Raw genomic sequence first — 57671 nt, forward strand, 5'->3', positions numbered from 1 at the left:
TTCACCTTCATCGAGACCTTCTACAACCGCAAGCGGCTGCGGAGGCATCCAGTCTGGGGCTACCTCACCCCGCTGGAGACCCGGCAGCGACACGAGCAAGAACACGCCCTCGCAGCGTAAGCAACGAGTGTCCAGCATCACGGGGAAAGTTCAGGTCGTCGCCGGCGAACCCGGTCGTTGAACCACCGCAAGCCCAATGTCCCGCCACAACGACAAAGAGAACGGACAGCATGGACAGCGCATCCAACGTCTCCTCGCAGGACACGTCCCGTGACGCCGAGACACTGCGGGAGAAGATGATCGTGGACCTCAAGGAGGCGGGTGACCTCACCGACCCCGTCGTGGAGGCCGCGTTCCGCAAGGTGCCCCGGCACGAGTTCGCCCCGGGTGCCTCGCTGGAGAAGGCGTACTCGTGGTTCGAGGCCGTGCCGACGAAGACCAACGAGCACGGCGTCCAGACGTCTTCCGTGTCCGCGCCGCAGATCCAGGCGTTCCAACTGGAGCAGGGCCACGTGAAGCCCGGCAACAGGGTGCTGGAGATCGGCTCGGGCGGCTACAACGCCGCCCTGATCAGGGAAGTGGTCGGGCCGACGGGTCAGGTGACCACCATGGACATCGACAAGGACGTCACCGAGCGGGCGGAACGACTGCTCAAGGCCCACGCCTACGACGACGTCCGGGTCATCACCGGTGACGCTGCCGCGGGCGTTCCGGACCGGGCCCCGTTCGACGTGATCCTCGTGACCGTCGGGGCCTGGGACATCGCCCCTGCGTGGGTCAAGCAGCTAATCGAGGGCGGCCGGCTCGTGGTGCCGCTGCGGGTGCGGGGGCTGACCCGTTCCATCGCCTTCGTCCGCCACGGTGACCGCCTGGTCAGTGAGTCGGTGCGTGTGTGCGGCTTCGTGCCGATGCAGGGCGCGAACGAGCACCACACCCAGGTTCTTCTGCCGACCGGCACGGAGGAGATCGGCCTCAAATTCGACGACGAAGTCATGGGCAACCCGTCCGACCTGGACAACGCCGTGAAGACGGAGCGGTTCGAGACGTGGACCGGCGTGACGATGGGGATGCAGGAGCCATTCGACTCCTTGCAGATGTGGCTGGCCACGCGGCTGGACGGCTTCTGCACCATGGCGGTCAACGAGGACCTGGACACCGGCATCGTCGCCCCGCCGAACAGGTGGTTCGCCATGGCCGCCGTGGACGGCAACTCCTTCGGCTACGTCACCTGGCGCCGCCTGGAGACCGACAAGGGCCGACGGCTGGAGTTCGGCGTCCACGCCCTCGGACCGCAGGCCCCCGAGCTGGCCGAGACGATCGCCGACCACATCCGCGCGTGGGACCGCGAGCAGCGCGGCACCGACGGCCCGGTCTTCGCCGCCTACCCGGCGGACACCCCCGACGACCTGCTGTCCGGCGAGCGGGTCGTGAACAAGCGACACAGCCGGATCACGATCTCCTGGCCGACGGCGTAGAGCTGCGGCCAGGGCGTTCTGCACCACCTAACCACCAAGCAAGGAGTGTGATCGCTGTGACGGCTCTGCTGACCGAGCGCCCGCTGGTCGAGGAAGACGACCTGTTCGACCTGGACATCAAGGTCGTGGTCGCCGCCCACCCGGACGGCAAGCTGATGTGCTCCACCGGTGACGGCTGCGGCACGACGTGCGCCACGGGCTCCAGCGCGTGCGGCTCGTCGGTCGGAGACCCCTCCTGATCCGCTGAGGGGACTACCTGGGTGGGCCGAGGGGGCGCTTCCTTCGGCCCACCCCCGCATCAGAGCAACCAAGAGGGGGAATCTTGTCCGGCGCCATGCCCGTTTACGGCTGGACCGGCGCGGCGATGCTGCGCGCCAGCACCTATCCACCTGGACTCGAAATCCCGGCTGCGCCGGACCTCGCCGCCGCGGACGGTACCGCTGAGGCCCGGCGATGGCTGGCCGTCGCGTGGAACATCCCGCAGGTCCGCGAGGCCATGCTGCTGGCCAGCCCCGTACTCGGGCCGGAGATCCAGCGGGCGATCGAGGGGGCGGGCAGCCCGAAGCGGGTCCGCCGCCTGGTGCTGACGACCGCCGCCTACATGGCGCGCTGGCAGCGACGAGCGACGCCGTTCGGCACGTTCGCGGGAATCTGCGGAGTCGAGACCGGCGGTACGGCAGCGGCAGCGTGGGGGCAGCACCATGATCGCCTGCTGCGGGCGGATGGAGCCTGGCTCGCAGGAGTCGTCGCTCGGCTCGAAGCGCAGCCCCGGCTGTTGGAATGGCTGCCGCTGCTGGCCAACAACACCGCCCAGGTACGCGGGGACCGCGTCGTGGTGCCCGGTGCCCCGGCGGGTGGCGACACGCTGCTGATGCCGCCGGTCGAGGTGTCCGTACGCGCCACGGGCCCGGTTCTGCTCGCGCTGGAGCGGGCCTCCGAGCCCGTGCCGTACGCGGAGGTGCGCGCCACGCTGTCCGAGCAGTATCCGTCGGTGCCGCAGGAGCGGCTGGACGCCCTGCTGGCCGGGCTCGTCGAGCAGCAGTTCCTGGTGACGGCCTTGTGGCCGCCGATGACCAGCGTGGACGCCCTGGGCCACCTGTGCACGATCCTGGCAGCGGCTCACGCCGACGAACTCCCCGAAGTCGCGGAGCTGGCAGCCGAACTGGAACAGGTCCGAGAGGCCCTCACCTTCCCCCACACACATGTGGGCGCGCTCGTCGAGCGGATGTGCGCGCTGCACGAGGGCGACACCGTTCCCGTCATGGCGGACGTTCGGCTCGACGCCCAGGTGCAGCTCCCCGACGCGGTGATCCACGAGGCCGAAGGCGCAGCCGCCGCGCTGGTTCGCCTGTCCGCGCACCCGTACGGTCCGGCGCGCTGGCGCGACTACTTCGCCCGGTTCCGCTCCCGGTACGGCGTCGGCGCGGTCGTCCCGGTCCTGGATCTCGTCGCCGACAGCGGACTCGGCCTTCCCGCCGACTTCCTCGGCTCCGCCCGGCGCAGCGCACCGCGCCCGGCAACGGCGCGGGACGAGAAGCTCCTGGCGCTGATCCAGCAGGCCACGGTGGACGGCAACGACGAGATCCAGATGACGGACGCGGTGATCGCGGAACTCGCGGACGGACAGGACGAGCCTGTGCCGCCGGAGCGCATCGAGCTGTGCGTCGAGGTTCATGCTGCGACGCTCGCCGATCTGGACCGAGGCCGTTTCGATCTCGCCGTCACCGGAGCCCCGCGGCCGGCGAGCAGCATGGCCGGTCGCTTCACCCACCTGCTGAGCGAGGACGAGCGGAAGCGCTGGGCAGGCAGCCTCCAGTCGGATACGGGGACGGCGGTCCAGTTGTCCTTCGCACCGCGTCGTCGTCGTGACGACATGCTCGTCCGCTGCGGGGCCCTGTTACCCGAGATCATCCAGCTCGGCGAGCACCAGGCGGCCGACCCCGGCGTCATCCCGCTGTCGGACCTGGGCGTGACCATCGACGCCCGCGAGTTCCGCCTGGTCCGCCTGTCGACCGGACGACTGCTCGAACCGCGCGTCCTGCACGCCCTGGAGGCGGGCAAGCACACCCCGCCGCTCGCCCGGTTCCTCGCCGAACTCGCCACGGCCCGCTGCCCGGTCTACACCGGCTTCGACTTCGGCACCGCCACTCGCCTGCCCTACCTGCCCGGCGTCCGCTACCGGCGCACGCTCCTCGCCCAGCCGCGCTGGCTCCTCCCACCGGACGCGTTGCCCGGGACGGCCACGGCCACGGAGTGGGACGAGGCACTCGCCCGGTGGCAGGCCCGTTGGAAGATGCCTGACCAGGTCGCCCTCATGGAAGTCGAACAACGCCTCCCGCTCGACCTCACCCAGTCCATGGACCGACAGCTCTTACGCTCACGCCTCGCCCGCTCCACGGACCCTGTGGAACTGCGGCGCGCTCCCGGCCCGAAGGCGTTCGGCTGGCTCGGACAACCCCACGAAGTCCTCCTCTCGCTCCGCCACCAGCCGAACCCGTCACCCACGAGCGGCACCCCGGCACCGCGCACGATCGCCACCGCCGGGCTCCCGCGCCTTCCGTGGGACGGCAATCTCCTGCACACGCAGTTCCTCGGTCACCCGGACCGCTGGGACGAGATCCTCACCCGGCACCTCCCCGCGCTCATCAACGCCCTCGGTCCTGATACGCGTTGGTGGTACACGCGCTTCCGCGACACCGCGCGTCCCGACGCCGACCAGCGCCTCGACCTCGTCCTCCACGTACCGGGTCGGCAGCGCCGTCACGCCACACGGGAAATCAGTGCATGGGCATCCCGACTGCGCGGCCAGCGTCTCCTCGCCGGGGTGTCCCTGACCGGCTACCAGCCTCAGATCGGCCGGTACGGGGAGGGCCCCGCACTCCTGGCCGCCCACGACGTGTTCGCCGCCGACAGCACAGCCGCCATCGCCCAGATCAGCGCCGCCGAAGGCACCGATGTTCCGGCGCAGGCACTCACCGCGGCAAGCATGGTCGATATCGCCGCCGCCCTGGCCCCCACCCCAGCGGGGGGAATACGCCTGCTGTGCGAGGTGCTGCCCCGCCACACGGGCCCCTTCGATCCGGAGCTCCGCAAGGCCGCCGTACGCCTCGTCAGCGGCAACGGACCGTCGTGGTCCCTGCGCGAACTGGCTGGGGGCGATCTGATCGGTGACGCCTGGCAGCGGCGGGCCGCCGCTCTCGCCGCCTACCGGGCCCAACTCGCCCGACAGGAGCGTGATCCCTCCAGAGTCCTGCGGTCGCTCCTCCACGGGCACCACCTCCGGGCTGTCTCCGCCGACCCCCAGAAGGAACAGACGACCGAACGCCTCGCGCGGGCCTGCGCCCTGGCTCTCACCGCCCGGGAGTCCTCGTGACCCTCAGCACCGCCGCCCCGTGGGCCGCCCAGAGCCTCGACAACGGGGCGGCGGGAACCGCGCTACTCCACATCGAACGGGCCCGCACCGGCCGAGGAGACTGGAAGGAAGCGCACACCTGGATCGCCCGCGCGACCGCACACGACCTGAACGGCAGCGAGACCGCCGCCCTGTTCCTCGGCGCACCGGCCCTCGCGTTCGTCCTTCACGCCGCCGCCGACCCGCCCGAGCGCTACCAGACCGCCCGCGACACCCTCGACCGGCACGTGCACGCCATCGCCCACCAGCGCGCCCACACCGCCCTGACCCGCATCGCCTCGGGGCAGCCTGCCCGCTTCCACGAGTACGACGTGCTGTACGGGCTCACCGGGATCGGAGCACTTCTCCTGCGCACCCAACCCGGGAGCCCGGCCCTCGAACGCGTCCTGACCTACCTGGTCGCGCTGACGCGCCCCGTCCTGCACCACGGGGAGCGGTTGCCGGGCTGGTGGGTCGGCCACGGGCCGCGCTGGCACGACGGCGCGTACCAGGGCCCGGAGCATCTGAATTTCGGGGTGGCGCACGGCATCACCGGCCCCCTGCTGCTTCTTGCCCAGGCCGCCCGCCGGGGTCTGACCGTGCCCGGCCACCTGGATGCCGTACAGAGCATCACCGGGTGGCTGGAGTCGTGGCAGCAGACAGGAGACACGGGCCTGTGGTGGCCGGAGACGATCACCCTCCCAGAGATCACCAGCGGGCGGCCGGAGCAGCAGCGTCCAGCACGGCCGAGCTGGTGCTACGGCACCCCCGGCATCGCACGGGCCGGGCAGCTCGCCGCCCTCGCCCTCGGCGACCAGGATCAGCAGCGCCGCTACGAACAGGCCCTCGCCGACTGTCTCACCGACCACGCCCAGCTCCAGCAGATCACCGACCCTGGCCTGTGCCACGGCTGGGCCGGGCTCTACCAGACCGTCTGGCGCGCCGCCCAGGACGCCGCCACCCCTGCGCTTGCGGAGCATCTGCCGCACCTGGGCGAGCGGCTGCGCCAGCACACCGGACCCGACGCCGGCGAGGGATTCCTTAACGGGACCGCCAGCACCGCGCTCGCGCTGGCCACCCACACCACGAACCGGCCCCCTGTATCCGGATGGGACACATGCCTGCTGATCGACTGACCTTCCGCGACCGCACCCCGCTGCATCAGCCGGATCCCGGCATGGTCGAAACCGCCGTCCTGAATGTCCTCGCCGGAATCCCCGTCGCGGACGCTGCCGGGCTGGTCGGACTCGATACGGAGGAGCTGACGGCCGCCGTTGCCGTGTTCCGCCGGGCGGGCCAGGACGCCCTCCACCAGCAGACCGCCCGCACCCGCTGGCAGGCGTACATCCAGTTCGCCGACTGGCACGCCGCAGAGTCGGTAGCCGCCCGCGAGCTCGTGCCCACGCTCCACCAGGCCGAGGGCAGCGGCGCGACATGGTGGTTCATCCGCAAACACCCTTGCTGGCGCTTGCGAGTCCACCACGATGCTGACCGTAGCGACGTGCTCAACACGGTCACCGCCGCCTTGGACACCCTCACCGCCGGCGGCACGATCGCGCGATGGTGGCAGGGCCTGTACGAGCCCGAGGCCCCTGCTTTCGGCGGAACACGCGCCATTGCCGCCGCGCACGACCTGTTCCACGCCGATAGCCGGGCCATCCTCGATCACGCCGCCCACGAGCCCTGGCCGCTCGGCCGCCGTGAGCTGTCCGTGCTGCTGTGCACCACCATGTTCCACGCCGCCGGGCTGGAGTGGTACGAGATGGGCGACGTCTGGCACCAGGTCGCACTGGAACGTCCCGTGCCCGGTGATCTGTTGCTGGACCGGCTGCCTCAGATGACGGAGCAGATCCGGAAACTTCTCCTGGCCGACACCGAGCCGGCCGGGGCCCTCTTCCAAGACGGCGCCCCTGCCGCGTTCGCCGCCCCCTGGGCGGACGTGTTCCGCCTCGCCGGAAGCACCCTCGGTGCGAGTGCCCGCGCAGGCGAACTGGAGCGCGGCCTTCGGCGGATCCTCTCCTACCACGTGATCTTCCACTGGAACCGACTTGGCCTGTCCGCCACCGTCCAGGCCGCCCTCGCGAAGGCCGCGCGGGACGCGGTGCTCGGATCACCCGAAGACCTGGGCACTCCAGCGGTGTCGGCATGGGTAGGGAAGACCTCGTGATGACGCCGATCCTGATGTCTGATGAGCGAGTGGCCGCGGTGCGCGTGAAGGAGTGCGGAGAACCCTTGGTCGACGTCCGCGGGAACCTGCTGCTCGGCGGCCGTCGTCCAAGAACCGGTATCCCGGCGGGGCTACTTTGTGGACGCCGCCGACGCCGTGAAGGGTCACGCTGGCGTAGAAGGACCCGCTGGCGAAGTCCTCGGGGAACTGCTCGGAGTGAGGTGAGGTCACGAGCAATCCCTCCCCGGTAGGAGTTACGGCGTCAACGCGGCGGGTGGGTGATGCACAGGGCTCTCGCGCTCGCCAGCAGGCCCATGTGTTCCTCGGCGGGGTTGAGCGGGATTCAAACCCTCCCTCCAGCAGTACAAGAAGTAGCTATTGCGATTTTTCATTTATGTGCGCATACGCGTAGGCGGGGTAGGGTTTCAACCCCGCCCAACCCCGCCCCACTCCCTCATGCCACTGCGTCGTCCGGAATGCCGCCGTGCTTCTCCACGCGCCATCGGGCGGTCTTCGACTTGGAGTCCATCTTCTTGGCCACGCGGTAGTCGCCGTACCAGCGCCCCAGCTTGCCCCGGAGCTCCTTACCGAGGGCTTTGGCGTCGAGATACCCGGTATCCACCTCGGCCAGCAGCTCCTCGAAGCCGGGGTCGTTGGAGACATCCGCCGCGCTCACCCACGTCGAACCGTGCTTGGCGTGCCAGGCGATCAGCAGGGCCTCCCACGCCTCGCCGTCCACACAGCGACCGCCCGCCAGTTCCCTGCGCTCGTCCAGGAACCCCTCCACCCCGATGTGGTCGAGGAATCCGCTGGTGACCTTCGCCCAACGGTCGAAACACGCCAGCGTGGCGCTGCCCTCCTTCGCGCCGGCCGCCAGCCAGGAAGCCACCAGCACGAGCATCGCATGCAGCACCTCCCCGCGGTGGGCGCGGGCCCAGTGCAGCAGATCGCCGACGGCGAACTGTGCGGGGTCGCGGTCCTCGGGGTGCGGCGCTGAGCAGGTGAGGTGGATACCGACGACACGGCGCGGCATGTCTCCGCCCATGGAGATGTTGTTGCCGGTCATGCCCCAGATCCGGTTGTTGTCCATGCGGACCATGCGTGTGAAGCCCAACGGGCGGTCGCTCCACTCCTCATAGGTCAGCAGGGACGCAAGCTGCGGCGACTTGACGAGCGTCCCCTCTGGAACGTTGTCGATCAGGATGAGCGGCTCGGCATTGGAGTGGAGGATGGCCGTGATCTGCTTGCGGATCTCCTCCTCATTGTCCTTGGGCCACGGCATTGGCGCGTAACCGAACAACGTTCCCACCAGCTTGAGCAGGTAGCTCTTACCCGATCCGGGGTTGTCGGCGGTGATGTAGAACAGCGGGACCAGGCCGCCGGCGTAGAAGCGCAGCAGCGGGGTGAAGAGGAGCCCGAGGTAGTTGGGCAGGTCGCTGGGGTGCACGAACTCGAAGTCGCCCAATACGGTCTCCACGAGCAGCTTCTTCGCCGCGGCGACGTCAGCCTCTGTGGGGACGTCGGGGATATCTGGGATCGTCTCCCCCAAGTGCAGGAACAGCCCCGAGGGCTCGTGGTAGCCGGGCTCGGCCAGCAGCGTTCCGTCCGGCAGGACGACCGGGCTGGTGATGATCGCCGTGAGCGTCGGGTAGGGGAAGTCGATGCCGTTGGCGGCGGCCTTGCATACCTTCTCGGAGATCAGCTTCGGCGATTCCTCCTGCTTCTTGTTTTCGCCCTTGCCGACCGTCCTCACGCCGTACGTGTCGATGTAGGACGAGAGGTACGAGACCAGCGTGGTCGCGTCTCCGGGTACCGAGGTGGGCGGCTCGTCGCCTTCGCCTGGCACCAGAAGAAGAAGGGTCTTATCCCGGCTGAACGGCCTGTAGGGCATCTGAGGGTGGGTGAGGATCGCGGGGATGTCATCGTAGGCGCGCTTGTCGTTGGTGATGTCCCACCTCGGCTTCTCCGCAGGCTTCTGCGGCTTGGAGGTCGGCTCGGGCCTGTTTCGGCGCGGCCAGCGCATGTTCTGCTCGGTCATGCCGTCACCGCCGTCGTGATGCGCGGACGCTCAACCTCCGCCGGGGACGTACACCGCTCTCTGAGCGCGTCCAGAACGTGCTCGGGCAGCTCGGCCGCCCAGTCGGGCGCGAGCATGTCTCTGCGGGCAGCGGAGAGCAGACCCCGCGTCGTACGGGATTCGTCTCCGTCGCAGTGCAGCTGAGCCAGCACACGGCCGATGGTGAGCTTCTGGCCTTCCCCGACGGGCAGGCCGGCGCTCTCGGACCAGACGACCAACGTCGGCACGCCGCCGAGGTACGCCTTCGCCGAGTACGGAGAACTGGAACCGCCGGGCCGCTGCCAGTACTCGACCCCGTCCTGGCCGATGTCGATCAGCGTCCATCCCGCCGGAAACAGGACGTCCCCGAACGTCGCCGTCTCAGTCAGCACCTGGAACGGCGAGTTGGCGCTCATCAACTGCGCGGCGTCACCCCAGCCGCCGGCCCACACGGATGGACTCGGCTTCGATCGCTCCTCTGCCTCGGCCACCAGATCCGGGCTGTGCGTACGCACCCACGCGGCCAGATCGCCCCACACGTAGCGGGGACCTCCGTTATGTAGGACCCGGCAGGGGCGCGGGTTCCCCGGGACCTTCGGGTTCACCGTCCCCGGGACACGCAGGACCCGGGAAAGGTCACCGACGCCGGTCCCGTACGTCCAACCGTGCCGCGCCGAGATGCGCTGTACGAGGAGCTGCCAGGCCATCGACAGTGCCTTGGCCTCCCGCAGCACGTCCGGGCTGGTGACCACCAGCGGCTCCTCGAACACCCACAACGGGTAAATCCCACCACCGCTGTGCACGATCAGCGTCGGCTTCGGCAGCACGTCCAACAGCCTCAACGCGGACGCCAGGTCCGGCGGAAGCTGTTCGACCGTCTTGTGCCCCGGGCCGGCGATGTCGATGTCCGCCCAGAGGCACACCGCCTCCGCGGTGTCGGCCTCCACGCCCCTCGTGCCGCTTTCGACGCCCTCGCGCACGGTGGTCATGCGTACGTAGGTGCTCGGCTGCTGGCGCGCGTACAGCTTCCGTACCTTCGCGGACGCCTCACCCGGGCCCCGGAACGTGCCGTCCTCCGTCCACTTGACGATCTCCTGGAGGCCCGAGCCCGTGTTACGCAGGCCCGGCCCCTGGTGTGCCAGCGCGATACGGCCCGAACACCCACGGAACAGCTCGTCCAGGTAGGCCATCACTTGTGCGCCGTCGTACGCCGCCAGCTCCATACCCCAGGACGAAGGCGTGGCGATTGATGCGTTTTCAGCAGTCATGGGAGAATCTCCATGTGTGTGTTGATCGGACTTTGGTGAGGCCGGTCGGAGAGCGGGGCCCCACTTGGGCGGTGGGGCCTTTCGCATTTCGGGGATCACGCCGCGACCGTCTCGCAGAGCACCCCCGCACCGGCGTGGCGCCGGCGGCTCTCATCGAGCGACGCGAGCACCGCGACGAGCTCCTCGTCCTCTTCGGGTACGCAGAGGTCGGCCACGGAGACGCCCAAAGCCTGAGCCAGGCGCCCCACGTAGAAGGGCCGAGGAGTGTGACGGCCGCACTCCCAGCCACTGATGGTGGGCTGCGACACGCCTGCTCGCTGGCCGAGCTGTTCCTGATCCATCCCAGCCAGCGACCGTGCAACGCGAAGACGGAGAGGCGAAACCGTCAGCATCCGAGTGCTCCTCAATACGAGCCGATTCGACTCTTTGAGGATCACGTGGTGATTTTTCGAGCTGGTAATCCCCTACGCCATCCGATGCGACAACCACGCTCATGGCGCAGGGAGGGAGTAACTCGGCCACGAGAACGTCCGGCGGCACAGAAGTACGTTCACGCAGAAAATACTGCGCCAGAGTTACGGCGACGCTCGTGAACCACGTCCTGAGACAGATCTGACGGGCTGCACACCCGCCAGCACCACGCCACCAAGCAGGGAAGGGGTAACTCACCAAGATCAACGGGGAAGTTGACCCAGCAGGGGCTCACAAGGAAGCCTGGGGAGGCAGTAACTCACTCCAACTCGACGGGCTCCATAAGGGCTCCCTCGCGCTCCTCCAAGAGGTGGGCGGCCAGCCACAACCCTGCCTGGTGCTTCGGCACCACGCTTACGCTCCACGCCCCGCGCCCCACCATCGCGATCCGCAGCGGCGTCCACCGGCCGTACGGCGCTACCAGGGCCGAAAGTCGGGGGGAAGAGATCCAGACCTCCAAGCGCCGGTACTGACTGCGCCGCGGGTCCAGGTGCTCGTCCATCGGGTACACCGAGACCCTCGCGCACCGAGCTGGCCGCGAGCCGTTGTGCACGATCTCCAGCCTGTGCGTACGCAGCACGACCGTCTGCCCGCCCGTCGGCAGCCAGAAGAGCCTGGACATCCGCCAGCGGCAGGCGAGCGGGGGCGGGTCGTACAGACGCTCGTAGGCACGCGTCTGCGCCCCGCGCAGGCCACCACGCACCTCGGACTCCTCCAGCGCGCTCTGGTGGGCGTCCAGGCCCGTCTCACCGGTCTCCTGATACAGCCGCTCAGCATCGCGAAGGCGCTCGTGAAACTCCAGCTCCTCAGCCTCCCGGCGCTCGCGTGCTCGCGCAGCTCGCTGTGCTGCCGTGGCCGCCGGGTTCCGGCCTGAGCTCCTGTTCTTGGTCGCCCTCATGCGCCCGATTCTGGCGGGGAGGAAATCTGCCGCGATATCGCGCGCATCTCCCTTTCCTCCTCACGCTTCATCTCCATGTACCACTCGATGGCGTCCCGCTCCAGCTCGTCTTCGATCGTGCTCACGATCTTGAGCGCCCGCGCTTCGACCTCTTCGGGGGCAATGAGCCCAAACAGCACTCCGCCGACTTCGATCGACAGACCACCACCCGGGAGCTCGCGGAGGGACCGCCCACTGTTCCCACGATCAGCCCGCGCGACGGCAAAGCCGCCCTCCTCGAACTCCGCCTCATCAAGGTGCTCCAGGGCGTTTCGCACCGTCGCCAGAACCTTGTCCTGCGAGGGTGCCTCCTGGCCTCGCTCGCGGTGGAGACGGGCACGCCAGCGTTCAAGCTGATACGCAGACCACACCAGCGTGTGCTCCTCCGCCCACAGCGTCCGGAAGTTCCGTTCCAGGTCGACCTCGCTGGGACTCCAGTCCTCCATGCGTTCGTAGTTGCGGTCGTCCACCGCGAACTTCTTACGCATGGCACGGGCACGCTCGGCCTGCCTCAACACGGCTTCGCCCCAGCTCCGGACGAACATCAGGGCGTATTCCTCGGCTTCGCTCATGCCGCTGACCGTACTCATGCACGAGGTGGCCGCACAGCTCGTTATCGACGACGGGCGACTACGCCCCAGGCCGAACGTAGGGCCTTCTCAGCATTGGCCAAGGCTCGCACGGTGTCCGCTCCGCCTCTACGCTGTGGGGCACCAGCGAGGCAGGGGGACGCGATGAGCGCGACACGGAACACCATGTCGGGCAAGGACTGGATCGGCGAGAGCCGTCACGCGTTCTGCGTCGGGCTCGCCTTGGACATGCAAGCCAAGCGTGCTGAAGCCCTCGCCACTGGCGACACCAAGAAGGCGGAGCAGTACGAGAGCTTCGGGAAGGGATTCCTGCGGGAGACCGAGGTGTTCCTCGCGTGGCCGCCGACGGCCAAGCGGATCGTCTCCGACGAGGAGGCCGTAAGTCTGCGCGCCGAGGAGGACGCGGAGAAGGAGCGCCAGGAGTGCGCGGATCATCTTGCCGCGGTCCGCAAGCACCTGGAGCCCCGTGCCAACTCCAGCGCCTACCGTCCGTACTCAGGCGGCCTCCCCACGCTGGGACGTCGTCACCGCTAGCCTGCGACTCCGGGGCACAAATTCGCCAGAATTCGGGGGTTGCCGAAGGCCTGTCCGTCAGGACTACAAGGAGTACGACTCCCCCGTGCACGCCGGCTCCCGCGCCTGCCGTGCGCTTACTCCCGCTGATGCGGAGCCCAGGCCGAAATTCCGCGGGGTGACGGTGACTCCCTGTCCACTACCCATACAGAGACAGCAGTCCCGCCGCTCGTGCAGTGCGCCCTGCCGCTGCACGGCCGGAGCTCCTGCTCGTGAACAGCGTCTGCTCATGCTCATGGGCAGCTAGAGATCAGGCTCATGGGCAGCTAGAGCCCCCGTGGGCAGCTAGAGCCAGGGCCAGGATTTATCGCTCGCTTCCGACATTTGGGGCAGTAGCCTCCAGCGAGACCTCCATGCATTTTCCTTGCAATAAATTCGACTGACACTAAAACGTGTCATTGACAGGAAAAGGTGTCATTCAAGTCTCGGCGCGATCGGCTACGGCCTGGAGCTGGTCGCGGTGCGGGGCGACGAGCGGGTGCTGCTGAAATGAGAAGGCCCCGCTCCGGAGAACGGGGGCGCTGGCGATCAGCAGGGCTCGGTTCCCCCACGCGCCTGCGCCTCGCAGGGCGGGGCATCCTGGGGAGCCGGCGCGTCGTCCATGGCGGAGCACCCCCAGAAAAGCCCGATGGCCCCGAGGATGATGACCCAGCTCCCGATCACCTGGCGCTTGCTGCTCGGTCTATATATCCCGTCGCTGTCGCTCACGGTGTTCTCCTTCGACGGCGAAAACTAGATCGGCCGGGCGCTGAACGGCACGAGCTCGCCCGAGCGCGTGATGGGCGCGGTGATGTGCTGCCCGCAGGCGACGTACGGCTCGACGTCGCGCTCGGGGGTGACCTCCCAGCGCAGGGCGGCGCCGCAGGTGCGGTTCGCGTTCACGGTGATGGGGCAGGCGTCAGTGCTCAGGTCGGTCACGAGCGCGTCTCCTCCTTGGGCCGGAGCTGATTTTGGGGGTGGACGAAGGGGAGGCCGTCCTCGGTGTAGACGGTCTCAGTGAAGGTCTGGAAGCCGAGGGTGTTGAACGCCTTCATGGCCCGCGGGGAGTCAACGTTCCCCAGGTCTTCGTTCCCGACGACGGTCCGCAGCAAGTCTTTCGGCGCCCAGAGGACGGAGCCGACGAGGACGCCGTGACGTTGGGGGCGGACGTTGGGTCGAGCGTCGGCCGCGGCCACGAGGACGGCCTCCTTGGTGAGGGTGATCTGCTCGCCGTTGATGGTGAGGGTGTGCGTCACGTACTTCCTTCCTGAACAACGGGGCCCCGGCCACCGAGAGGCAGCCGGGGCGATCGTAGGACAACCTGCGGACACGTCAGGCGAGAAGTGCAGCCGGCCGGGCAGCGGTGAAGATCTCGTCCACCCAATCGACGGGGACGGTGTCGAGGACGTCGCTCTCCTCGCTCGCGGCCGGCGAGGAGGTTTCCGCGGGGGTCTCGATGATCTCGACGACGAGCGTCGCGGCCCGCTGCATCATCGGCACCTCCTCGCCCAGGTCTCGCAGCTGGGCGACCACGGCGTTCTTGTCGGCGATGGGGGCGTTGGGCTTCCGGGTGATGACGGCGGTCCCGTAGGTGCCGTCGGGGAGCTCGCCCAGCACCTTCTTCGCACGGCGCTTGAGTGCGTCGCCGCGGCGAGCGAGTTCGGCGCCTTCGCGGTAGTCGGCGGCGGCCTGCTCGATCTGCTCGACGGTGGGGAGCACGGCCTGGTGCTCGGCGTCGGGGGCCAGCTGCTCCGTCCGGGTTTCGCGGCGGAAAAACGCAGCGGCGATGCGTCGTACGATGCTCACGAGGTTCTCCTTCTTCATGATCGCGTAGGGGTCTCTCACCGCGGGGTCCGGTGTCTCTAGCACCGGGCCTCGCTCAGTTTTCGGTGGCGTTGGTGCGCTGGGCCGGGATAGTGGGGATCTTCGCCATGGCGTTGCCGTCCCACTCGTCGCGGGGGCGGATATAGCCATCGGCGACCTTCGAGTTGGGCGACCAGCGGCCTTGCTTGCGGATGGCCGCGGCGGAGGCACCGTTCTCGTCGGCGATGGTGGCGCCGGAGGCGCGAGCGCCGTGGGCGGTGAATTTGAGGCCGTTCTCGTCGTAGAGGACGCCGGCCTTGTCTGCGAGGGCCTGGAGGATGTCGTTGACGCTCTCGGCGGACAGGGCGTCGCCCACGTTGTCCCAGCGGTCGATGCGGCGCAGGACCGCGCCCTCGGTGACGCCGCGCTCCGCAAGGGCGTCGCGGTATTCGGTCCAGGCGGTGACGGGGTCGAGGAGGTCGTGGCGCCGGGGCATGGTGACCCACTCACCTTCGGCGGCCTGGTCGGTCTTGCTGCTCGCGAAGAACAGGCGGACGCCCTTGCGCGGTACGACCACCACGTCCAGGATGACGCGGGCGGCGAATTCCTTGCGGCGGGGCATGGACCAGATCGACCAGACGGCGATGAGCCGGTCCCGGAGGCCGCGCAGGGTGGTGGTGTCGCACTGCTGCACCATGGCGGTGAAACCGTCGAGGTCGACGGTCGCGGACTTCTTCACGCGGCGCCCACTGTCGGCGAGCCGTTTCTTGTGGGCCTTGATGAGCAGCCGGGCCGGCCGGGGGTCGGGGTGCCGGTCGACGGGGACGCGAGCCCAGGTGTGTGCGGCGAGGACTGCGGCGACGGCCTGCCCGAGGGCGGAGGCTCCGTACGGCTCGCCGGTCTTGTCGCTGGGGGTGTCGATGGTGACCCTGATCCATTCGGTGATGGTCTCGGTGGTCATGGGGAAGTAGGTCCTCCCGACGGCCGCGCACCACGATTCGGCCCGCTTGAGCCAGAAGTCATATTTCCGGTAGGTCTCAGCAGGGATAGCCGCCTTGAGCGCTTCGACCGTCTCGCGGCTCAGCTCATAGTCTGCGGCGGTATGGGTTGGAAGATCTGGTTTCTGAGCGACGGGAAGGAGCTCCGCGTCGATGATGTCGAGCTCGGTCATGAGTCCCTTTCCTGAGTCCCGGTAAGCACGGTTACCAGGACTGAGCCGTACCTTAGTTTGGAAGTTGGCGGGATGTCAGGCCGTTCCGGATCTTGGCCCCTCCCCTTCCCGCTCGGCGAGTTCACGGCGGAACCAGCAAGTGAGAGTGCGCCGCTCCTCCGCGGTGACCCGGTCCGACGGCACGCCCCAGAACTCCCCGGCCTCGACCGCTGGCCACGGCACGCGTTGAACGAGGACCGAGCCGAACGACCTCGCAGAAACGAGCCACTTGGCGTGCGGGTCGTCAGCAGCCGGCCGATAGAGGAGCATGCCGACCGCGGGTTCGTGGCCGGGCTTCCTCCACTCGATCATGCGCTGCTGGATCATCTGCTTCCGAGTCAGGGGCCGACTGAACGGCGCCGCCCTCTTGGACTTGGGGGCCGATTTCTCGGCTGTAATCGTCGTCATGCTTCGATGATCCTTACTCGATTTTTCGGCGTAAATGCAGGCAGTGCCGTGGAGGTCGCATCCGTGGTCACCTCTCCCTTCACAAGGGTCGGTCGTACGGAGTCGCCGGCCGCGGTGACGAAAAGGCAGTGCTGTTGGAGCCGCGTCCGCGCGCCGGACGCTGCTCCTTCGGCTGGCCGCTCCCCCGCTCGCGCGCCGCGAGGGGCTGGCCTGCCGTACTGGGGTGGTCGCTCTACCCGTCAACCGGGCCTGTGCTCAAAGGGTCGCGGTCGTGCTGCCCGTCTGCCGGGCCCCTGCTACCTCACGGGCCGGATGACGTCGATGGACTCGGCCCAGGCCGCCGCCCAGAACGCTCCCCAGCTCGCCGCCGTCGTCCACGCGGTCGCCCACGGACGCCGCTTCACCGGGACCGACTCCCACTCCACCTCGTCGAGGAGCTCCTCGCGGAGAGTCTGCGCCTGGCGCAGCATGATGGAGAGCTCGGCGGACTGCATGTCGCGCAGCTCCGCGTACGCCTGCCGAACGACCTGCTCGGCAGCATCCACGGCCAGGGCGGCGACTTCCGCGCCCCACGTCTCGACATCCCGGCGCAGCTCGGCCAACTCTTCGCGGAGCTCGGCGAGGCGGTCGGGCTGCTCCTCGACGGCCGCGCGGTTGGCGCGGGAGAGCTCGGCGTAGTCGGGGCCGTCGTCGGCGACCGGCTCGGGCATGACGACCGGGGTGAACCAGTCGCGCGGCTCCGGCTCTGCTGCGGGCCGTACGGGGACCATGTCGACGGCGCAGATGACCAGCGGCACGGGCTTGTCGTAGTCGGCGAAGACCCGGCGCACCATCCGGCCCCCGGCGTCGAGGCGGGCTCGCTCCTTACCGATGTCCCGGCAGGCCGCGAGAAGCTCGGCGGCGGTGTCGAAGCTGTCCGGGGTGGCCGAGACGAGGCTGCCGGGGAGGGTGGCTCCGGTGCTGGTCTCCCGCTCGTCCTCGCGGACCATGCCGAACCAGCGGTCGCGGCGCTCCTGGACCTCGAAGCCGTAGCCGTACTGGTCGCGGAAGAGCCACCACGCCTGGCCCCACCCGAGGTTCATGGGTGCGATGCGCTCGCCGTCGAGGATCGCGGGCGCGGTCGGCTGCGGCAGAGCCTCCCGCTTGCGGGTGCGCTTCTCCTGCTTCGCCTCCCCGGTCATCTTCCAAATGGCCTTGCGCTGCTGCTCCGTGGTCTGGTGAAGGAGCTCCATACGGACGGCCTTCTCGTGCCGCTCGACGGTGCGGGGGACGGTCAGGACGAAGACCTTGTCCGCCTCGCAGATGGAGAGGGCGGGCACCTCGGGGACAACGTAGGACTCCAGGGCCTCGCAGAGCGGCACCGGGGGGAGTTCGAGCGCGCTCGGGCGAGAAGGCACGGTCAGGGTCACCACGGACTCGTGGTGAAGGAGCTCACGTCCACCGTCCTGGCGCTCGCGCTCCTCGGCGAGCTGCTCCCAGCACTCCGCCTCTTCGGGGTCCGCCTGCGCGGTCTCTACGTCCAGCTCGGCGCGGGGCACGGTCTTGGTGCCGCTGCCGTCCTCCCACGCGATCAGGACCGTCGGAACCGTGGCGAGCGGGTTCACGCTGCGCACCGTGCCCCGCCGTCCCGCGACCGAGACGACGTCCCCGGAGGCGAGGAGACGCGCTCCATCCCGGCCGGCCGCCGGGGCGGGGTCGATATTCGCGGGGGTCTCGACAGGCTCCGCCTGGTAGCGCTCCTCCATGGGCTTGGTCTTGCCCTGAGGGTCGACCGCGTCCCAAAAGCGGGTGCTTGCGAGCTTCTCCGTCTCACCGCCGGGCAGGATGTGCAGCCCGTTGCGCATCCACATCGAGCCCTTGCCGTTGGCCTCCCTGCGCTGGGCGGCCTTGATTGCCTCGTCTGCCTGGGCGTTGTTGAGGAGCGCGGACGGCAGCGCGCGGGCGTAGGAGAGGGCCGTCTCACCGTCTGCGGTGACGGTGACCTGTCCGCCATCCTCCTTGGGCAGGACGAGGTAGCCCGCACCGGCGAGGAGCCGGACGCGGTCGGCGCGGACGGGACGGCCCCGGGTCAGCTTGAACTTCTTCCCGTCGGCGTAGAGGTCACCGGCCGCCGCCCACTCGACGATGTCAGCCATGGACGCGGACCACCCGAGCTTGGGCAGCACGTCGGCGGCCTTGAGCTCCAGGAGGTAGCGCGCGGTCTCCTCCTCGTCGCTCTCCTCCGGCTGGTCGCCGGCCGGGGTCTGCTCCGTCTCGGTGATATCCGCGGGGGCCCAGACGACCGGGGCGCGCTGGATGTCGCCGACGGTCTCCCACTCCCCCACCAGGCGGTAGGAGTTCCGCCCGGTGGCGAGAGCCTCCGCCGCCGCACGCGACGCACCCCGGGTGCCGAGCTTCTCGCCCCGGCACGCGCAGGTAAGGGCGCTACGGACCTCCGGGGCCGCCTGCGGAACGATGACGAGCCACACGTAGGGGTGGTGGTTGGCCGCCCGGCACCGCTTGGCGATGTGCTGGCGGATCGCGGGCATGATGTCCGCCGGGTACGGCACGGCCTTGAAGGGCGAGACGCCGTCCCCGCCGATCTGGTCGCGGTCGGTGTAGTACCGCAGGGAGTAGCGCCACCCGTTGTTCGCGGTGCCGCGCTTGGTCTCGCCCAGGTCCCGCAGGGCGAAGGTGTACGTACCGCCCCAGGTGCTCACTTCATGCTCGCCATGCCAGCCGCCCCGGTAGCCCAACTCCATCTCTCCGGGCAGGAGGTCGACGCGCCCGCCCGAGTCCTGCTTGGGCTCCTCCTGGACTTCGGCGGACTCGCCGGCCGGAGTCTCGGGCTCGGCGGGGATATTCGATACGGCCCGCTCCACGACCTCCCGGTCCAGAATGGTCACGCCGAGCTCGTCGATGACGGCCGCCGTTGTCCCCCGGTCCTTCGCCCACTCCCAGTCGGTGCCGAGCTCGCCCAGGTGCTCCGGGGCGGTCCAGCACAGCATGTGCCCGCGCCCGGCGGTCCGCCTGTCGCTGCACAGCTTCTTCGCGTCGGCTTGGGTCATCGCCCACAGGACCCGGCGGTGGGTCGGGTTGGAGCGGGCGGAGACGATGAACACGGCCACCGGCTCCTCGTCGGCGGGCTCGGCCTTTTCCTCCTGGACCTCCAGATCCCGGCCGGCCGGGGTCGAGGCCGATTCGTCACCCATATTCAGCGCGGCTGTGTCGGCGGCGTCCTCGCACGCGTGGGCCTGCGCCCACTGCGCCGCCTGGTCGCGCACGGCCTTTCGGTTGGTGCTCGCGTTCTTCGCCGCGCCCAGATTCCCCGAGAACTCCTCGGCCGCGCCGCACCCGGCGCACTCGCCCCGGTAGATCGCCACGCCGTACGCGTCGGACGCCCAGATCACCGCCACGCTCTCCGGCACGCCAGGAAGGACATCGCCCGGCGCGGAGCCGTACTCGCCGCCGATGTGCCACTCGGCCAGCGCCCGCGCGGCCTCTTTCGTCTCCCGCCACGACAGCTCGCCAGCGGGGCTCACGATGTGCCCATGCTCGCTCTCCTCGGGGCAAGCGGCCCCGCCCCGGCAGGACACCCACCACATGCCCTCGGTGCCGTCGCTGGCGTCGGCGGCAGGGTTCTTCTGCATGAGCTGGAACAGCTCCAGCTCCACGCGCTCCTGGACGGGCTCGGCAGCGTGCTCGTGCCAGGCGGCAAGCGCCGCCTCTTGCGTCTTGAACCACCACACCTCGCGGGAGCTGCCCGGCTCGATGAGCTCCAACCCGTCCTTGCAAGAGCACGTCGCGCGGAACTGCCCGGCGTGCCGGGTGACGAGTGCTTGCACGATCCGGCCTCGGTGGCCGCCCTCCTCGACGCGCAGGGGCTCGGCGAGCGCGTCCACCTGTTCCTGGGTGACGATCTGAACGTTGTTGCAGTGCTCCGAGGACACGGAGCCGTCCTCGCCTACCACCGCCGTGAGCCAGTTGCCGTTGCGGTACACCCGCTGCACCCGCCGGGCCTCGGACTGCTCGTAGTAGTGCTGCACGACCAGGTCACCCAGCCTGATAGGCCGCCCCTTGGCATCCACGGGCAGCATCCACGCGGCGGCCTTCTTCTTCTCCTTGTAGAGCCCGAGGGCGTGGTAGCCCGCCAGCGCCTCCGCCGCTCCCCACGGCGACAGCTCGGACACCTTGAACTCCTCGCGCGAACCACCGTCCAGCGTCGCGGGCTCCGCCTGCCAGACGCCGTGGTTCTGGCCCTTGGCCATGAGGCACCACTCGCCCTCGCGGCCGTCCACGGTGACGATCTGGCCCCTCTCGAACGGGCCGTAGGGGTCCTCGACGACCGGGTCCGGCGCGTCCTTGATCTTCGGCTCGCGCGGGGTCTTCACCGGGGCCTGGTCGATCCCCAGCTCGGCGACGTAGACGCGAATCACCTGCTTGGCCAGGGCCTCCGTACGGGCCTCGCCGATGACCGGCGCGCACGGCTCCCCGGTGCTCATGTCGTGGACCACGAGCGGGAGATCCTCGCCCCACATGTCCGACGAGCTGCGCTCCCGCTTGGAGATCGAGAAGGTGCGCCCGCAGGAAATCCACTCGCCCTTGCGGTCGCCCGCCCTGACGGTGGCACCCTTCGGCTTGCCGCGACCGGCCGGGGGCAGGCTCTCCACGTACTCCGTGCGCTCGCGCGCCGTCCGCTGCGGCTCCTTCGGCTCCGCCGGTGCCTGCGGCTGCTCCTCGGCCGTCCTCGGGGTGCTGACGGCCTTATTCGCCGCCTTCACCTCCTGCTTGGCACGGATCGCTTCGGCCTCCGCGTACAGGGCCGCCACGACATCCGGGCGCGGGTTGCTCTCTCCCGCCTCCAGGGCCGCCGTCACCATCTCGGCGACGAGCGCGTGCAGGCGCTCCTTCCAGTCCACCCAGGAACCCATGTGCCCGCCGACCTTGCCCGCCGTCTTGTAGGCGACGGCCCAGGGTTCGCCCTGGTGGCTGTGCGTCTCGACGAGTCGGGGCGCCAGGTGCTCCGCGCACACCCCGATCCGACCCATGACCGTCTCGCCGTCCTCGCCGAGGATGTCCACCAGGAACCGGCCGGGCGACTTCCGGGCCCGGCACCCGCCGTGCTCCCAGCCACCCGGTGCGCACTCGGCCGCGTCCTTGCCATGCGGAGCGTCGGTGCCGACGATCCGCCAGCGCTCCGTGGGGACCTCATGCAGGCCGTCCACGGTGAGGTAGTACGCCGCCCGCCGCCGGAAGGCGCCGTCCACGGCCCCGCCCCCCGAACCGGCCTCGACGAACCAGCCGCTCGGGCGGTGCTCCCACCCCCACGGGTACTGCGCCATGATGCCGACGCGGCCGTACCGCTCGACACGCCAAACACGGTCCTCCAACTGGGTCTCGGTGAGCTGCGCACTCCAGGCCACGCGCTCGGAGTTCACGTGCCCATACCGGGCCCACACGTCCGCCGCCCACGCCGCCGACTCGGAGTCCGCCCGGCACCACGCGACGGCCGCCGCAAGGCTGTTGTCCTCGTCCAGCTCCGCCCACCAGAACCACCCGCCCGACGAGGAACCGGCCGTCGAGAACGGGGCCCGCGCCACCTGCCAGCGGTCCGGCTCGTACGACCGGGCACACAGCCGGTAGCCGTGCCCGGCCGCCGTTGTGAGCGTCCAGTCGTGGCCGTCGTCCTCGGGCCGGTGGTGCTCACCCGCGTACGACTCGACGGTCTCGCCCGGCTCCAGCTCGACGGGGAACTCCGGCTCCGGCTCCGGCTGCTCCTGGACGTCACCGCCCAGCGGGCGGACGGGCACCCGCGTACCCGCGCTCCCCCACAACCCCACGCGCTCGTATCCGTGCTTGCTCAAGAACCGGTCGAAGGGGCCGCCGTCCACACGCGGGTTACGGACCAAGGTGGAGTCCCGCCAATGCGTCTTCCCGCACGTGCAGATGCCGGACACCGTCTTCCCGCCCGAGCTGAGCTGGGACTTCCCCGTCTCGGCGTACCTCATGGTCATGTCGCACGCGGGCCCCGGCACCGGCTGCTCCTGGTCGCCGTCGAGCGGGCGCACCGGGGCAGCCTTGGCGTTCGCGTTCCCGCCGGACAGACCGACGATGCACGACCGCCAGTCACCCGCCACGGCGTAGCCCAGCTCGGCGAGCAGCTCCTCGACGGCGCGCGGGGCGACCGATGCAAGGTTGGTGTAGGCCCGGTCCTGGTCAGCCCGGATCACCGGCTTGAGCTTGTCAGGCAGGCACTCGCCGCACTCGCAGATCAGGCACAGACCGACCCCGAAGGAGCGGTCCTCGATGAGCTGCGCCTCATGCGGGACGGCCGGGCACGGCTCCGGCATGTACGGGGTCCACCCGTCCAGCGGGAGCGATTCGAGCCGGAATCCGGCTTCCTCACACACGCACTCCGGGCAGTTCTCCCACACGTACGAATATTGCGGTCCGTCCACGGAAACGACCGGCCGCTCCGGGCACGTGCACTCACCCGCGATCTCACAGCGGTAATCCGCACAGTGCGAATAGCACCGGGCCGTACGGCCGTCGGCGTACAACTGCGCGGGCATTCCCTTGGACGTCGTGAGGATGCGCGACGGCGCGCCGTCCGGCACGGTCGCGAAAAGCTCCGCGCGGTGCGCCCTGATCTTCTCCTCCACGTCCTCCCAGTTGTCCCCCATGTTGAAATGGAAGCCACCCCTGAGAGAAATCGTCATGGCGTATCCGGGAATCGTCTGCCCGACCCGGTAGAACACTCCGCCGCATTCCACGGTGCGCTCACGCGCGGAGGGGTCGAAGTTGTCGCCCCGGTGCCAGTCCTGGACGACCTTGACCGGGAGTTCTTCCGACTCCTCAACCTCGACCGGCTCCGGCTGCGGGTTGGCGGAGATAAAGGCGGCGACGGCCCGGATACCGAGCTCATCCGAGCATCCGTGACCCTGCCCTTCCTCGGTCCCCGGCTCCCACTGCCAACGGGTCGACGCGCCCAACGCGAAACGCCCCTTGCGCCACACGAGGGTGAAGCGTTCCATCCAGCCGTACGCTTCACCGTAGACGCGTACCGCCCACATGCCCGGCTCGATTTCCTCGCAGTTGGTCACGTCCCAATTCGCATCCTCGCATACGGACACGAACTTTTGGACGGCGGATGGTGCCTGATTTTTGGCAGAGCTCTCCCCTTGCACGTGACCCATTTTCGAGAAACCCCTATCGTAAATCGTCGCCTGGATTGCCCGGGTTCAGCGGGCACGCCCTTTTAGGCATGGGTCGATTATCTCGAAATTCGCGGCAGGATACCAGAGAAAATAGGGTCGGGAAGCGTGATTAAAGTGACGTTCATGGGGTGAGATTTCGCTTGCGGTAGGCCCGATTCCCTGAATGCCCAGACAAGGTGCGAGATGTCACACTAAAAGCGACCCCCCGGCCCTTAATTTACTTTTCCGGAGAAATGGGGGCCCGGCCTGTCGCACAGCAGACGGCTATTCAAGCACAAGCAGTGTCACTTTCCGAGACAGTGGCCCGAGTTCCTGTCCGGGCTGCTAGAATCCCGCTTCGAGAACTCCAGTCGCCTGGACTCTCGCGCCCCGCCGGGGTTCACCCTCCGCAAGGAGCGGCCGGCGGGGCTTTCCCGTAGCCACGGCCCACCTACCGGTTCAGCCACCAGCGCTTGCCCCACGGCGTCAGCAAAGCGTGATACCACCGCGCGGTCACGTCCAGTCGGGCGATCTCGGTGAACTCCCGCAGCCCCATCAAGAGGATGTCGCTGCTCACTACTTCGTCACCATCAAGCTCGAACATGTCCCGCGTGCCAATGAGGCGGGCACTCCGCGTCAGCTTCGTCCACTGGAGTGTGGGCACCGAGCCTCCCTCGGTCGTATCCATGCTCACGATGTACTCGAAGAGCTGGTTGGCGGCTAGCCGGACATGCTTGGGAGCGCGTAGCTCGACCGCTTGCAGAGATGCAAGCATCTCTGTCACGACGTACCGGTCCGCCTGCCCATCGAAGAAGAAGGCCGCGCACGCGGCGATGAACCGGTCGTAGACGGCGGCCCGGTCTTCGCGACGGCCGTGCTTGACCATGACGTACGGGCTCGCCGCACTCTGCGCCATCCGCAACGCGGCACCTGCTCCACGTGCCCCGCCGGCTGCCGCACTGATCGGTTCCATCTGATCCCCTCCCTTGTTACGCGATGACCTTGCCAGTCAAGCGACATCCGGCCCAGTGATTTCGTCGCGCGGCTGACCCTCGGGAAAGCGTCGATTGTCAGCCTTCTCAGATCTCGGAAGCCCTCGGCGCGCCTCGGACGCTCTCACCGCGACTCACTGAGGCTCACCCTCACCCCATGGCCGGATCGACTTCGCCGCCCCGACTGGCGGCGCTGAGCCGTGCCAGACTCGGGCCATGACCGCATCGATCCGGCCAACTTGGCGACGAACTACCTAGCAGGACTTAGCAGTAGTTAGTAATAGTTCGCGGCTCTTTCGCGTCTCGCAGCGTTTCACGGTGTTTCACCTGCGCAGACGTCCCTCCTGGCAGTTTCCGCACCGGTGCCTCGCCAGTCCCCGCCGGCGCAACTACGCTCCAGGCACACCCCGGTTCTCGGGATGCGTACCCCCACATCACGCCTTCTAGGAAGGGAACTTCGTCATGCCTGCATGGCCGCGTATCACCTGCCCTGTCTGCCGCCGCTCCGTGGCCGTGAACCCTGACACCCGGCGGATCGCCGACCACAAGCACCCGCGGCCCCGCGAGCGCGCCCTGGACCTGGTTCTGTGCCACGGATCCGAGCGCGAGGTGGAGCTGGGCGGGGTCATGTTCCTGCCCTTCGAGGAAACCGAACCGGCGAAGGAGGAGATGCTGTTCTGACCTTGACGCCGGGCGGCTCCGCTCAGTACTTCACGAGGTCTGCGGGCACCTTCTACACGTAGACCTTCGGTCCCCCCGCGATTCTGACGAGCTCCTCGCGAACGCCTGACGGGCGCCGGCTCGACCCGACATGATCGGGCAATGGACTACTTCACCCTCCCCGTACCGGCCGGCAGTGACTCCACGACCGTCAAGGCGGCGCTCCGCCGGGCGTGGAACGCGTGCGCGGCTGTACGTTGCCCGAAGTGCGGGGCTGCGGCGTGGCAGTACTGCCGGGACCGGACCGGCGGCGTTCTCTACGCGACCCGCTTCCACAAGCCGCGACAGGACGCCGCAGGCACGCCGACGATCCTGGGTGCGGTGGGGATCAATGGCTTGAGCTGGGCGAGGGCGAAGGGCAGGTTCGTGTGGGACGACCGGCGCGTCTCGGAACTCTGACTCCTCATTGCTGCCAGAAAGGCAATAAGCCACTGCTCAAGGAGGCGGACCCCGGGCGCCAGCCACGCTCAGCGCCGCGTGGGGGTACGTCAGCGCTCGAAGGGCCCGTTGAGCTGGGCCGGTTGCTCCATGAGGCTGAACCGCCGGCCCTTCCGCCGCTGCTGAACGCTTCCGAGTACCTGCGACGATACGGAGAACCACAGGTCAGAGCGTTGCTTCGCGAGCTGATTGCGGGCACCGAGTTGCATGTCACCCGCCACTCCCCGTGCTGACGTTGGGGCATCCCACCCCTCGGCACAGGAGTGTGCTGCTCATGTTCCAGTCCTTGGCGCGCCGGATAGCGGCGCCGGGTACAACGAGGCCCCACCGGAAACCGGCTCCGGCCCGAGCAGCGGCGGCCGGGGAACCCTCTGGATTGGCTCAAGTCCCGTGCGGCCAGGAGTCGTCCTGGGAACCCTGGCCCGTATGACGCTCGATGACTGGCTCAAGATGGCGCCCATAGGTGCCGCGCTGATCACCGCGTTCGCCTCCGTGTGGGTCGCGGTGGCTGGGATAAAGCGTACCGCTTTGACCGCGCTGCACACCGCCCACACCGGCCCGCGCACCACCGCGGTGACCGCCTTCCTGGAGGCCGTGGACGAGGCCCGCCGCGATCCCACCCAGAAGACCGTGGACGCCGCCCGGACGGCGAAGCTCGGGCTCGTGTTCCTGACCTACGGCGACCAGCCGGCAACGGTCGCCGTCCGGGAAAAGGCCCGCGAGTGTGTACGGGCGCTGCGCGCGGCGCAGGATTCTCGATCCGCTCTGGCGCAGGTCCCAGCGGAGAAGCTGTTCGCCGAGCTGGAGGCCGCCGCCGCGTACGAAGCGGCGGATCTGGCTGAGCTGTGGAACGCGGGGGGCGCGGCTCACGTCGACTCCCGCACCGGCAAGCCGTACACCACCCACATGCAGGACGCCCTGGCGTTCGTGCGGAGCGTGTACGCCGACCAGCACATCGCGTACCGGGAAGACCGCGCGTCGGTGGACGTCAACAGCGACGACCGTGACCCGGGCAGCATCTGCAACGAGGCCCAGCACTGGGCCGCCAAGTCCGGCCACGACGTGTGGGGGATGATCGAGAGCGGCCACGTGCGGGAGACGCGCCGGCACCTGCGGGACCGACACGGTGAAGCCCTCGGGGACCTGGGCCGGTACCGCAAGGAGTTCGCCGAAGTGGCCGCCGAGTGGATCGCCACAGCCCCCGAACCTCCCCGGTAACCTCCGGCCGTTCACGATCGGATGGGGGGCAGGCCGCCGCGCTCCATCGCCAGGCGTGCGCCGTCGTCCTCCTGCACCGCAACGGGCTCGGTCACGAGGCCGCCTCGAACTGATGATCGAGTACATGACTCAGCTCCAGTGGCTGGCCCGGGATGGTGAGGACGCCGTGGACTCGACGAGCAAGGCGTTCCAGTACAGCCACGGCAAGCTGCGCAAAGCGGTCGACACGGGCGGCGTGTTCACGTACGACGACGAGGTGGCTGCCACAGCCGACGCCGTGGCGGCGGCGGTCATCCCGCCGAACTCCGCGAACGAGTTCAACCTTACGACCAAGCTTCTGGGGGGCCTTGGGAACGGGCTGCCCGAGATCTGGACCAGCGAGACGCAACACTCCCACTCCGGAATCACCGCGGCGCGTGTCTTCTTCGACGACAGCGCGGAAGAGACCGCCCAGATCTATGACAGCCCGCACTATGGCAATGCGTCCGACCCGGACGAGCTGTCTCCCTTCGTGGCGTTCATGCTGCTGTACTTCGGCATGGAGGCGTTGAACGATCTCATGGTCGGCGCTCCGTGGGCGAACGAGCTGCATCGGATTGGCCTCGTCGCCGGGCTCCTGGACGCGGCCGCGGACGATGAGGCAAGCATCTGACATCCAGGGGTCGGTAAGAGCCGTGACTGGGCCACCCTCTCCTCAACCAGTTGCAATGCCGCAAACAATCTTTCGGCAATGGAGCAGGATGGCCTTGACTCGGCCCTCTATCGGATTTAGTACATGAACCAACCGTCCTTGGACGACTCTGCCATCCCGAGAACTTCAAGTTCATAGCGATTGTCGAGTTCGAGACCACACCTGTAGCAGTCGAAGTAGTCGGGGCGCTCCCCCCTATTACGCCGGGACCTCCCCTTCCTCCGGGACTGATTGTTTAGGGATGCACTCACATCTCCATCTGCTCCGCATACAGGGCATTTAACCGACCGAAACAGACACTCGCCGTACTCGCTCCTGTCTGTATCCGGCTCCACCAAGTCGGCATTCGCGATCTCTGATGCCGTTTTCCCGTAGTACAGAACCCGATAAAGCTTCTTGGCACACCTGACCTTCACCGCTACTGCTATTTGGGCCGCTTGGAAGCTGTCGCTGCGGAAATCGTCGGCCACGGGCTCCAGCAAGCCGTCTTCCCAGTCCTCCGGTTGCGGCTCATCGTCAGCTTCGACGCTGGCCTCCTTAAGGACCTTCTCTGCCGCAATCTGAGCGTTCCGCTGCATCTGTTCGAGGTCCAGGCGGTTGTCTGCCCACACTCCCCAGAAGGCAGGAATGTCTTGCTGGAGGTCCAACAGGACAACGTCCGCCACGGTGACGGCAATAGCTAGGGCGTCATGAGTGATGGTGTCATCATGTGCACCGAGGTGCGCCACCCCATTGCGCGCAGTCAGGAGCGGGTCGAGATCACGCTCCTTGACCGGCATAGCGATGAGGGTGCTCGCCCGTCTGTAGGCATCGAGGGCACCGATCGTCTTCACCTTGGTCTCAGGAGAGGCAGCGAAGGTGCTCTGGCCAGTGGCGTGAAGGAGGCTACTGAAGTCGCGGCCATCGACGAGGAGGGACGGGTGACGAGCGGCCAAGAGCGCCTTGAGCAGGTGCTCTGTACCAATGCCCCCATGAAGTACAGCCATGTCGTTATCACTCGTGCACCAAGCGCTCATCGCCCGGTGCATCTGGCGCTGGGCGGAGGCAAGAAGGCGAGTCGTATCCATGCCTGTAGTCCTAGCAGGTTGTCGCGTTGCTCCCAGCAGGTAGGGGGAGTTCGAGCGCTCCAAGTGGCACGGTAACTCGTGTGTTGCCCAGGCGGACCATCCCAGCTCTCGGGGCCATGTACACACTCATCGCGCCGTTATCGAGGGCATTTCGTCATGTCCAGGTGACCGCTTACCCATTGCTCTGTCTGCCGTCGCTCCATCGCGGCGAATCCCGGCACCCCAAGGTCGTGGATCGTAGGCACCCCGGCCCCCGGGAGTGCGCCCTCGACCTGGTGCTGCACCCTGGGTCGGAGCGGGAGGTCGAGCTGGGCGGGGCCATGTTTCTCCCCTTCGACCTGGGCGAGCTGGCGAAGGAGGAGATGCTGTTCTGACCTTGACGCCGGGCGGCTCCGCTCAGTACTTCATGAGGTCTGCGGGCGCCTATCCGCGCCTCATCGCCAGAGACTCAGGCACTGTCAGAGCGTCCATCTAGCCTGCCGGGATGACCAGATACCCGCAGGCGGACGCAAGCCCTCTCAACGTCCCCTGCCCCTCCTGCGTGGCCGCTGAGAGGGAAGCCTGTCGTACGCGCAGCGGAACACCGGCCAGGCCCCACAAGGCGCGCGCTGACGAAGCCCGAGCGGCAGCGCTCAGGGCACAGAGAGAACAGTACGAACAACTACGGGCCGCCGCCGAGGAGGCGGCCGGTGAAGCGGCGGCTCTGGTCGCTCCCGTCGACCCGCCCCAGAACGTGCCCTCGGCGTTCGCCGCAATCTGGCGCAGGCACGCCGTCCGGATCGTGGCCTTCCACCTCGCCATGGAGCGAGTATTCGGTGAGACAGACTCGGTCGCCAAGCGCGTGGAGGAGCTGCGACTCGAAGCCGATCGTCTGGGGAGTCCCGCATGGGTGGAGCGGCAGATCACCGACGGGGGTCTTCTCCGGGGCGTGTCCGTTCCGGGAACCGTCTGGGCGCGCGGCTGGCACCACCTGATCACCGGATCTGCGCCCCGGCGTCGACACCCCGATGACCTGCGGGCAGTGGCCGGCCGCGTCCGGGAATGGCTCGCCGCGGACCGAATCGCCGAGTACGCGGAACGCGCGTACTGGTCCCAGGACGAGAACCGCACGCGCCGGATGACTCGGGTGCTCACCTCGGCGCTGGAGGCCCTCCAGGACCACCTCGGCTATCCGAACAGCAGATGCGAGGTCACCATCCCCATCATGACGTCCGAGAGCAGCAGCAATTACGGACGCGCTGACGTCGCGCTGTTGTCCTGTTCTCTTGAACGACCAGACATCGTCTTCGAGATCGATTCGCAGCCGAACCAGGATGCGGTCGCGAAGCTGCGCTACGCGGCCGATGCCGGTGCTCTGCCGGTCTGGGTGCGGCACGGCAAAGGGCCGATTCCCGTGCTTGACGGGGTTGCCGTGATCGACGTGCGGCCGGATGCTCTCGCCCGTGCAGCGCTGCGCCACCGTCCGAAGCGGGTGCAGGAGGGACGCGATCCCGTCATCGATACCGGCCCATACCTGTGGTGATGCGCCTCCGTGCTCGCTAGGGACGCTCACGCTTCTCATCAACGCGGGACGCCGTAGGCCGATATCCGGCGCCGCCGGCCCTCGTGGGCAGCCCATGAGCGACGAGATCGAGCGAGAGGTTACCGCGGTAAGCACTGGGCGCTGGCGGAAGTGCGGGCGAGGGGGCCCGGCGGATGATGTGCCGGTGCGGGGCCGAGCGCGAATTGCGCGACGCGTGCGTGAAGGCAGGCGACCCAGACGAGCTGCTAGCCAAGGCGCTGGAGGAGCTCGGGGACGGGAGCACCTGTGCAGGAACTCGTGCTGCTCGCGGCCGGGATGCTGGTGGCGCGGGCGGAAACCCACATCGAGGTGGCCATGGAGCTCCTGGACCGCGAGGCGCTACTCCTCGCGGTCCAGGAGCAGATGATCGATCTGTGGAACCGGTTCCGAGCCGGCGGGGGCTGATGATCGGTCCCTTCGCATCGCCGGAACCGGTTATCAACACGCTCCGTCAGCTCGTTTCACGCAGACGCCTCAGGAAGCGCATGAGGGACGCCATCAGCTCCTTCGGGTTATCGACCACCTCGACCGGCAATCGGTCTACAAAGGCGAAGCCAGCGTCCCTCAAAAGGTGGTCGCGCGAGGTGTCGACAGCTCTGCGGACCCGATGATGAGGTCCATCGATCTCCAGAACGCCTGCACGGCCTCTGTACGTGACTACCAGGTCCGGCTCCCACGTGTGTCCGGAGACCCGTCCGTACGGCAAAGGGAAGATCGAGATGGTCTCCTCGGCAGGCAGTTCGCTCTCCTGGATGTGCTTCAACGCGCGGTACACGCGCAGCTCGCCAGCGTTCGTGAAGGCCAGACGATCCTCGACAAACGTAGGCTTCTCTGGCATCATCCGCCGTGCCTGATTTGCCGGTCGATCGCCGCTCATCATCGCTTCCAACCGCTCGCGCCAGTCAGGCCCGACACGCGGCATCGTCTCGCGAAAGCCAATCCAGTCCACGCCGTAATCAAGGCGCGCGGAGACCCGGCTGAACACCTGACGCAACGCCTCCTGAGCATCCTCGGCAAGACTGGCGTAGTCGGCCGGATCGAACTCCAACCAGAGATCGATGCTCCTGTTCTCGTAGTCGTCTTCGATCTCCGCACTGCGAACCTGGCGCAGCAGCTCCACGTGAGGCAGCTCCCCTCGCTGGAAGAGCAGAGCAGCCATGTGCCCCAACAGCGAATCCGCTTTCGCTCGCCGCCTGTCTTCCTCCGACGCTTGGCCGTCGTTGATGATCTCGTCGTACGTGCGTGCGGCCGGCACCCACGTGCCGGACCTGATCGGCTGCTCCGCCACTGCCCCTCCCAACACTCGCTCGTCGGATCAACATACCGAGGGGTGCTGACAGTCGAGGCGGCGCCAGCCTACTGATGTCGTCTCCACCTGCACGAGCCTGGAAGGGGACGGATCGTCGAGCAGGTGCACGCACGATCCGCCACCAAACCGTAGAGTCCCCGCCATGGCGATAACCCTTTACCACTTCACGAAGCCCGAGCACTGGCCCGCGATTGCCTCGTCTGGGACCCTTGAGCCTCGTTGGACGGCTGCCGGGCCGGACGTGGTGCCCACGCTCCATCTCATGGACGCGCCGAACCGCGAGCTCCTGCCGTGGGCCTTCCGCGAGGACTACACCGTGCGGATCCAGGTGAGCGTGCCCGAGGCGGAGGTCCACAACTGGTACACGTGGGGCAAGGACCATGTACCCGCCAACGCCCATATCTCGTGGGGGATCCCGGTGTCGCGGCCAGAGGGGACGTATCTGTCCCACGGCAACAAGGGCAGTGCTCACTGGCGCGTGGTGGAGCGCTCCATTCCCCAATCTGAGTGGGTGAGGGTGGAAGACCTCGACACCAACCAAGTCTTGTGGTTGTCAGCCGAAGCCTGATCGTTTTCCGGTGAATCCGATCCCCCGCCGGGGGCGAGTCGCCAGCCGACCGCCGCTGAATCGACTTGAACGGCCCTGGTGCGACTTTCAGACCCAACCACAACCCGTCTATTCAGGCCAAAACGGACGCCAGTGAGGGATCTTCAGGGTTGCGGGAGAACCCTTAAACGGTCTGCCAGGCAGGCAGTGGGAGACTCTTGCCATGCCTATGCAGCCTTTCGCAACCGACTGGGACCGCGCGACCGTACAAGAGGCCGAACAGTGGAACTGGCTCGCGGTTGAGATAACCGAGATCCGGCGATGCGCCGAGGCTGGCGACCAGGCACACAACCGTCTTGCTCTCATCCTCCTGGACCACCTGGTGGAGGTGGTCATCGGCCGCGAGGTCAACGCCCGGCTCGCGCTCCAGGTCGCTGACAGCATCATCGCGGAGATTCGTGAGTTCCGTGACGTTGGTGGGGAGCTCACCGAGGAGCTGAGCCAGTTGGTCGACGATCACGTGGGGCCGGAACGCCGCAAGGCCATCGATGACCACCTGCACGAGAAGACCAAGTTCCTGAAGCAGAAAGGCGTGCTGACAGCCCAGGAACGCGAAGTGCTCGACCGGCTGCACCAGTACCGCAACGCCGCATACCACCGAGACACACTGGAGTCTGATCTGATCTCAGATCTGGTACTGGCCTACAGGGTTTTGGCTAATGAACTTATCGGCCGGCATCGCCCGATCATGTGGGCCATGGCGTCATCGAAATCCGATCGCGTCGTAACGCCGCAGCAGCTTCGGGGCCAACTCATCGAAGGCGTCGATGTCAATGTAAAAGCGATGGCCCGCCGGTTCCATGGTCACGCGGTGAAGCGGATACATGCCGTTGTTGCGGCTGTGGCCACCGCGCGGCAACTGTTGGGCGTCGACAGCTCCGGGAAAGCGGACGCCTCCCTCCCGGATGACGACATGGCCAGAATGCTGACCGGCCTCACCGACGTGTCCAAGCACCTGCCGTCCTGGGCGAAGCAGGCGGAGGGACTGAAATCCAAGACGTCATCGCTCACCGGGCTGATGATTCCGTTCATCAACCTAGACCGGGCCCTCAACCGCATCGAGCCGTCCGTCAGGCGCCTCGAAATGATCCTGGACTACTGGGAACAACAGCGGATCGATGACCTCCGCGGCAAGTAGCAGTCCCCCCAACGAAATCACATGTAGCCAGCCGTCACTTAAGGGTCGCCCCCGTAACCCTGAAGAAGGCGCCAGAGAGCTCGCTGATCTCCGTGGTCTACCCCGCCACTTCCTCGTCAGATCCGATCCCGGGCTGGGACCCGTCGAGCCCGCCCTCGGCCGCGATGCGCTGGAGCCCCTCGCTCCAGGGCTGCCCCTTCATGAGGTGGCTGAAGGCGTCCATCGCCGTCCACATGAGCACGAAGGCGATGTACGGCGAGCGGTCGGCAGGGTTGGCCGCGCCGTGGCGGAGGGTCGGCTCGCCATGGAGCACCACCTTGTCGTCGGCAGTGTCGTCGAAGAAGCACTGTGCGGCGGTGAGCGTCGGGTGGGCGAGCTGGGTCTCGCCGGTCCACGCGGCGAGCAGCGGGGCGCCGAGCCGCTTGAGGAGCGGGTTCAGGTTGATGAACTGGTTGGCCGGGTTGGAGGGGATCTCGGCGGCCTGGACGAGGTCGGGGATCGTGGGGTCGTACGGCAGGCCGGCGAGGTCGGCGGCGTCCCGGAGCTTTTTCTGGCTGTGCTTCAGGGCCAGGTTCATGGTGTCGACCGCGTCCGCGCCGTCTTCGGCGAGCCAACGGATCTGTGCCATGTGTTCTATGAGCGCGCGGCGGTTGGGGGCGGCCTCGTGGCCGAAGCCCTTCCGGTGCAGCAATACGACAGCGGCGGCTTGGCGGTGCATGGCCGCGAGGAGGCCCCATGCGACGTAGTAGGGGCGGTTGTCCTCGTCGGGGTTGAGCTTGCTCCCCACGGTCTCCATAAGCTCGGCGAGCGCGGTGAGTCCGGCGTACGCGAGCCGGTTGTCCTGTTCGACGTCCTCGTTCATGCCGGACATGATCCCGGGGCGGAGGAGGATCGCACCTCCTGTTTCCGCAGCAATATCGCGGGATATCTGGCACTGCGGAGACTGGGGGGTAATCGTACGACTACAGCGGCCGGCAGTCCGGCTACTCCGCCACCGAGCAGCCCGCGATGGGAGTGATCTGACGGCGAGTACCGCCTCGGCCTCGGGACACTTACGCTGGTCATGGACGATCACTCGGTCTCAGCTTCGTGCCTCACTCGGACGCCAGCCTGGCTCTGCACTCGTGTTGCCCCAGCAGCGACGACACCGAGGAGGGTCCTATGGGCCCCGAGAAGTACAGTCCCCTCGCTCCCGATCCGGACGTGCACGAAACGGGGGCTCGACGGACCGAATCCGGCGGGACGTCTGATCAACGCCGACCAGTTCGACCATGGGATGAGCCGCGTCACAGCGACGCTCCGGGCTACCCGGTAGCGCACGCGCGGATGCGGGCCATGCCGCACTGGAGCAGTACGGCGGAGGGGCCATGCCGACCCCCTGCGGTGGTCACGTGGACGGCTCAGACGACGGTCTCGTGCCCGGCTACCGTCCGGGAATCGAGTTCCGGCACGCGCCCGCTCCGGAGTTCCCTTCGGATACCTCTCCGCAGCGCAACGTCTTCGCGAGGCCGGTCGTTCAGAGCCGGGATGTGGGCGACAACTTTATGGACGAGACGCGCGCGGTGCGGGGAGGCCGGCGGTGAGCGGGCGATATGGAAGCCGCGAGGGCGAGGAAGCGGCATACCGCGAGCTCGACCGGCTCGCCGAACGCCTGGAGTCGGCGGCCCGGAACTGCACGGCCCCGGAGCACGGGCGGATGCCGGAGGGGGACGTGCGGCCGTTCTCGCTGCCGGACCGCTATATCTAACGGAGCCATGTCGGTTCGTGGAGCGTCCGTGGAGCCGATCGCGACGTCCGCTGAGTGCCAGACGGCGAGGTCCCCCGCTCGGTCCGGCAGCGGGGCGTGCCTACGGCCTGCTCACGTGCTGGGACGACTCCAGTAGAGCTGCTCAAGATCCGAGAAGAACCTGCGGATGAACGAGAGGTCGTCGCGAGCGTCGAGTATCTCCTTCCCGCCGAAGCGGAACACCTCGTAGCCCTTGAGCCGGAGTGCACGGTCTTCCGCGGCCATCTCGGAGTAGAGGTCTGCCGCCGCCTCCCACTTGCCTGATCCAGGGGGAACCTCCCGCGCGTAGTGCTGCTTGCCGTCGACCTCGATCACGACCCGCACGCCAGCGGGCAGCAAGAGCAGGAAGTCCATGCGTTCTCGCGCGAGTCGGCGAGGCTTCTTCAGGAGCCGCCGCTGCCGCTCGGTGAGCGGGTCGAAGTGGAGGTAGACCTGGGGCAGGAGCGCGGGCTGTGACATGGCGTCGGGTTCGGCGTAGCGGCTGGCAAAGGCGTGGAAGAGGAAGCGCTCGGCCTCTGAGGCGAGTGACGCCTTCAGCCGTTCGTAGAGCGATCGGGCCACAGAGCTGTCGTCGGCGCCCTCCATGTCGTTCTGTGCACGCCACCAGTCGATGAGTTCGCCCCAGGTGAGACCGGCGTCGGTCAGCGGGCGGTTGTAGACGAGGCAGGTGTCCGCGTGCTCGACGATCTCGATCGCACCGTCCACGACCTGGTCGATTACGATCTCCGGCTTGAGGCCGGTGGAAGCGAAGATGATGTTCTTGAGTCCGCCGTCGGCACCCCGCAGCCCGCTGTCTCCAGTGCAGCTGGCCTCAAGCTCATCAAGCTGCACCCATACCGGGGCAAACAGCTCGTTCAGGTACCCGCGCCGCGCGGCCCAACTTCCGCCCATGTCATTGCGGCTCCAGTAGCCGTGGAAGCTCCGAAAGTCCCGAAAGGGCGGGTTGAAGGCAATACCGAGCCGACGGAGCAAAGCCTTGAGGGTCCGAAGGCATTCGGCAATCTCATCCTCTTGAAGCCGGCATCCACCACCTGTGCCGTACTCCTCCAGTTCTGCGTGTGCAAGGCGCGTGAGGCCCTGGGCCGCGTCGAGGTCGGATATCCCCTCCGGTGCCTTGGTCCTGAGTTCAGTGATCAACCCAGCATCCAAGCGCGACCCCCACGACGACCACGGGTCTCCGTTCATCGACCACCCGGGATCTTGCTCCATCTTGAAGAAGTCGTCCGGCTTCATAGCAGCAGGCTACTGACGCCCACCGACAACGAGGGCCCTATGTGCGGGTCCAGCCACCGGGTCCGGGCGGCTGTTCAACGCGTGGCCCGGCGCGATCAACTTTGGTGACCTCGACGCCGCCGGGAACGACGTCCTGCTCCGTACCACGGGGGCTTCGACGTGCAGGTGGCCAGAGTGGACAGGAGCTTCGGCCGGCCACTACTCCGAAGGAGGGACAAAAGCGCGCGCCTCCCCGACGTTCCTCCGGCCGGATGATCGGATGATCCGCGAGGCCCTGAGAGGCGAATAGCCCGGTACCACTGCCGGGAACGTCGCTGAGGCGCGAGTGGTAAGCGCCCTGGGGCCGGAGCGGACGGGAATCCGCACTTGCTCGAACCGCTGCCCCGAGTGGGCTTGAACTCCGCGTTGCCCTGCACCAGGCTCTCTGAGGAGCGCGAGCGATGACGGCCGCCCGACGGGTCCGGGCCGTGGAGGAACCGCGCCCCAAAGCCACGGCCGAAGAAGTGTCTGCCTTCCTCCAGATCCCCGTGGCCACGCTGTACCAGTGGCGGCATCGGCACGAGGGGCCGCCCGCTGTCCGCGTCGGCAGATACCTCCGCTTCGACTGGGACGACGTCGAGTCGTGGTGGGCCGAGCAGAAGTCCCAGCAGAACTAGCCCGCGCCCGGCTCCTTCTCTTTTCCCTCCGCAGCAACAGGAGTTATTTGCGTGCCCTACGACAACTGGCACTTGAGCAGGCCGCCGAAGGCCGCCCTGGACTGCCCTCACACGACCACCGCTGAGTGCCAGAACCGCCACCCCACGGCGCCTGTGTGCAGGGAGCACAAGGGCAAGTTCAAGTCGAAGGCCCATGGCAAGGGCAAGCGCTGGCAGGCCCGCTGGCGCGACCCGGACGGTGTCCAGCAGACCGAGCTGTGCCGGACCGAAACCGAGGCGAAAAAGTACGAGAACAAGATGCGGTCCGAGGTCGATGACGGCTCGTACATCAACCCGGCTGGCGGCGAAGTCCGGGTCAGCGACTGGGTGGAGATCTGGCTGTCGGGCCTGAAATTCGACAACCCCCGAACGATCCAGCGCTACGAGCAGCGGATGCGGCTCCACGTGATCGGCGCGCCCCTGGGGAAGTTGAAGCTCAAGGATGTGAGCGCGACCACAATTCGGGACTGGCTGGCCAGTCGGCGGGAGCTGTTGGAGGACTCGACGCTGCGTCTGGTCTTCGCCAACCTCCAGTCCGCCTTCGACCTAGCGGTGGACGACGAGCTCATCCGCAAGAACCCATGCCTATCCCGGTCGGTCCAGGCCGTGAAGCCCAAGCGAGGCAGCACGTCGGCGAAGGAGCTGACGATCAAGTGGTACGACTCGGAGAAGATCCGCGCAGAGCTGCCCGAGCGGTACAAGGCCCTCGTCGACTCGGGGAGGGGGCTCGGGATGCGTCAGGGCGAGTGCTTCGGCTTCGGTCCCGATGACATCGACTGGGACCACGAGGACGGGCCCATGGTGCACATTCAGCGCCAAGTCGCACACGACGGTCCCGTGCTGGTCTTCGACAACCCGAAGGGCGGCACCGACGAGGACCCGCGGGATCGCTGGGTCGAGCTGGGCGAGGATGTGGCCGAAGCCCTCTTGGAGCACTCCGAGAAGTTCCCGCCGATCGAAGTCACGCTTCCCTGGCGCACACGCGACGGTGAACCGGTGACGGTGCGGCTGTTCTTCTACGGCAGGGAGAAGACGCCGATCCAGTCCAACTGGTTCAACAGCTACGTGTGGAAGCCGGCGCTGGCTGCCGTCGGCCTGATCAAGCCCTTGGACCCAGAGAAGCCGGGCCGTCGGTGGGAGAAGTCCCGCGACAAGATGATGCACGCGCTGAGGCACCTGTACGCGTCGATGATGCTCGCCGGCGGAGTGGACATTTACACCCTCGCTGACCGCCTGGGACACGCCGATCCGGCATTCACTTTGCGTAACTACGTGCACCGGGTCGCCGGGGCCGGTGACAAGGTCCGCCGGGCCGTCCGCTCGATGTACGGACGAGCCGCGTGACCCGCTCACGCCCGCGATGTGCAGCGTTTGTGCAAGATGATCTTGTTTGTGACGTAAAGCGGCAGGTCAGACTGCACGTATAGGAGTTCCGGGACATCTGACGGTCCTGGCACGGTCGGCGCGCCGTCCCCGACCGAGGGCGCGGCGGGCCGGCCTGCGGCTTCTGCGCGGCTGGGGGCCGGGTACGGTCGCGGCGTCGGTGGAACGGCAGCGTCTAGACGACCAGCACCACGTCCCGGCAGGTGTAGCGGAGCGGCTTCGAGTGGACCTCCAGGGTCCACCGGCCGGGGCCGGCGCGCAGTTCGGCGCGGAAGCGTCCGTCTCCGCAGGGCAGCATCGGCTCGTCGGCCACGCTTGCGCCGCCCTCGGCGAGACGCCGTACGCGCAGGGCCATGGCCGCGTCGGCGTTCGTCGCCCACACCTCGAACGGCTCTCCCGCGCGGGCGAAGTCCGGGAACTCGACCCCGACGGGCTCGCCGGTGCTCAGCACCCCGGCCGGTGCGAGGCCGTCGCACACGCGGCGCAGCTGCTTGAGGGCGTGTGCGGAGTTGATGAGGTCCGCGTGCCGGCTGTCGAGCCACACCGTCTGACCGGTGTCGGCCCACTCGGGCGGTATCTGGGCGATGTGCGCGACCGTGCCGTCCCCGAACAGCGGCAGTCGCCGGTCCTCGGGATCACCGGAGTCCGAGAAGTCCTCATGGAACCGCGGGACGCCCGCCGGGGAGAGCGAGAGTGCCTGGTCGGTCCGGTGCTTGTCGCCGCCCAGGGCGACCAGGACGTAGCGCCTCGGGCCGTGCACCGCGTCGTTCTCCTCGATGGCGTCCTGCACCTCCTGGAAGAAGGCGAAGGAGTCGTCGATCATCCCGGTGCCGACTCCGTCGACCGGTTGCCCCTTCAGACGGGACCTGCCCTCCTGACGGTCGACCACGACCCGGTAGGTGGGGATGAGCTGGCCGAGCGAGGGGTACGTCGAGCAGACCTCGTGGATCCGCTCGCGGAACGGGCTCGGCACCCAGCGCACCCGGCCGGTCAGGAACCGCAGCGCCTTGACGCTCCCCGAGAAGGGCGTGCCCAGTGTGGCGACCGACCGGGTCTGCTCCCAGCCCCCGAGCACCTCGATGTAGTACCGCACCACCAGACCGCCCATGGAGCGGCACAGGAAGACGACCTTGGCCTCCCCGGCCCGCGGGAACCGCCGGGGGTCGGCCGTCTCCCGCCACCGAGCGAGCCGCTCCTCGACGAAGAGTCTCAGCTTGTCGGCCGAATTGCGGTTGCTCAGACGCCAGTCGTAGCGGAACTCGGCGAACCGCTCCTCCTCGATACCGAGCGGCGTGCGCAGGTCCGGGTACTCCGTGCTGGAGACCAGGCCGGGCAGGAGTCGCGGACCGTGGATGACGCCGCCCAGCTCCAGGGCGTGCGGGGGCTCCGGGTCGTCGTTCCCGATGCCCTCGGGCAGTGCGAGCAGTTCGCCGGTCCGTCCGGGCCGGAGGAGTCCGCTCATCGCCTGCGGGGTCAGGTTCCAGACGTCGGTGCCCTTCCGCGTCAGCGCCGTGCCCATGATGCCGGGCACGACAACCACCAGATCGTCCTTCACAGAAGGTTCCTCAAGTCTCTTCGAGGGGGGTCGCCCGTCCGTCGGTCGGGGCGTCGGTCGACGGGCCAGGGCACGAACACCTGGTCGCAGCGGACGCTGTTCTGGGCCACGCCCTGGATCATGAGGGTGATGCCGCCGCCGTCGAAGGCCGAGTCCACACCCGTGACGTCGTACCCGCGCGATTCCATGGGGTCCAGTTCTTTCTCCCTTCTGACGTCCCAGAGCAGGAGACGTCCGGAGTTCCGGATCCAGCCCACGAGCAGGGGCCGCTCGGCCGGACCCGCCAGAGCGACGCCGTCCAGCCGCCCGCCGGACCGCCGCGGCAGAAAGGTCGGCACGGCGTAGCCCCCGTCGCACTCGGCGTACTTGACCGACTCCCCGGTGGTGAAGGCGATCAACGGAACCGGCCGGCCGGCCCGCCGGAGCAGGCCCGTCGCCACCGCCCTCGCCCGGACCACGCCGACCGGCTGCGGCTGTGGGCCGGGCTCCGAGAGGTTCCAGACCCGTACCGCGTTGCCGCCCCAGGCCGACAGCCAGGAGGGGCCGTGCTGGGCGCCCACCACCGAGAGCCGCTGCACAGCGCCGGCGGCGCCCATCCAGAAGATCCGCCCCTTCTCCCACGCGCCGCCGTCCCGCGCCCCGCGCTCCCACGTGACCACACCCTGCCCGGACGGCCACAGCAGACGCAGACCGGTGCCGGTGGCGTGGAGCGCCACGGAGGGCAGCCGCCGGTCGTACGGTCCGGGCAGGGTAAGGGTCTCGGTGTCCAGCAGTCGCAGGTCCGGTCCGAGCGTCCACAGCAGCACACGCCTGCGCCCCACCGCCGCGGTCAGCCAGCCGTCGCCGGTCCTGGTGGCGGCGAGCGCGTCCACCTGGTCCTCGGGGTGCTCCAGTCGGAGCACGTCGCCGCTCCGCCCCTGCGAGGAGTGCAGGCTCAACAGCACGTCGTGCCCCTGCGAACGGCTCAGCAGCAGGGCTTCGCCGGGTCCGCCGGGCGTCACCCCGAGCCGTGCCCCCGCGACCGTCCGCCCACCGGCGTGCCGGGTACCGGGCCCGCCGCCGTCCGCGCTGTCCGCGGGTGCGTCGTGCGGCTCCCAGACGCGGATGCGCGTGTCGTCCGCCACCGCCAGACGTCCCGTGCCCGAAGGATCGAAGGCGAGGGACTGGTGGTGGTGATCGCACGGCAGCGAGGCGTACTCCGCGCCCGTCTCGTCCCAGACCCGGACGCTGGCGCCCTCCCCGACCGCGGCCAGAACTCCACGCGGACCCCGTCCCACGGCGACGGCCCCTCCCGTGCTCGCGGGAGCGGGGGCGGGGCCGAACAGGGGATGTGCCTCCCCCTGGAACAGGTCGTCGGTGCGCCACGCGTGGAGCGTGTGCCCGTCCAGTGCCGCGACCACCGCCCCGGGCAGCCGGTCGCGTTCCGCCGGGACGGCCAGCGCCGACACCGCGACGACCTGCTCGACGGTGTCCCCGAGCGTGCGGACCTGGCGCAGTTGCCTGCGCATCGTCTTGCGGCCCGGTACCTCCCACACCCTCACTCCCGCGGGCCCACCGGTGACCACCACGGCCCTCTCCCCCATCACCAGCAGCGACACGCAGTGGACCGGCACGCCGACGGTGTGGATCCGCAGCTCCGCCCGGGAGTACGGGCGCGTGCTCTCCCACCGCCACAGCCACAGGCGGTCACCGTCGACCGCGGCGAGCAGGATCTCCTTGTCCCACCGCACCGAGTGGACGGCGCCCAGGGTGCCGCCCCAGTACAGCTCCTCCACCGGGTGTCTGGCATTGCCGTGCCACATCCGCACGGACAGCCGGTCGTGCGTGGCGACCACCCGGCTCTCGCCCCGGCCCGACGCCGTCACCCCCCGTTGGCGCGGCGGGGCGCTCCAGGTGGCCGGCCCCGTGTCCCTGCCCTGGATCTCGTGGCCCTCGGCGGTCCACGACTTGACCTCCCCCGCACCCGAGGCGTGGATGATGCCGTCGCCGTGCGCCTCCCAGTGCACGGCCAGCGCACCGCCCGCCGGGCCGGGCCAGCTCCGGTGCAGCGGAAGCCGTACGGCGCTGCTCCACACGTCGTCCCAGAACACGCACGCCGGTTTCGGTACGGCGGACAGGAACTCCCGCGAGAACATGGCCAGGGCCGTGGCGCGCAGCATCGCCCATCTGGCCTCCTCGGTCCCGTGCCGCCGGAAGTGGCCCGCGACCGCCAGGTAGAGGGCGCTCTGCGGGGTCGTGGAGAGCCGTGCGGCGACGAGCGGTTCGAGGACGTCGGGCGCGGCGGCGACCAGGAAGTGGCAGTCGCGGACCAGTTCCTCCAGCAGGTCGTCCCCGCCCAGCGCGGCATGGGCGGTGAGGTGGTGCCTCACATACGGTTCCGCGGTCCGCCAGTCCTCGCCGGTGCGCGGGGTCAGGGCGCGGTGGACCGCGCGGTGCATCCCCCGACGGCGCGGTTCGTCGCCGAGCAGATGCGCGCCGAAACTCGGGTGGTGGAGTCGGTGGACCTCCTCTCCCGACTCGACGTCCTTGGTGATCGTCACGCCGGTGGCCCTGCGGATGACGTCCCGCAGATCCTCCTGCCCGTACTCCCTGCTCCCCTGAGCGCGCACCGCGTTGGTCATGGCCAGCCACACCCTGGGCTGGGGCAGTCCGACTCCCTGGGCCAGGGCGAGGGCGGTCATGAAGTCCCTGGTGCGGGCGGTGTCCTGCGGGTCCAGCCGTAACAGCTCCTCGGCCAGCAGGGAGTCGAGGACGGAGGTGCCCTCGCGTAACTCCTCGCGCAGTCGCTCCGGTTCGGACGGCACCGGCCGCTCGGCGACGCGCCGGGCCCATAACGTGGCCACCAGGAACAGGCCGTTGCTGCCGGCGGCGATCTGCCGGGCGACGGCGGCGCGTTGCCGCTCCAGATGCGGCAGCCGGTAGGGGGAGTGCTCCTCGGCGAGCAGCCGTTCGACGTGCCGGGCGATGGACTGCTCGGTCTCGTCCTTGCGGTCCAGTTCCATGACCGTGGTGCAGTGCAGCACGTCCAGCAGTGTCTCGGCGCGCAGTTCACCCGGGAGGCTGCGCCGGGCGTTCGGCCGGGTGGCGACCACCACCCGCACCCCGGGCAGGGCGGCCAGCGGGTTGAGCAGCCCGCGCGCGATGTCGAAGGAGTGTCCGGCCGCCGCCTCGTCGAGCCCGTCGAACAACAGGGTGAGGCTGCCCTTGAGCTCCGCCAGCGACTCGACCTCGCGCACCAGGCTGTGCGGTGAGCCCTGCCGGATCTCCGCCGTGCGCAGGCCGAGCGGCGTCAGGCCCCGTGCCAGCTCCTCGCCGAGCGTCGACAGGGTTCTGCCCCGGCAGTGGAGCGCCGCGTTGACCGAACGGAGCTCGGGCAGCGTGCGCGGGCGGCGGTCCTCCGGAAGGGAGTTCACGAAGTGCGCGATCGTCAGATGTGCCAGATACGCCAGGAGCGTGGATTTGCCCGCGCCGGACGCCCCCGTCACGGTGAGCATCCCCGACTCCTGGATGCTCAGCCAGTCGACCAGTTCGGCGAGCACCCGATGCCGGGCGGCGAAGTCCCGCAGATGCCAGCTCACCCCCGAGCCCGAGAAGACCGGCAGCTCCTCGTCGGCGAGTTCCTTGCCGATCCAGGACCGGTCGTCCTCGGGGCGCAACGCGGAACGCGCTCGGGGAGACCAGTGCGGGTTGGCCAGGAACCAGCCGCGGAGCGTCTGCGCCTCCTGCCAGAACGGCACTTGATGAATCGTCAGGCCTCGCACCGCGCTCATCAGTTGCTGGAAGGGGACGAAGTCGTTCTCCCGGTGGAAGATCCGTACGCTGCCGTCGATGACCTGCTCCGGCGTGGACAGGACCTGCTCCAGGCAGTCCACCCAGTGTCCCTCCAGCGCCTCCTGCCGTGATCCGGCGGTCGCGACGACGGCGAATCCGGCCTCCGTGTCAGGGACGCCCGCCCTCAGCCGTGCGTCCTTGACGTGATGACTGACCTCGCGCACCGCCTCGCCGGAGAAGCAGGCGTCCAGGACGAGGAGGGTGTCCGTGGGGTCCTCGGCGAGCCAGGTGACCAGTTCCTCGGCCGAGACGGCCCGGCGGGGGTCGAACACCCCTTCCTGGTAACTGTCCTCGCAGGCGAGGTAGAAGGCGCCCGACACCACTTCGCCGTGACCCGTCCAGTAGAGGATCTTCCTCTCCGCCCCCTGCCGCCCCAGCCGCAGGACAAGGTCCCGGATCTGCTCACGCCCCGCCGACAGCTCCGTCCCGTCACCGCCGTCGGCACTGCTGACACCCAGCACCGGGGCGGCGAAGCCCAGCCGCGCGGCCTGATCCACGAACCGGGAGGCCGTCCTCCTGAGCCGGGCCCGGTCCCGTAATCGGCGCGCGTCTCCCCGGTACTTGTCGACCACGACCGTGGCGACCACCCCGTCACGACCCTTGCCCCGGTCCAACCGAACTCCCCCTCCGCAGAGTTCAGCCACCCGTCCGTGCCGCACAGCAGGACGCTTTGTGGAAGCCTGACCGCACAACGTGTGCTGCTCACGCTACTCGACATGGGGCTTAGGAGGACTCGTGGAGCCGCGCGACCGCATGGTCATCGGGAATCTTGTGACGGACTGCCACATCTTCGAGGGAGACGGCACCCGCCCGATCCACGAGGAGAACGTGCAGATCATCTACGAACCCGGGCTGCGCCGGGTGGAACTGCCGGTCGAGGTCCAGCGATGGCGGGAGGACATCGAGGCGGAGATGCAGCGCCGGCAGGCGGCGGGTGAGCCGTACGCCTGGAACAACCCCCGCTTCGCCGTGGAGAGCGTCATCACCTCGCGCAGCGACGAGACCGAGGAACCCCAGGTGCGGATGAGTCTGTGCGACGCGGACTACTACGACTTCCTCGCCACGTCCGTCAACCTCGACGAGCCGCTGCGCGAGGGCGATCCGGCCACGCTGCGCTCCCAGTACCTGGACAACGCCGACCCGGTGACCGTGCCCGCGTTCCTCTCGTGCAGCTTCGGCGTCAACGTGGCGGTCGAGACGGGGCCCGACCGGCAGATGGTCTTCGCGCGGCGCAGCGTCAAGGTGGAGGGCCACAACAAGGCACGCTGGAACTCCTCGGTCAACGAGGGACTCGCCGCCATCCACGACGTCCCCGGGGACGGCTCCCCCATCAGCCTGCACTCCGTGGCACGGCGTGCCCTGCGGGAGGAACTCGCCGTCCAGGACGAGGACGCGGTGGAGCTCGAACTGCTCGCCTTCGCCCTCGACATGCGCAACCACCAGTGGGCCGCCTTCTACCGCGCCGTGCTCACCGATCTGACGGCCGACCGGCTTGTGGCGCGCCGCAGCCGGGGTATCGAGGACAAGTGGGAGCACGACCGGTTCGACTTCGTCCCGGCCGACCCCGACAGCGTGCTCGACTTCGTCCTGCGCAAGCAGCCCGGGGAGTGGACCCCGTGCGCACCGGCGCTGTTCTATCTCGCCCTGGTCCGCGCGGCCGTCGTCGCGCGCGACGGCAACCCGTCGGGCCGGCTGGACGTGGAGGCCGCCGAGCGCCGGGCGGTGCAACGGCTTTCGACGCCCGCGGCTGGCAACTAGTGCCCCGACAGGCAACGTTCGCCCCGTCGCGACGCCCGGCACGCCCTCTCGCCGCACCGGGCACAGACCCAAGTACATCCAGTACGAGGGCCTGCACCCGGCACACCGAGAGCACGCGCCGGACGCCGCTCCTTGACGGGCAAACGCTGCCTGCCGGGGCACTAGGGTCTGCCGCCACCCCACGGTCGCCGGGAGCGGGTCAGAAGACGTTCCGCTCCCGGTGCTGTCGGCGCAGTTCGAGGAACTTCTCGCGCACCTCGTCGGCCGGCATGCCGCCACCGGCCTGGATGCGCAGGTCCGCCAGCGCGTCCCGGGACTCCATGAAGCCGCGCCACTTCTGCTGCGGCTTCAGCCAGGTGTCCACGGCCGTCATCACCGCGACCACGAGCGCCAGGAACGGAACCCATTTGATCAGCCAACTCCCGTGGCCACCGCCCAGGTTCTGGTCGGCGGCCACGACGGCGCTGGCGACGATGAGCAGAATCCGGCCGAGGTAGTAGGTGATGCCGTAGTTGAAGGTGGCGACCCGCCACCTCCGCATCTCCCGGTCCATCTCCTTGACCAGCGTCTCGGGCAGGGGCAGGGGCGCGGGCACCGGCGCGGGCTCGGCCGCTTCGCGCTGCTCGTTCTCCGCCACGGTCCCCGCCACGTTCTCGGCCATGCGTCCCCCAGCGAATCCCGGTCTTGACGTGAACATCACCCATTCTTGCCGATGGACGGCGGCCGGTGATCCGCGTCGCCGAAGACGCGAAGACGTGCAGACGTGAAGACGCGAAGACATGTTCATACCGGCATCCACACCGAAGGCGATCGCGCTCATACCGGCATCCACACCGAAGGCGATCGCGCTTTAGCGGCACCACCTCCCGCACGGGCTCCAGAACGGTGGCCAGCGCGCGGGCTCGGGCCCGTTCGGCGGCCGATACCGCCGCCTCGCCGACGGCGATGACATGGCCGAAGCGGCCGCGGAAGTCCTCGGCCGGGCCGACGGGGGCCCGCCGTTCGGTAGAGGGCCGCGTCGGTGACGCCGGGCACGGCCGGCGCGGCCGACTCGGCCCCGCCGGGGTCCCCGAGCACGGCGTCGGTGTCCGCGATGAGGAAGCGGATCGAGGCCGCGCCGGCTGCGTCCGGGCTGGCCGTGAGGTCGACGGGCAGCCCGAGGCACGCGCGCACCTGGGCGCCGACCAGGTCGATCCCGCGGGCGTGCCGCACCAGCTCCGGGATCAGGCCGCCGGCCAGCCGGGTGTTGACCTCGGTGACCCGTGCCGCACGGCCGTCCAGGCGGAGTTCTACGTGTGCGGCGCCCCAGCCGAGGCCGAGCGCCTTGACCGCGTGCACGGCGCTGTCGACGAGCGCGGTGGCCTCGGGCGCGGGCGGCGCGGCGGGCACGTCGTGCCCGGTCTCCACGAACACCGGCGGCGCTCCGAGGTGCTTGGCCACGGTGACGACGGCCTCTTCGCCGAACACCTCGACGGAAAACTCGGCCCCGTCAGATACTGCTCGACCAGCACGAAGGGGGTGTGCTCAGCCCGCGTTCATTGACCGTCGCGGCCAGCAACTCCCCCGCTTGTGCGGCGACTTCGGAGACGGTACGGCACGGCACAGTCGTACGCCCAGGCCGCCGGAGCCCTGCACCGGCTCGACCGCGACCGGGCCGCCGCCCAGCCACTGCGCGGCGGCGACCGCCTCGGCCACCTCGCCCGCCACACAGACGCGGGGCACGGGCACTCCCGCCTCGGCGAGGGTGCGGCGCTGCACGGCTTTGTCCCGGCAGGCGCGCACCGCGTCGGCCGAGGGGCCGGGCAGACCGAGGCGTGCGGCGAGAGCGGCGGCGGCGACGTAGTACTCCGCGCTGGAGTGCAGCTTGGGAGCGCCCGCGATCGTGGTCGTCGTCATGTCAGTCAGTCACCCGTCGTGAAGATCCACTGCTCGTGGATGCCGATGGTGTGCAGCAGGGCGCGGCCCTGCTCGGTGCGGGCGTCGACCTCGGGGTCGTCGCGGTCGTAGAGGAGTCCGGCGATGTCGCCGCTGTGCGCGGCCTGGATGCCGAGGGCGCCGGTCTCCCGGGCGATGGCGCGCAGGTGGTCCAGGCACGGTATGGGCAGGTGCCGCTGGTTGATCTCGGTGCTGGCGGAGGCGACCGCCCCGAGCAGGGCGACGTCCTTGGTGTGGATGGCCTCGCGCAGCATGGCCTGGAGCTCGGCGAAGACACCGATCTCGGCGTCGTCGTACCGCGCGGGCGGGAAGGCGAGGGTGTCGACGCCCTTGCCCTCGTGCTCCGGGCGTGAGCCGAACCCGAGGACCCGGACGGCCGGCATGCGGTAGCCGAAGTCCTCGATGACCTTGCCCTCGCGCTGCGCGAACAGCACCGAACTCTCCTTGAACATCAGCGAGTCGGAGGCCGTCTCGGCGTGGACCGCGATCCGCGCGACCGTCTCGGGCGGCAGCGGTCTCACCAGGGCGTCCTGCACGGCCCGGATCGCGGCCAGTACGTCACTGGTGGAGGAGCCGAAGCCGCGGCACAGCGGGACGTCCCCGGTCAGTTCGAGCCGGCCGCCGACGGGGCCGTCGCCGGGCTGTGCGCAGGCCTCCACGGCGAGCTGCGCGGCGCGCCGGGCCTTGGACTTCCAGGTGGGGAAGACGGTCAGCTCCTCGCCCCGCGCGGGGATGAAGGAGGCCTGGGTGGTGTGGACGGTGCAGGGCAGTGTGACCAGTCCCCGGGTGAGCTGACCCTGGTGCGGAAAGACGCCCTGGAGAATTTCGCCGTGATGTATCGGCGCCGAGGCGACACCGACGCGCCAACCGGAATGATCCACCATGTCCTTGACTTCCTCTGGGGGCCGGACCGGACCGCTCACGGGCCTGGCCGATCGTGCGGACATCTTCACGCTAAGGACCGCGGGCGCGCCGATCCGGCTGGTGGAGCGGCAGTATGCGGGCAGTTCCCGCGGCCTGTCCCGGCGGGCGGGCACGGCGAGGTGGCGCGGCCGGTGGGCACACATATGGATCCGCCCCCGAGGGTCGGCACGAAGCGGGGTCCGCACGGCACCGTGCGGACCCCGCTCACATGCTCCGGCTCAGATGCGGGCCGGTCGCAGGCGGCGCGCGAGGATCCGCCCGATCGCGCGCAGCGGCTCCGCCTCGGTCATCCGGGCGGGCTCGCAGTCGACGGCGAACTCCTCGACCCGGCCGGTGACATACGGTGCCCAGGCCGCCGCGCCGGACTGTGCGGCCGGGGTGCCCGTGGCGTCGAAGAACAGCGCGGCGCCGCCGAATCGCACCTCGGGGACGTACCGGTAGCGCATCCGCAGGTTGGCGAGGGTCGCCTCCACGACGGCCGCCGCCTGGGCGTGCTCCAGTCCGGCGAGCACCGGGTCGGATCGGCGCGGTGCCTCGGCGAGTTCGGCGACGTCGGGTGCGCCCGACGCGCATCGCAGGGGAACGGACTCGCCCCCGGCTGCCGAGGAGGGGGGTCAGCACGTGCCTGCCATCGATCTCGGGCGCGGTGAAGCCGTCCGGCAGCGGATAGGAGTCGAGGAGCGCCAGCAGGGCCACCTCCTCGCCGGCCGCTTCGAGCCGGGCGGCGACCGCGTGTGCGACGAGCCCGCCGAAGGACCAGCCGAGCAGGTGGTACGGGCCGTGCGGCTGGACCTCGCGGATCTCGGCGAGGTAGTCGTCCGCCATCTCCTCGATCGACGCCGGAACGCCCTGGCGCCGCCCAGTCTGCGGGCCTGGAGGGTGGAGCGCAGGGCCGCCACCTCGTCCTCGCTCGGGCCGTCCCGGCCGGGCGGCATCCGGGTCGGGTCGGGCACGCCGATGGCCACGACGGTGTGCATGCTGTCGTCGCTCACGGTCTCGACGCAGAACTCGGGCCCGTCCCAGGACTCGTCGTCGGCGTACGGCTCGGGAACGCCGGACCCGGCGCCCTCGGTCCAGCGCTCCACCGCGGACAGGTCCTGAAGGATGGGCCGTAGCCCCTCGGCGACGTCGATGCGGTCCGGGGGATGCTTCATCGGAGACTCCTCCTGAAGGAAATGGCTCCAGCACCTTCGGCCGTGTCGGTCCCGATCCCGTCCCGTCCCGCTCCCGACCGAACGGTCAGCGCCCGGTGCGAGCGGTCCGGCGGACCTCCCGCGCACCCGCGGACTTCCCCGCGCAACGCGAAGGCGGCCGCCGGCTCCATGGAGTCCGACGGCCGCCCCAGCCGCTCGGCGCGCGGCCGCTCAGCCCTCCGTCAGCGCGACCTCCTGCGTCCGCGTCGCGTGGAAGCGCGGGAGCGGCAGGCCGCCCTGGGGGTGCAGCTCCATCAGCGTGGCCTCGACCCGGGCGGCACCGGCGTGCAGCGAACCGGGCGTCGTGAGGCCGGAGTTCTCCCATCGGTGCTCGGCGCCGTCGCACACGGCCCGCGAGCCGCCGATGCCGTGACGTACGGACGGCCGGTCCTGGGCGACGTTGGAGGAGACGAACACCGGTCCGGTGCCGCCGGTGCAGCGGTAGGTGCCGGACAGGGTGACGGTGCCGTCGGCCGCGAGCCGGCCGACGGCGTCGACGGTGACGCTCTCGGACGCGTCGGCCGTCGCGGGCACGGCGGCCGCGGCGAGCAGCAGCGCGACGCCGGCCGCGGCGCCGAGGAAGGAGCGGTAGGTCATCGGGGAAACCTCCTGTTGCGGGGGCTTCCTGTGGTACCTGGCGGCCGTCCCCGTCGCGGTGACCGTCACCCTTCGTCGGCGTGTTGACCGGCCGGGGCCGGGGCAGGTCCGACGTCGGCGGAACCGGCCTCAGTGCCTCACGGCAGCACCGCGAACCCGTCCAGCTCCACCCGCGCCGCCTCGTCCCACAGCCGTACGACCTCCACGACGGCCATCGCCGGATACTCCCGCCCGGCCAGCCGCCGCCATACGCGGCCCAGTTCGGCAGCGCGGGCCCGGTACTCGGCGACGTCCGTGGCGTAGACGGTGACCCGGGCGAGGTCGGCCGGGGTGCCGCCCGCCGCCGCGAGGGCGGCCAGCAGATTGCCGAGCGCCCGTTCGAACTGCTCGGGCAAGGTGTCCCCGACGACCTTGCCGTCGGCGTCCAGCGCGGTCTGCCCGGCGAGGAACACCACCCGGGAGCCGGTGGCCACGACGGCGTGCGAGAAGCCGGTGGGCGGGGAGAGCTCCGGCGGGTTGACACGCTCGGCGCTCATCGGGCCGCCCTCCTCGTCGTCCCGTACGCCACCCTGATCCTGTACACCCCGGCCGTCCTCATCCGTCGATGCCTCCTGCCCGATAGGTCTCCTTGGCGATGATCCCGCGCTGCACCTCGCTGGCGCCCTCGTAGATCCGGGGCGCCCGCACCTCGCGGTACAGGTGCTCCAGCAGGTGCCCGCGCCGCAGGGCACGGGCGCCGTGCAACTGGACCGCGGCGTCGACGACGTACTGCGCGGTCTCCGTGGCGAGCAGCTTCGCCATCGCCGCGCGGCGCGGGACGTCCGGGTCGCCCCGGTCGTGCGCCGCCGCCGCCGCGTAGACCATCAGGCGGGCGGCCTCCGTGCGCAGGGCCATCTCGGCGATCTGGTGGGCGACGGCCTGGAGGTCGCTCAGCGTGCCGCCGAAGGCCTCCCGTGCGGCGGTGTGGGCGAGGCTCGCGTCGAGGGCGGCCTGGGCCATGCCGACCGCGAAGGCGCCGACGCTGGGGCGGAAGAGGGTGAGTGTGCCGAGGGCGACCCGCAGACCGCGGCCGGTCTCCCCGAGGACGTCGGCGTCGGTGACGGGTACGGCGTCGAAGGCGAGGCCGCCGATGGGGTGCGGGGAGAGCATGTCGAGGGCCGTGCCGGTCAGGCCGGGGCGGTCGGCGGGGACGAGGAAGGCGGTCACGCCGTTCGGGCCGGGGGCGGTGCGGGCGAAGACGGTGTAGAAGTCGGCCTCGGGGGCGTTGGAGATCCAGCGTTTCTCGCCGGTGAGCCGCCGGCGGCCGGGGCCGTCGGGGGCGGCGGTGAGGGCGAGCGCGGCCGCGTCGGAGCCCGCGCCGGGCTCGGTCAGCGCGAAGGCGGCGACCGCGGAGCCGTCGGCGACCAGGGGCAGCCAGCGCTCGCGCTGGGCCGGGCTGCCATGGGCGTGCACGGGGTGGGCGCCGAGGCCCTGGAGGGCGAGCGCGGTCTCGGCCTCGGTGCAGGCGTAGGCGAGGGACTCGCGCATCAGGCAGAGGTCGAGGGCGCCGGAGGTGAACAGGCGCTCCAGCAGGCCGAGTCGGCCGAGTTCGGCGACGAGCGCGCGGTTGACGTGCCCTTCCTCGCCCTTCTCGGCGAGCGGGCGCAGCCGTTCGGCGGCCAGGGCGCGCAGTTCGGCACACCAGGCGCTTTGTGCTGGTTCGAGCGAGAATGCGGTCATCGCCGGTCCCCTCTTCCAGGCCTGCTCCCGACCATATCGCGCTCCCTTGACTGCCGTCACCAAGGCGATACGCTCCTTAGGCGCTGCCCACCCGAGCCGTGCGTGAGCCCACTCCACCCAGGGGGCGAACCGCCATGAACGAGTCGGCCCATCTCGACAGCTTCGCGCGCGACCACCTTCCGCCACGCGAGCAGTGGCCCGAACTCCGGTTCGATCTGCCGGAGCTGCGTTACCCCGAACGGCTGAACTGCGCCGCCGAACTGCTGGACGGTCCGCCCGGTGGGCGTCCGGTGTTCCGGACCCCGGACGGGATCTGGACGTACGGCGAGCTGCGCGCCCGCGTGGACCGGATCGCGCACGTCCTGACCGGCGAGCTGGGCGTGGTCCCCGGCAACCGGGTGCTGTTGCGCGGCCCCACCACCCCGTGGCTGGCGGCCTGCTGGCTGGCCGTGCTGAAGGCGGGGGCGGTCGCGGTCACCGTGCTGGCCCAGCAGCGCCCGCACGAGCTGCGCACGATGTGCGAGATCGCCCGGGTGCGCCACGCCCTGTGCGACGTCCGCGCGGTCGACGACCTCGCCAAGGCGGAGGTGCCGGGGCTGACCGTCACGACGTACGGCGGTGACGGCCCGGACGACCTGCTGCGCCGTCCGGCGCCGGACGGCCCGTACCGGGCGGTGGACACCGCGGCCGACGACGTGGCGCTGATCGCGTTCACCTCGGGCACCACGGGTCGCCCGAAAGGGTGCATGCACTTCCACCGCGATGTGCTGGCCATCGCGGACACCTTCTCGGCCCATGTGCTCAAGCCCCACCAGGACGACGTGTTCGCGGGCAGTCCCCCGCTGGGCTTCACCTTCGGGCTGGGCGGGCTGGTCGTCTTCCCGATGCGGGCCGGTGCCAGCGCGGTGCTGCTGGAGCAGGCCGGGCCGGGACAGCTGCTGCCGGCGATCGCCGAGCACCGGGTGTCGGTGCTGTTCACCGCCCCGACCGCGTACCGCGCGATGCTCGCCACGGCGGACGAGCACGACCTGGGCTCGCTGCGCCGCTGCGTCTCGGCCGGGGAGAACCTGCCCGCGGCCACCTGGCAGGCCTGGCACCGGCACACGGGCCTGCGGATCATCAACGGCATCGGCGCCACCGAACTGCTGCACATCTTCATCTCGGCCGCCGACGACGCCGTACGCCCCGGCCGCACGGGTGTCCCCGTTCCCGGCTGGCAGGCGCGCGTGCAGGACGAGAACGGCGAGCCCGTGCCCGACGGGGAGCCCGGACTCCTCGCCGTGCGCGGCCCGGTCGGCTGCCGCTATCTCGCCGACCCCCGCCAGGGCGTGTACGTGCGCGACGGCTGGAACGTCACCGGCGACACCTACGTCCGCGAGCCGGACGGCTACTTCCGCTATGTGGCGCGCGCCGACGACATGATCATCTCGGCCGGGTACAACATCGCCGGCCCCGAGGTCGAGGACGCGCTGCTGCGTCACCCGGACGTGGTGGAGGCGGCCGTGGTCGGCCGGCCCGACGAGGACCGCGGCCAGGTCGTCGTGGCCTTCGCCGTCCTCGCCGAGGGCGCCCCGCGCGACGCCGAGGCCCTGCGCGTCTTCGTCAAGGAGGAGCTCGCGCCGTACAAATGCCCCCGCGAGATCGTGTTCCTCGACGCCCTTCCGCGCACGGCCACCGGCAAGCTCCAGAGGTTCCGCCTGCGTACCGAGGGTGACCAGCACTGATGCCGACGACCTAAGATGATCAACGTGTCCGACCAGCATGCTCCACGGTCTTTGATCGTCACGCTCTACGGCGCGTACGGCCGCCGGTTCCCCGGCCCCGTCCCCGTCGCCGAGCTGATCCGGCTGCTCGCCGCGGTGGGCGTGGACGCGCCCTCGGTGCGCTCGTCGGTGTCCCGGCTCAAACGGCGCGGGCTGCTGGTGCCGGCCCGCACCGCCGAGGGCGCGGCGGGCTACGAACTCTCGCCGGACGCCCGCCAGTTGCTGGAGGACGGCGACCGCAGGGTGTACGCCACGACGCCGCCCGGCGACGAGGGCTGGGTCCTCGCGGTCTTCTCGGTGCCGGAGTCGGAGCGGCAGAAGCGGCATGTGCTGCGCTCCCGGCTGGCCGGACTCGGCTTCGGCACGGCGGCGCCCGGGGTGTGGATCGCCCCGGCCCGGCTGTACGAGGAGACCCGGCACACCCTCCAGCGACTGCGTCTGGAGCCGTACGTCGACCTCTTCCGCGGTGAGCACCTCGGCTTCGCCCCGACCGTGGAGTCCGTCGCCCGCTGGTGGGACCTGGCGGCCATCGCCAAGGAGCACGAGGCGTTCCTCGACCGGCAGGCGCCGGTGCTCCAGGCCTGGCAGCGGCGCGCGGACACCCCGCCGGAGGAGGCGTACCGCGACTACCTTCTGGCCCTGGACTCCTGGCGCCACCTGCCGTACACCGACCCCGGCCTGCCCGCGCACCTGCTGCCCGCCGACTGGCCAGGCGTCCGCTCGGCGGGCGTGTTCCACGCGCTGCACGAACGGCTGCGGGACGCGGGGGCGGAGTTCGCCGGTCTGCGGGACTGACGGCCACGACAGCGCCCCGGAAGGGGCGCGGGGACCTGCGCGACACACCACGACGAGGCCGCGGACGAACGAGCACAAAGACGCGTCACAGCCGGCAACACGACCAGCCGCAACACCCTAGAGGGGCGCGGGGAACTGCACGACACACCACGACGAGGCCGCGGACGCACGAGCACAAAGACGCGTCACAGCTGGCAACACGACCAGCCGCAACACCCTAGAGGGGCACGGGGACCTGCGCGACACACCACGACGGCGCCGCGGACAGCCGACGCACGGCGACCACGGACGCCCTCACGAACGGCCCAGTCCGAGCCGCGGCTTCGGCGCGTCCGTGCGGCCGGTGTTGGGGCGGCGGCTGCCCGCCCGGTAGGGCGCCGGCCACACGGCTCCCGGGCCGGTGTAGCCCTGCTCGGCGGCGGCGTGCAGCGTCCAGTGCGGGTCGTACAGGTGCGGACGGGCCAGTGCGCACAGATCCGTACGGCCTGCCAGGATCAGGGAGTTGACGTCGTCCCAGGAGGAGATCGCGCCGACGGCGATCACCGGCACGCGCGCCTCGTGGCGGATCCGGTCGGCGAACGGCGTCTGGTACGACCGCCCGAACTCCGGCTCCTCCTCGGCCACCACCTGCCCGGTCGACACGTCGATCGCGTCGGCGCCGTGCGCGGCGAAGGCCCGCGCGATCTCGACCGCGTCCTCGGCGGTGGTGCCGCCCTCGGCCCAGTCGGTGGCGGAGACACGGACGGTCATGGGCCGCTCCTGCGGCCACACAGCCCGCATCGCGTCGAAGACCTCCAGCGGGAAGCGCAGCCGCCGCTGGAGCGAGCCGCCGTACGCGTCGGTGCGCAGATTGGTCAGCGGGGAGAGGAAGCCGGACAGCAGATAGCCGTGCGCGCAGTGGAGTTCGAGCAGGTCGAACCCGGCCCGCGCGGCCCGCCAGGTGGCGGCCGTGAACTGCTCGCGGATGTCGGTCAGCTGAGCCCTTGAGAGCTGGCGCGGGGTCTGGCTGCCGGGCTTGTACGGCAGCGCGGACGCGGCCACCAGCGGCCAGTTGCCGTCGGGCAGCGGCTCGTCCATGCCCTCCCACATCAGCCGCGTCGAGCCCTTGCGCCCGCAGTGGCCGAGCTGGACACCGATCGCGGTGCCGGGCGACTGCTCGTGCACGAAGCCGACGATCCGCTTCCACGCCTCGCCCTGCCGGCCCGAGTACAGGCCCGCGCAGCCCGGGGTGATCCTGCCCTCCTCGCTCACGCACACCATTTCGGTCATCACCAGCCCGGCCCCGCCGAGCGCCCGTGCGCCCAGGTGGACGAGGTGGAGGTCGCCGGGCACGCCGTCCCGGGCGGAGTACAGGTCCATCGGCGACACGACGACCCGGTTGCGCAGGGTCAGCCCGCGCAGCCGGAACGGGGTGAACATCGGGGGCGTGCCGGGCGGGCAGCCGAACTCCCGCTCCACGGACTCGGTGAAGTGGGCGTCGCGCAGCCTGAGGTTGTCGTGGGTGACGCGGCGGCTGCGGGTGAGGAGGTTGAACGCGAACTGGCGCGGCGGCTGGCCGAGACGGCGGGAGAGGTCCTCGAACCACTCCAGGCTGGCCCTGGCCGCGCGCTGGGTGGACGCCACGACCGGCCTGCGTTCCTCCTCGTAGGCCGCCAACGCGCTTGCCGTGTCCGGCTGTTCCTCCAGGCAGGCGACCAGGGTGAGGGCGTCCTCGACGGCGAGTTTGGTGCCGGAGCCGATGGAGAAGTGGGCGGTGTGGGCGGCGTCGCCGAGCAGGACCAGGTTGTCGTGGGACCAGTGCTCGCACACGACCGTGCGGAACGTCGTCCAGGTGGAGTCGCCGGAGCGCAGGGGCCGGCCGCCGAGCGCGTCGCTGAAGATCTTGGCGCAGCGCTCGACGGACTCGGCCGGGTCCGTCTCGTCGAGACCGGCCGCGTGCCAGACCTCTTCGCGCATCTCGACGATCACGGTGGAGGCGTCGTCGGAGTACGGGTAGCCGTGGAGCTGCATCACGCCGTGCTCGGTCTCGGCGATCTCGAAGCGGAAGGCCTCGAAGGGGAAGTCTGCGGCGAGCCAGATGTAGCGGCAACGATGGGGTTCGATCGTGGGGCGGAAGGCGTGGGCGTACCTCTCGCGGGTGGTGCTGTGGACTCCGTCTGCGGCGATGACGAGGTCGTGCGTGGCCATGAGGCCGGCCGGGTCGGGGGCCTGTGCGCGGAAGTTGAGCGTCACGCCGAGGTCGTCGCACCGCTCGTGGAGGATCTTCAGCAGGCGCTTGCGGCCCAGGGCGGCGAAGCCGTGGCCTCCGGAGGTGTGGCGGGTGCCTCGGTGGACGATGTCGATGTCGTCCCATCGGGTGAAGTGTTCCTGGAGGGCCGCGTAGACCTGGGGGTCGGCGTGTTCGATGCCGCCGAGGGTCTCGTCGGAGAGGACCACGCCGAAGCCGAAGGTGTCTTCCGGGGCGTTGCGTTCCCAGAGGGTCACTTCGCGGGCGGGGTCTCGTCGTTTCAGCAGTGCGGCGGCGTAGAGGCCGCCGGGGCCGCCGCCGATGATCGCGATGCGTGGCGGGTGGCCGGCCGGTTCCGGCGACCGCGGGTCGGTGGCGGCCGCTCGCGCGGTTTCTCGCGCCCCTGACCGCGCTGCCGTGCCGTGCGTCGGGAACATCGCTACCTCCCTTGCCACTTCGGAGGGCGCTTCTGCGTGAACGCCGTGTGGAACTCGGCGTAGTCCTCGCCGTTCATCAGCAGGGCCTGGGTCGAGGCGTCCATCTCCACCGCCGCCGCGAGCGGCATGTCCAGCTCCGCCGTCAGCAGGGCCTTGGTCTGGGCGTACGCCAGGGCGGGGCCGGCGGCCAGGCGCCGGCCCAAAGCGGCGGCCGTCTCGTCCGCCCGGCCCTCGTCCGCCAGCTCGCTGATCAGGCCGATGCGCTCCGCCTCGGGTGCCCGCACCTGGTCGCCCAGCATCAGCAGGCGGGTGGCGTGGCCGAGGCCCACGACCCTGGGGAGCAGGTAGGCCGCGCCCATGTCGCCGCCCGAGAGGCCCACGCGGGTGAAGAGGAAGGCGAAGCGGGTCGTCGGGTCGGCCACGCGGAAGTCCGCCGCCAGGGCCAGGACCGCGCCGGCGCCCGCCGCCACTCCGTGCAGGGCGGCGACGACCGGGAAGGGGGCCTCCCTGATCGCCCGGACCACCTGGCCGGTCATCCGGTTGAAGTCGAGGAGCTGGGCGGTGTCCATCGACAGCGTGGCGCCGATGATCTCGTC

General features: G+C 69.6%; 49 protein-coding genes and 2 pseudogenes (1 of these 51 running past the window's edge). 22 read left to right on the forward strand and 29 right to left on the reverse strand.

Going from position 1 to position 57671, the window contains the following annotated elements; all coding sequences use genetic code 11:
• Positions 1-230: 230 nt before the first annotated feature.
• The 6 genes and pseudogenes from fxlM to ABZZ79_RS34885 form a co-directional block, all read left to right on the forward strand.
• Positions 231-1475, forward strand: a complete 1245-nt coding sequence (gene fxlM, locus ABZZ79_RS34860) for a methyltransferase, FxLD system (RefSeq protein ID WP_356695813.1) — start codon at positions 231-233, stop codon at positions 1473-1475.
• Between the two features lie 56 nt (positions 1476-1531).
• A complete protein-coding gene (locus ABZZ79_RS34865; protein WP_356695815.1) occupies positions 1532-1714 on the forward strand; it encodes an FxLD family lanthipeptide in 183 nt (60 codons plus the stop codon).
• Between the two features lie 95 nt (positions 1715-1809).
• The gene (locus tag ABZZ79_RS34870; RefSeq protein ID WP_356695817.1) at positions 1810-4848 is read left to right on the forward strand and encodes a lantibiotic dehydratase; all 3039 of its coding nucleotides are present in this window, start codon (positions 1810-1812) and stop codon (positions 4846-4848) included.
• Positions 4845-6002: a lanthionine synthetase C family protein gene (locus ABZZ79_RS34875; RefSeq protein WP_356695819.1), complete on the forward strand. Its 1158-nt coding sequence runs from the start codon at positions 4845-4847 to the stop codon at positions 6000-6002. The genes ABZZ79_RS34870 and ABZZ79_RS34875 overlap by 4 nt, the downstream gene beginning before the upstream one ends.
• Complete coding sequence (locus tag ABZZ79_RS34880) at positions 5984-7033, forward strand: thiopeptide-type bacteriocin biosynthesis protein (RefSeq protein ID WP_356695821.1); 1050 nt, start codon at positions 5984-5986, stop codon at positions 7031-7033. Before ABZZ79_RS34875 ends, ABZZ79_RS34880 begins: the two co-directional genes overlap by 19 nt.
• Positions 7033-7140, forward strand: a pseudogene (locus ABZZ79_RS34885) (dipeptidase); the annotation flags it as partial. The gene ABZZ79_RS34880 and the pseudogene ABZZ79_RS34885, both read left to right, overlap by 1 nt.
• A 347-nt stretch (positions 7141-7487) precedes the next feature.
• On the opposite strand, the gene ABZZ79_RS34890 reads toward ABZZ79_RS34885, so the two are convergent.
• From ABZZ79_RS34890 to ABZZ79_RS34910, 5 genes are all read right to left on the reverse strand, one after another.
• A complete protein-coding gene (locus ABZZ79_RS34890) occupies positions 7488-9071 on the reverse strand; it encodes a hypothetical protein (RefSeq protein ID WP_356695823.1) in 1584 nt (527 codons plus the stop codon).
• Complete coding sequence (locus ABZZ79_RS34895) at positions 9068-10357, reverse strand: hypothetical protein (RefSeq protein WP_356695825.1); 1290 nt, start codon at positions 10355-10357, stop codon at positions 9068-9070. The genes ABZZ79_RS34890 and ABZZ79_RS34895 overlap by 4 nt, the downstream gene beginning before the upstream one ends.
• A gap of 95 nt (positions 10358-10452) precedes the next feature.
• Complete coding sequence (locus ABZZ79_RS34900) at positions 10453-10749, reverse strand: helix-turn-helix transcriptional regulator (RefSeq protein ID WP_356695929.1); 297 nt, start codon at positions 10747-10749, stop codon at positions 10453-10455.
• Between the two features lie 338 nt (positions 10750-11087).
• Positions 11088-11726 (reverse strand): hypothetical protein, encoded by a 639-nt coding sequence (locus ABZZ79_RS34905; protein WP_356695827.1) that lies wholly within the window; start codon positions 11724-11726, stop codon positions 11088-11090.
• Entirely contained in the window at positions 11723-12337 is a 615-nt protein-coding gene (locus ABZZ79_RS34910) for a hypothetical protein (protein ID WP_356695829.1), read from the reverse strand. Before ABZZ79_RS34910 ends, ABZZ79_RS34905 begins: the two co-directional genes overlap by 4 nt.
• Before the next feature lie 162 nt (positions 12338-12499).
• On the opposite strand from ABZZ79_RS34910, the gene ABZZ79_RS34915 reads away from it, so the two are divergent.
• Positions 12500-12889, forward strand: a complete 390-nt coding sequence (locus ABZZ79_RS34915; protein ID WP_356695831.1) for a hypothetical protein — start codon at positions 12500-12502, stop codon at positions 12887-12889.
• Positions 12890-13660: 771 nt separating this feature from the next.
• Here ABZZ79_RS34915 and ABZZ79_RS34920 read toward each other — a convergent pair.
• The 7 genes from ABZZ79_RS34920 to ABZZ79_RS34950 form a co-directional block, all read right to left on the reverse strand.
• Positions 13661-13846: a hypothetical protein gene (locus ABZZ79_RS34920; protein WP_356695833.1), complete on the reverse strand. Its 186-nt coding sequence runs from the start codon at positions 13844-13846 to the stop codon at positions 13661-13663.
• On the reverse strand, positions 13843-14163 hold the full coding sequence (locus ABZZ79_RS34925) for a hypothetical protein (protein WP_356695835.1): 321 nt from the start codon (positions 14161-14163) through the stop codon (positions 13843-13845). Before ABZZ79_RS34925 ends, ABZZ79_RS34920 begins: the two co-directional genes overlap by 4 nt.
• A 76-nt stretch (positions 14164-14239) precedes the next feature.
• The gene (locus ABZZ79_RS34930) at positions 14240-14713 is read right to left on the reverse strand and encodes a hypothetical protein (RefSeq protein ID WP_356695837.1); all 474 of its coding nucleotides are present in this window, start codon (positions 14711-14713) and stop codon (positions 14240-14242) included.
• A gap of 73 nt (positions 14714-14786) precedes the next feature.
• Positions 14787-15881 carry a hypothetical protein gene (locus ABZZ79_RS34935; protein WP_356695839.1) on the reverse strand — a complete coding sequence of 365 codons (1095 nt, stop codon included), beginning with the start codon at positions 15879-15881 and terminating at the stop codon, positions 14787-14789.
• Between the two features lie 75 nt (positions 15882-15956).
• Positions 15957-16328, reverse strand: a complete 372-nt coding sequence (locus ABZZ79_RS34940; RefSeq protein WP_356695841.1) for a hypothetical protein — start codon at positions 16326-16328, stop codon at positions 15957-15959.
• Positions 16329-16624: 296 nt separating this feature from the next.
• The gene (locus ABZZ79_RS34945) at positions 16625-23410 is read right to left on the reverse strand and encodes a hypothetical protein (RefSeq protein WP_356695843.1); all 6786 of its coding nucleotides are present in this window, start codon (positions 23408-23410) and stop codon (positions 16625-16627) included.
• Positions 23411-23954: 544 nt separating this feature from the next.
• Complete coding sequence (locus tag ABZZ79_RS34950) at positions 23955-24476, reverse strand: hypothetical protein (RefSeq protein ID WP_356695845.1); 522 nt, start codon at positions 24474-24476, stop codon at positions 23955-23957.
• Between the two features lie 481 nt (positions 24477-24957).
• Between ABZZ79_RS34950 and ABZZ79_RS34955 the strand changes: the two genes are divergently transcribed.
• The 4 genes from ABZZ79_RS34955 to ABZZ79_RS34970 all read left to right on the forward strand — a co-directional run bounded on the left by ABZZ79_RS34955 (position 24958) and on the right by ABZZ79_RS34970 (position 27523).
• Complete coding sequence (locus ABZZ79_RS34955) at positions 24958-25176, forward strand: hypothetical protein (RefSeq protein WP_356695847.1); 219 nt, start codon at positions 24958-24960, stop codon at positions 25174-25176.
• A 141-nt stretch (positions 25177-25317) separates the two neighbouring features.
• Complete coding sequence (locus ABZZ79_RS34960) at positions 25318-25614, forward strand: hypothetical protein (protein WP_356695849.1); 297 nt, start codon at positions 25318-25320, stop codon at positions 25612-25614.
• 465 nt (positions 25615-26079) lie between these two features.
• Positions 26080-26871 (forward strand): hypothetical protein, encoded by a 792-nt coding sequence (locus tag ABZZ79_RS34965; protein ID WP_356695851.1) that lies wholly within the window; start codon positions 26080-26082, stop codon positions 26869-26871.
• 112 nt (positions 26872-26983) lie between these two features.
• Positions 26984-27523 carry a hypothetical protein gene (locus ABZZ79_RS34970; RefSeq protein WP_356695853.1) on the forward strand — a complete coding sequence of 180 codons (540 nt, stop codon included), beginning with the start codon at positions 26984-26986 and terminating at the stop codon, positions 27521-27523.
• A 116-nt stretch (positions 27524-27639) separates the two neighbouring features.
• Here ABZZ79_RS34970 and ABZZ79_RS34975 read toward each other — a convergent pair whose 3' ends face one another.
• Positions 27640-28548: a hypothetical protein gene (locus ABZZ79_RS34975; RefSeq protein WP_356695855.1), complete on the reverse strand. Its 909-nt coding sequence runs from the start codon at positions 28546-28548 to the stop codon at positions 27640-27642.
• A 311-nt stretch (positions 28549-28859) separates the two neighbouring features.
• Between ABZZ79_RS34975 and ABZZ79_RS34980 the strand changes: the two genes are divergently transcribed.
• The 3 genes from ABZZ79_RS34980 to ABZZ79_RS34990 all read left to right on the forward strand — a co-directional run bounded on the left by ABZZ79_RS34980 (position 28860) and on the right by ABZZ79_RS34990 (position 30595).
• Positions 28860-29003 (forward strand): hypothetical protein, encoded by a 144-nt coding sequence (locus tag ABZZ79_RS34980; protein ID WP_356695857.1) that lies wholly within the window; start codon positions 28860-28862, stop codon positions 29001-29003.
• Between the two features lie 110 nt (positions 29004-29113).
• Entirely contained in the window at positions 29114-30151 is a 1038-nt protein-coding gene (locus ABZZ79_RS34985) for a hypothetical protein (protein ID WP_356695859.1), read from the forward strand.
• A 285-nt stretch (positions 30152-30436) separates the two neighbouring features.
• Entirely contained in the window at positions 30437-30595 is a 159-nt protein-coding gene (locus ABZZ79_RS34990) for a hypothetical protein (RefSeq protein ID WP_356695861.1), read from the forward strand.
• A 46-nt stretch (positions 30596-30641) separates the two neighbouring features.
• Here ABZZ79_RS34990 and ABZZ79_RS34995 read toward each other — a convergent pair whose 3' ends face one another.
• Positions 30642-31478: a hypothetical protein gene (locus tag ABZZ79_RS34995; RefSeq protein ID WP_356695863.1), complete on the reverse strand. Its 837-nt coding sequence runs from the start codon at positions 31476-31478 to the stop codon at positions 30642-30644.
• A gap of 163 nt (positions 31479-31641) precedes the next feature.
• Here ABZZ79_RS34995 and ABZZ79_RS35000 point away from each other — a divergent pair, with 163 nt between their 5' ends.
• Entirely contained in the window at positions 31642-32067 is a 426-nt protein-coding gene (locus ABZZ79_RS35000) for a hypothetical protein (protein ID WP_356695865.1), read from the forward strand.
• A 202-nt stretch (positions 32068-32269) separates the two neighbouring features.
• Positions 32270-33244, forward strand: coding sequence for a hypothetical protein (locus tag ABZZ79_RS35005; RefSeq protein WP_356695867.1), 975 nt, complete (start codon positions 32270-32272; stop codon positions 33242-33244).
• Between the two features lie 97 nt (positions 33245-33341).
• On the opposite strand, the gene ABZZ79_RS35010 is transcribed toward ABZZ79_RS35005, so the two are convergent.
• The gene (locus ABZZ79_RS35010) at positions 33342-34106 is read right to left on the reverse strand and encodes a DUF5677 domain-containing protein (protein ID WP_356695869.1); all 765 of its coding nucleotides are present in this window, start codon (positions 34104-34106) and stop codon (positions 33342-33344) included.
• A 717-nt stretch (positions 34107-34823) separates the two neighbouring features.
• Here ABZZ79_RS35010 and ABZZ79_RS35015 point away from each other — a divergent pair.
• Complete coding sequence (locus ABZZ79_RS35015) at positions 34824-34991, forward strand: hypothetical protein (RefSeq protein WP_356695871.1); 168 nt, start codon at positions 34824-34826, stop codon at positions 34989-34991.
• Between the two features lie 111 nt (positions 34992-35102).
• Here the strand turns inward: ABZZ79_RS35015 and ABZZ79_RS35020 are convergent, their stop codons facing one another.
• The gene (locus tag ABZZ79_RS35020; RefSeq protein ID WP_356695873.1) at positions 35103-36263 is read right to left on the reverse strand and encodes a hypothetical protein; all 1161 of its coding nucleotides are present in this window, start codon (positions 36261-36263) and stop codon (positions 35103-35105) included.
• A 440-nt stretch (positions 36264-36703) separates the two neighbouring features.
• Between ABZZ79_RS35020 and ABZZ79_RS35025 the strand changes: the two genes are divergently transcribed.
• Together ABZZ79_RS35025 and ABZZ79_RS35030 are read left to right on the forward strand one after the other, a co-directional pair.
• Positions 36704-36919, forward strand: coding sequence for a helix-turn-helix domain-containing protein (locus ABZZ79_RS35025; RefSeq protein WP_356695875.1), 216 nt, complete (start codon positions 36704-36706; stop codon positions 36917-36919).
• Between the two features lie 51 nt (positions 36920-36970).
• Positions 36971-38302 (forward strand): tyrosine-type recombinase/integrase, encoded by a 1332-nt coding sequence (locus ABZZ79_RS35030; protein WP_356695877.1) that lies wholly within the window; start codon positions 36971-36973, stop codon positions 38300-38302.
• A 214-nt stretch (positions 38303-38516) separates the two neighbouring features.
• On the opposite strand, the gene ABZZ79_RS35035 is transcribed toward ABZZ79_RS35030, so the two are convergent.
• A complete protein-coding gene (locus ABZZ79_RS35035; protein ID WP_356695879.1) occupies positions 38517-39896 on the reverse strand; it encodes a hypothetical protein in 1380 nt (459 codons plus the stop codon).
• Positions 39893-44341: an NACHT domain-containing protein gene (locus ABZZ79_RS35040; protein WP_356695881.1), complete on the reverse strand. Its 4449-nt coding sequence runs from the start codon at positions 44339-44341 to the stop codon at positions 39893-39895. Before ABZZ79_RS35040 ends, ABZZ79_RS35035 begins: the two co-directional genes overlap by 4 nt.
• Positions 44342-44462: 121 nt before the next feature.
• Between ABZZ79_RS35040 and ABZZ79_RS35045 the strand changes: the two genes are divergently transcribed.
• The gene (locus ABZZ79_RS35045; RefSeq protein WP_356695883.1) at positions 44463-45485 is read left to right on the forward strand and encodes a translation initiation factor 2; all 1023 of its coding nucleotides are present in this window, start codon (positions 44463-44465) and stop codon (positions 45483-45485) included.
• Positions 45486-45684: 199 nt separating this feature from the next.
• Here ABZZ79_RS35045 and ABZZ79_RS35050 read toward each other — a convergent pair whose 3' ends face one another.
• The 9 genes and pseudogenes from ABZZ79_RS35050 to ABZZ79_RS35090 all read right to left on the reverse strand — a co-directional run bounded on the left by ABZZ79_RS35050 (position 45685) and on the right by ABZZ79_RS35090 (position 51853).
• Positions 45685-46146 (reverse strand): hypothetical protein, encoded by a 462-nt coding sequence (locus ABZZ79_RS35050; RefSeq protein WP_356695885.1) that lies wholly within the window; start codon positions 46144-46146, stop codon positions 45685-45687.
• A 155-nt stretch (positions 46147-46301) separates the two neighbouring features.
• Positions 46302-46952, reverse strand: a complete 651-nt coding sequence (locus tag ABZZ79_RS35055) for a hypothetical protein (RefSeq protein ID WP_356695887.1) — start codon at positions 46950-46952, stop codon at positions 46302-46304.
• 57 nt (positions 46953-47009) lie between these two features.
• On the reverse strand, positions 47010-47381 hold the full coding sequence (locus tag ABZZ79_RS35060; RefSeq protein WP_356695889.1) for a hypothetical protein: 372 nt from the start codon (positions 47379-47381) through the stop codon (positions 47010-47012).
• Positions 47382-47386: 5 nt separating this feature from the next.
• Positions 47387-48304 carry a kinase gene (locus ABZZ79_RS35065; RefSeq protein ID WP_356695891.1) on the reverse strand — a complete coding sequence of 306 codons (918 nt, stop codon included), beginning with the start codon at positions 48302-48304 and terminating at the stop codon, positions 47387-47389.
• Between the two features lie 258 nt (positions 48305-48562).
• A complete protein-coding gene (locus tag ABZZ79_RS35070) occupies positions 48563-48856 on the reverse strand; it encodes a hypothetical protein (RefSeq protein ID WP_356695893.1) in 294 nt (97 codons plus the stop codon).
• Between the two features lie 139 nt (positions 48857-48995).
• Positions 48996-49172: pseudogene (locus ABZZ79_RS35075) on the reverse strand (thioesterase domain-containing protein); the annotation flags it as partial.
• 536 nt (positions 49173-49708) lie between these two features.
• Positions 49709-50134, reverse strand: coding sequence for a DUF6299 family protein (locus ABZZ79_RS35080; RefSeq protein WP_356695895.1), 426 nt, complete (start codon positions 50132-50134; stop codon positions 49709-49711).
• Positions 50135-50271: 137 nt separating this feature from the next.
• Positions 50272-50670, reverse strand: a complete 399-nt coding sequence (locus tag ABZZ79_RS35085; RefSeq protein WP_356695897.1) for a RidA family protein — start codon at positions 50668-50670, stop codon at positions 50272-50274.
• A 58-nt stretch (positions 50671-50728) separates the two neighbouring features.
• Positions 50729-51853 (reverse strand): acyl-CoA dehydrogenase family protein, encoded by a 1125-nt coding sequence (locus ABZZ79_RS35090; protein ID WP_356695899.1) that lies wholly within the window; start codon positions 51851-51853, stop codon positions 50729-50731.
• A 134-nt stretch (positions 51854-51987) separates the two neighbouring features.
• Here ABZZ79_RS35090 and ABZZ79_RS35095 point away from each other — a divergent pair, with 134 nt between their 5' ends.
• Entirely contained in the window at positions 51988-53577 is a 1590-nt protein-coding gene (locus tag ABZZ79_RS35095; protein WP_356695901.1) for an AMP-binding protein, read from the forward strand.
• 15 nt (positions 53578-53592) lie between these two features.
• On the forward strand, positions 53593-54411 hold the full coding sequence (locus tag ABZZ79_RS35100; protein ID WP_356695903.1) for a PaaX family transcriptional regulator C-terminal domain-containing protein: 819 nt from the start codon (positions 53593-53595) through the stop codon (positions 54409-54411).
• A gap of 294 nt (positions 54412-54705) precedes the next feature.
• Here the strand turns inward: ABZZ79_RS35100 and ABZZ79_RS35105 are convergent, their stop codons facing one another.
• Both ABZZ79_RS35105 and ABZZ79_RS35110 read right to left on the reverse strand, forming a co-directional pair.
• Entirely contained in the window at positions 54706-57075 is a 2370-nt protein-coding gene (locus ABZZ79_RS35105) for a bifunctional salicylyl-CoA 5-hydroxylase/oxidoreductase (RefSeq protein WP_356695905.1), read from the reverse strand.
• Positions 57076-57077: 2 nt separating this feature from the next.
• Positions 57078-57671 carry the 3' portion of an enoyl-CoA hydratase family protein gene (locus ABZZ79_RS35110; protein WP_356695907.1) on the reverse strand. It continues 234 nt past the right edge of the window, so 594 of the gene's 828 nt are visible here — the last part of the coding sequence; its start codon lies beyond the right edge, outside the window — the gene reads right to left on this strand; it ends in the stop codon at positions 57078-57080.

Origin of the sequence: Streptomyces sp. NPDC006458 (assembly GCF_040612135.1) — a bacterium.
GTDB lineage: Bacteria > Actinomycetota > Actinomycetes > Streptomycetales > Streptomycetaceae > Streptomyces.

Coding starts and splice junctions, on each gene's coding strand:
- ABZZ79_RS35080 (WP_356695895.1), bottom strand. CDS start 50,134: ATGACCTACCGCTCCTTCCTCGGCGCCGCGGCCGGCGTCGCGCTGCTG.
- ABZZ79_RS34905 (WP_356695827.1), bottom strand. CDS start 11,726: ATGAGGGCGACCAAGAACAGGAGCTCAGGCCGGAACCCGGCGGCCACG.
- ABZZ79_RS34950 (WP_356695845.1), bottom strand. CDS start 24,476: ATGGAACCGATCAGTGCGGCAGCCGGCGGGGCACGTGGAGCAGGTGCC.
- ABZZ79_RS34915 (WP_356695831.1), top strand. CDS start 12,500: ATGAGCGCGACACGGAACACCATGTCGGGCAAGGACTGGATCGGCGAG.
- ABZZ79_RS35065 (WP_356695891.1), bottom strand. CDS start 48,304: ATGGTGGATCATTCCGGTTGGCGCGTCGGTGTCGCCTCGGCGCCGATA.
- ABZZ79_RS34955 (WP_356695847.1), top strand. CDS start 24,958: ATGCCTGCATGGCCGCGTATCACCTGCCCTGTCTGCCGCCGCTCCGTG.
- ABZZ79_RS34970 (WP_356695853.1), top strand. CDS start 26,984: ATGATCGAGTACATGACTCAGCTCCAGTGGCTGGCCCGGGATGGTGAG.
- ABZZ79_RS34960 (WP_356695849.1), top strand. CDS start 25,318: ATGGACTACTTCACCCTCCCCGTACCGGCCGGCAGTGACTCCACGACC.
- ABZZ79_RS35050 (WP_356695885.1), bottom strand. CDS start 46,146: ATGGCCGAGAACGTGGCGGGGACCGTGGCGGAGAACGAGCAGCGCGAA.
- ABZZ79_RS35000 (WP_356695865.1), top strand. CDS start 31,642: ATGGCGATAACCCTTTACCACTTCACGAAGCCCGAGCACTGGCCCGCG.
- ABZZ79_RS35100 (WP_356695903.1), top strand. CDS start 53,593: ATGATCAACGTGTCCGACCAGCATGCTCCACGGTCTTTGATCGTCACG.
- ABZZ79_RS35090 (WP_356695899.1), bottom strand. CDS start 51,853: ATGACCGCATTCTCGCTCGAACCAGCACAAAGCGCCTGGTGTGCCGAA.
- ABZZ79_RS35095 (WP_356695901.1), top strand. CDS start 51,988: ATGAACGAGTCGGCCCATCTCGACAGCTTCGCGCGCGACCACCTTCCG.
- ABZZ79_RS35020 (WP_356695873.1), bottom strand. CDS start 36,263: ATGAAGCCGGACGACTTCTTCAAGATGGAGCAAGATCCCGGGTGGTCG.
- ABZZ79_RS35010 (WP_356695869.1), bottom strand. CDS start 34,106: ATGAACGAGGACGTCGAACAGGACAACCGGCTCGCGTACGCCGGACTC.
- ABZZ79_RS34965 (WP_356695851.1), top strand. CDS start 26,080: ATGACGCTCGATGACTGGCTCAAGATGGCGCCCATAGGTGCCGCGCTG.
- ABZZ79_RS34940 (WP_356695841.1), bottom strand. CDS start 16,328: ATGACGACGATTACAGCCGAGAAATCGGCCCCCAAGTCCAAGAGGGCG.
- ABZZ79_RS34890 (WP_356695823.1), bottom strand. CDS start 9,071: ATGACCGAGCAGAACATGCGCTGGCCGCGCCGAAACAGGCCCGAGCCG.
- ABZZ79_RS35005 (WP_356695867.1), top strand. CDS start 32,270: ATGCCTATGCAGCCTTTCGCAACCGACTGGGACCGCGCGACCGTACAA.
- ABZZ79_RS34935 (WP_356695839.1), bottom strand. CDS start 15,881: ATGACCGAGCTCGACATCATCGACGCGGAGCTCCTTCCCGTCGCTCAG.
- ABZZ79_RS34870 (WP_356695817.1), top strand. CDS start 1,810: ATGCCCGTTTACGGCTGGACCGGCGCGGCGATGCTGCGCGCCAGCACC.
- ABZZ79_RS35060 (WP_356695889.1), bottom strand. CDS start 47,381: ATGACGACGACCACGATCGCGGGCGCTCCCAAGCTGCACTCCAGCGCG.
- ABZZ79_RS35025 (WP_356695875.1), top strand. CDS start 36,704: ATGACGGCCGCCCGACGGGTCCGGGCCGTGGAGGAACCGCGCCCCAAA.
- ABZZ79_RS34895 (WP_356695825.1), bottom strand. CDS start 10,357: ATGACTGCTGAAAACGCATCAATCGCCACGCCTTCGTCCTGGGGTATG.
- ABZZ79_RS34985 (WP_356695859.1), top strand. CDS start 29,114: ATGACCAGATACCCGCAGGCGGACGCAAGCCCTCTCAACGTCCCCTGC.
- ABZZ79_RS34975 (WP_356695855.1), bottom strand. CDS start 28,548: ATGGCTGTACTTCATGGGGGCATTGGTACAGAGCACCTGCTCAAGGCG.
- ABZZ79_RS34910 (WP_356695829.1), bottom strand. CDS start 12,337: ATGAGCGAAGCCGAGGAATACGCCCTGATGTTCGTCCGGAGCTGGGGC.
- fxlM (WP_356695813.1), top strand. CDS start 231: ATGGACAGCGCATCCAACGTCTCCTCGCAGGACACGTCCCGTGACGCC.
- ABZZ79_RS35085 (WP_356695897.1), bottom strand. CDS start 50,670: ATGAGCGCCGAGCGTGTCAACCCGCCGGAGCTCTCCCCGCCCACCGGC.
- ABZZ79_RS34880 (WP_356695821.1), top strand. CDS start 5,984: ATGCCTGCTGATCGACTGACCTTCCGCGACCGCACCCCGCTGCATCAG.
- ABZZ79_RS34900 (WP_356695929.1), bottom strand. CDS start 10,749: ATGCTGACGGTTTCGCCTCTCCGTCTTCGCGTTGCACGGTCGCTGGCT.
- ABZZ79_RS35105 (WP_356695905.1), bottom strand. CDS start 57,075: ATGTTCCCGACGCACGGCACGGCAGCGCGGTCAGGGGCGCGAGAAACC.